The following is a 56797-nucleotide window of genomic DNA, read 5'->3' on the forward strand; positions in this document are numbered from 1 at the left end:
GCAGCGGCGCAAACTCAACACTCGATTTCACACTATACTCCCGTGATGGATAGGGCCATTTTGCCACACTTTCCAGCATTAAGTTAATTTGTTTGACAAATAGATTCCAGCGGATTAAAACGTTAATACACATTTGTAAGACAAATAGAGGTTACTATGTTCAAGGCATTGGTACTGGAGCAGGAAGACGGCGCAACCCGGGCAGAAGTACGTATGCTGGATGAGTCCAGTTTGCCCAACGAAAAGGTTCAGGTGGCAGTTGAGTACTCGTCATTGAACTACAAGGATGGCCTGGCGATTACCGGTGCCGGCAAGATCATCAACCAGTTTCCGATGGTACCGGGGATTGATTTGGCGGGCACCGTGATCCATTCCGAGGATGATCGTTTTCAGCCGGGACAGGCAGTCGTGCTGACTGGCTGGGGGGTGGGTGAACGCTATTGGGGCGGTTTCGCCGAGCGTGCCAATTTGAACCCTGACTGGCTGGTGCCGTTGCCGTCCGGGTTGAGCCCGCGTGAAGCGATGGTGATTGGCACGGCAGGCCTTACCGCAATGCTGTGCGTCATGGCGCTTGAAGACGGTGGAGTAACACCGACGTCAGGTCCCATTCTGGTCACTGGTGCATCCGGCGGTGTCGGTAGCGTGGCGATCGCACTGCTGGCCCAGCTGGGATATGAGGTTGTGGCGGGCACCGGGCGTCCGGAAGGCGAGGAGTATCTCAAGCGTCTGGGTGCGGACAGTATCCGCTTGCGCGACGAAATGGCGGCACCGTCACGGCCGTTGGAAAAACAGCTGTGGGCCGGGGTGATCGATACCGTCGGTGATCAGGTTCTGGCGCGGGCACTGGCAGAGACGCGCTACGGTGGCGTGGTCGCGGCCTGTGGATTGGCCGGTGGGGTGAAATTGCCGACCACAGTGATGCCGTTTATCCTGCGCAATGTACGCTTGCAGGGGGTGGATTCGGTGATGTGTCCGACCACTCAGCGTATTCGTGCCTGGGAGCGTTTGCAGCAGGATCTGCCCCGCGAGCAGCTGCAGGCAGTGGAAGCGGAGATCAGTCTGGAACAGCTGCCTGAATATGCAGCTCGCATTCTGCGGGGTGAAGTACGCGGGCGTACACTGGTCGCGCTCTAGGCATATGTCTGTCCCTCAACTTTGATATACTGCCGCTGATCAGCAACAGCATCTGCTGAATCGGTACCCGTGCGCGGGTTTGAATCAATAAATGATGACGGTAGCCCCCCGGTCATCCTGTTGTGGGACAGGCTGAATTTGAAGTATCAGGACACCTTGAATGCGATCTATGCGCGGCTTGACCGGCTGGGCGATCTGCCGGTCTTCAGTGCGACGATCAACCGTATCCGCCAAGTCAGCAGTTCACGGCAAAGTGATGCCATGGCGCTGGCGATGGCGGTGATGAAAGATGCCAACCTGTCGGCTCGACTGCTGAAGATTGCCAATACACCCACCTATAACCGCAGTGGTGGTCAGATCAGTGCGGTATCCCGTGCCGTGGTACTGATCGGCTTCGAGCGGATTCAGAACCTGTGTGTCACGCTGAAGCTTATTGAAAGTTTCCGTGACGAACAGCCGGACTCCGGTATCGAACAGCTGCTGATCAGTGCGTTCCTGAATGCTTCTCTGGCTCGTGAAATGGCTGCCGCCGCCGGTGCGCTGGATATTGAGGAAACCTATATCTGCGGCCTGCTTTATGGCCTTGGCGAAATCATTGTGGCTTTTACCCTGCCTGACGTATATGCCGAGATGTTGCGTGCCCGGCAGCGGGCGCGTGATAACTGGCCGCGCATTCAGTTACAGCAGCTGGGCGGGCATTTCAGTGATATCGGTCAGGATCTGGCTCAGAGCTGGGGTTTCCCCAAGCGTGTGGTGCAGGCGATGGACCCGTTGACGGCGGAACAGCAACGCGGCAATGGCCGTCTTAACCACCAGCTGGCGGTGAGTTGTCACGACCTGTTGGAGCTGGTTTACAGTCGCGACACGGCGGGCGAGCTGGACTTCTCGGTGTTGATGTCGGGCTTGGCGGAGATCACTCGTCAGCCGGTGGAAAATCTGGATCAGCATCTGGGGGAGGCGTTTCGGCAGGTCTGTGATCTGGCCGATGAATATGGCCTGTCCCACCGCATTATCAGCCCTCGGCTCAATGTGAGTGATGATGTTGATCTCGACGAAATGACCCGCAAGCTTGCCTATTACGTGCATTCGCGTGAGGCACGTCATCGTGAGGTGCCAGCCCCCAGCGAGTTGGTCGAGACGCAGCCCTCCGAGGAAACTCGGCAGATGGAGCGACAGCTGCATCATCTTCAGGCGATGAATGCACTGATCATTGCCCCGACCAGTCCCAGCCAGATTCTGGAGGCAACAGTGGCTGCGATTGTGGATGCCTGTGCCCTGGAGCGAGTGGCCTTTTGTCAGTTGGGTGCTAATGGACAGGAGTTGAAGACGCGAATTGCGGCTGGCACCGGGCATGAAGTGGTTAAGGCCTTTTTCCAGTTACATCGACAGATGCCGGATGTGCTGTTGTTCTTCCGCATTATGGAAAAGCGCATGACGCTGCTGGTGCCGGATACCGAAGAGCCGGGCTGGCGTGAACGATTGCCTGAACATTTTCTGCAGAGTGTTGATCCCAAGGGCTTCATCATGGCACCGCTGGTCGTTCAGGACCGCGTGTTGGGGCTGATGTATGCCGATAAGGGTGATCTGATTGAAGACCATGAGTTCAAGGTCTTCAACCAGTTCCTGATGCAGGCCCGGCTGGGCCTGGAAGTGTTGCAGAGCCGACGTTAATCCTGCTGTGGACGACGCGGCTGCCATAGCACTTCGGTGCCGGTATCGCGACGGCTGAGTACACGGGCACAGACAAACAGCAGGTCGGACAGCCGGTTCAGATAGACCACGGCCTGTGGATTGACGCTTTCCGCTTCGGCCAGTACCACTGCCCGGCGTTCGGCGCGACGGCAAACGCTGCGGGCCAGATGGGCCTGGGCCGCTGCAGGGCTACCGCCGGGCAGGATGAATTCCTGCAGCGGCGGCAGCTGCTCATTGAGGGCATCCAGTTCGGTTTCCAGCCATTCCACCACCGCGGCGGTGATCACCGTATAATTCGGGTCCGCAACCGCCAGTTCGCCACCCAGATCAAACAGGTCGTTCTGGATGCGCTGCAGCAGAGTGCTCATGGCGTCATCGCTCGGTAACGCGGTCTGTAGACAGCCCAGCAGGCAGTTCAACTCGTCGACATCTCCCAATGCTTCGATACGCGGGTGGTATTTGGCCACTCGGCTACCGTTGGCGAGCGCGGTTGTACCCTTGTCGCCGCCACGGGTATAGATGCGGGTCAGGCGGTTACTCATGTGGATTCCTCAGGTAAATGATGGGGATCGTTTCTGTTTCAGGCTGACATGCGCGGGCTCCACGATCAGTGGGTCCGGGGTCAGATCAAGTGTCTCGTTCGCATCCGGGTAGGGCAGTTGGCTGAGGATATGGCGAATGGCATTGAGTCGTGCCCGTTTCTTGTCATCCGACTTGATGATGGCCCAGGGCGCATCAGCGGTATCGGTATGAAAGAACATCGACTCCTTGGCTTCGGTATAGGCATCCCATTTGTCCAGCGATGCCAGATCGATCGGAGACAGTTTCCAGTGTTTCAGCGGATCGGTCCGGCGGGACTGGAAACGCTGGAACTGTTCTTCACGACTGACTTCGAACCACAGCTTGAATACACGAATACCACTACGCACAAACATCCGCTCCAGTTCAGGGGCTTCGCGCATGAACTCGAGGTATTCCGAGGGCGTGCAGAAATCCATGACGCGTTCGACTCCAGCCCGGTTGTACCAGGAGCGGTCGAACAGGATGATTTCTCCGGCTGAAGGCAGGTGCTTGATATAACGTTGGAAGTACCACTGGCTGCGTTCGCGCTCGGTCGGTTTTTCCAGCGCAATGACCCGTGCGCCACGAGGATTCAGGTGTTCCATGAACCGCTTGATGGTGCCGCCCTTGCCAGCGGCATCACGGCCTTCAAAAATGATCAGAATCTTCTGCCCGGTTTCACGTACCCAGCGCTGCACCTTGAGCAGTTCAATCTGCAGCAGGCGCTTGTCGGTTTCGTACACATCTCGTTTGAGCTTTTTGGCATAAGGATATGGTTGGGTGCGTGGTTCCGACATGTTCAATGGGCCCCTTCGTTCGGGCCAAGTGCCCGTATCTGCTGCAACAGGGACCGGTTGACCGGTACCTCGATGCCCAGTGCCTGTGCTTGCTGGCACAGAAAACCGGTAATTTGCTCAATTTCGGTACGGCGCTGGTGACGCACATCGGCCAGCATGGAGGATACGTTTGCGGCGGTGGCCGTGGCGACAGTGGTGGCCTGATCCGTGAGTGATGTACTGAACAGGGTGATGCCTGCGGCGGCTGCGACCCGCTCAACCTCATGGCAAGCAGCATACATCTTCTGCTTGCGCTCGGGGTGGGTCAGCAGCTTGCCATTATGACAGTCGAACAGTGCGGTCAGCGGATTGATGGCACAGTTGATCGCCAGTTTGCGCCAGAGATGCGGATAAATATCGGTACAGTGCTGTAACGGGATATCCATATCCGCCCAACCGGCCGGCAGGTATGATGTGGCCGCACTCAGGGCACCGATATGAGTGTCGCCCAGGCTGACACAATGCACGCGGTGGCGGGCTTCACGCCAGGCACCTGCCGTGGTGGTAGCCGCCCAGAGCGGGTGCGTCGGCAGATACGCATGCACGGCTTGCTGTTGGCCCATGCCGTTCTGCAGCAGTACGACTTCTGCGTCGGGGCTGAGTCGAGGCTGTATGGCTTCGATCGCGCTCAGGGTATCATAGGCCTTGGTGGCGACCAGCAGGTGGGTGATGGTGGTGTCGGCAGCCAGTGTTTCCAGGTGGCAGTCAACGGAGTGACAGGTACCAGCCTGCAGGATGTCGAGACGTCCGGGCGTGGGCCACTGGTCAAGAGTGTGCCGGTTACGCAGAATCAGGGTGACATCCTGCCCGGCTCTGGACAGGATACCGGCCCAGAGGCAGCCAATGGCGCCCGCGCCGAGGATATGCCAATGCATGGAAGCTCCGTTACAAAATAGATGATCTTAGCCCTGTTGCGACAGGGAATAAAACCGATATTAACAGGAGATGTGATATGCCTTCATTTGACGTCGTATCCGAGCTGGATATGCATGAAGTGACCAATGCTGTGGATCAGGCGAACCGTGAGTTGCAGAGCCGTTACGACTTCAAGGGTGTCAAGGCAGCATTCGAGCAGAAAGCCGAGGTTGTGACCCTGGAAGCGGAAGTGGATTTCCAGCTGCAGCAGATGCTGGAGATGTTCAAGGCCAAGCTGACCAGCCGCAATATCGACATCAAGTGTATGGAAATCAAGGATCCAGATGTCAGCGGCGTCAAGGCAAAGCAGGAAGTGGTGTTGCGTCAGGGGCTTGATCAGCCGATGTGCAAGCAGATCGGCAAGTTGGTGAAAGAAGCCAAGCTCAAGGTACAAACCCAGATTCAGGGCGATAAGGTACGCGTGACTGGCAAGAAGCGTGATGATCTGCAGGAAGCGATCGCACTGTTACGCAGTGCTGAGCTGGAACTGCCGTTGCAGTTCAATAACTTCCGCGACTGACCAGTACGGGCGCTGCCGTATTACAGGCAGCGTCCGTACCGCTTGTCATTCCTGGCAGCAAAGCAGAAACAGCTCCCGTGCCAATGCCTGTTGTTGGTTTTCGCCGTGATGACGGAAATCTTCCGCAACCAGTCCGCCCTTACTCAATAATCGATGCAGTTGTGCCCCCTGCCATTGCAACAGCATCAGGCCACTGCTTTTCTCGCTGATGCTCAATGTGGGGTTGGGTTGTTCTAGCCAGGCATTGATTTGAAATGTCATCAGAGCCACTCCAGTCGTGAATGAATACTTAGACTATAGTGACCACCGCTCGACATGTAAATGATAATGATTTCTATTTGTATTTTTTGTGGGCACTGCCTTCGGAATTTTCACTAATGCCATTGAAACGGTCTCTTAACATCCAAAGCATACATAGAGACGGCAGCACCATCAGTGCGGTAACAACAAAGAACCGTTCCCAGCTGCCAAGCCAATCGACGCTATAGCCGCTCAATCCAGCCAATGTCGTTCGTCCCAGGTTGCCGAGGGACGCGAGCAGGGCATATTGGGTTGCGCTGAATGCGCGTCCGGTCAGCAGGGTCAGGAAGGACACAAAGGCGACTGTAGAGAAAGCCGTGGTGAAATTGTCGATCACCAGTGTCAACACCAGCAGCCACTCGATGGGGCCGGTGGATGCCAGTACGGCAAACATCAAGTTGCTGGCAGCCATGGCACTGCCACCTAGCAGCAACCCCTTGACGATGCCGAAGCGGGTGTTGAACAGGCTGCCAAGGAGAGTGAAACTGACGGTCAGGAACCAGCCAAACAGTTTGGTGTACTCACCTACCTGTTCGTTGCTGAAGCCGATCTCCTTGTAGAACACGACCGACATGCGGCCGAGAAATGCTTCGCCAATCTTGAACAGGAAAATGAACAACAACAGCATGAGAGCGACCTTGACGCCATTCTTGCGGAAGAATTCGGCGAAGGGCTCGACCACGGTGACCGCAACCCAGCTCAGCCAGCGGTGTCCATGCAGCTGGCGCTGATATTGCCGGTCGGCTTGCTCCTGCAACCGATCACGCCCGGTATCCGGCTCGCGTACCAGCAGGGTGAATAGCATCAGCAGCATAATGACGCCGGCCATCATCAGGTAGATCGTACTCCAGCCCAGATTATCGGCCTGGGTAAAGGCCAGGTAGCCGGGCCAGGAATAGCCGGTCCACCAGCCAATGATGGCGATGGCGGCTGCCGGTGGCAGGTAGTCACGTTCATGGGGAGCAAACTGGTCGATGCGGAAGGCATCAACAGCGATATCCTGAGTCGCGGAACTGGCGGCGATACCAAATGCGAACAGCCCTGCCATCAGCAGGTGCGAGGTCGGGTCGACGGTGGCCAAGAGCAGGGTAAAGGCCAGCATCATCGCCTGAGTGACCAGAATCCAGCTGCGCCGTTGGCCGAGACGGCCGATCAGCGGCAAATGCACGCGGTCTACCAGAGGTGCCCAAAGAAAGTTGATTGCATAGACAATGGCGACGCTGCCCAGCAAACCGACTTCAGCCCGCTTGATGCCGGCATCGGTCAACCAGCCGCTGAGAATGCTGCCGGTGAGCAGAAACGGAAATCCACTGGAGCAGCCCATGAGGAATATCCACAGCAACCGGATATCCCGGTAGCGTGAAAAGGTCTCTTTCCAGGCTTGAGGCATTGCGTGTGTCCCTGCAGGTGTAAAGCGCGCCAGTATAGCAAAGGGTGCTGGACAGATGCTGAATCGGGACGGGGAATACGACCGGCACAGAGGAACCGGTCGCTATGGCCGTTCGAGTCTAGATGCGCAGGGCACCGTCGACTTCGATGCAGCGACCGTTGATGTAGTCGTTTTCGAGAATGAAGCTGACCGTTTTGGCGATCTCTTCCGGCTTGCCCAAGCGTTTGGCCGGGATGCCTGCCGCGATCTTGTCCAGCGCTTCCTGCTTCATGCTCATGACCATCTCGGTGCCAATATAGCCGGGGGCGATGGACGCCGCACGGATGCCGTAACGGGCCAGCTCTTTGGACCAGGTCACGGCCATGGCCTGTACACCGGCTTTGGTTGCGGTGTAGTTGGTCTGGCCCATGTTGCCGGAGCGGGAAACGGATGAGATGTTGATGATGCAACCTTCAGAGCCGGTTTCGATCATCTTGGCAGCGGCTTCGCGGGCGCAGAGGAAGGTGCCGGTCAGGTTGACGTTGATAACCTGATTCCACTGCTCCATCGACATTTTGCTGACTACCTGACCGTCTTTGGCTTTCAGGAACAGGCCGTCGCGAGTGATACCGGCATTGTTGACCAGACCATTGATGGCACTGAAGTCACGGGCAATATCGGTAAACAGCTTTTCGACTTCGGCTTCGTCGGCAACATTGGCTACATAGGTGCGTACTTCAACGCCTTTTTCCATGCACAGACCGGCAGTTTCATCCAGATCTGCCTGGTTCAGATCGACCAGCGCCAACTTGGTACCTTTATCGGCCAATTCCAGAGCCATTGCACGACCCAGACCACGGCCGCCGCCGGTTACCACTACAACTTTATCTTTGAGTTCCATGGGATACACCTCTGTTGGTATGGAAATTTTTTATTGTGCAGCGCAGCATGTTGCACTGCACCAATCTAGTTGTCATCGTCCGAAAAGTCTATATTTCACATTAAAAAGGCATTAAAAGAGCTGATAATCGAAAAATTTTCAATTGCTTATGATGCTGATTTATTGCGCTAAAATACTGTTTAATAAGGGTTTTTACTTATCTCTTGGCGCGTCTTCAGTTTCTGGCGGTGACTTGGTTGAACCGAACAAAAATGAAACAATCCAACCCTACAACCACAGGTCATCACCGAGAGACTCTATGCGCTTCCTGTTTTTGCTGTTCATTATTATCCCGATCATTGAAATCACTATACTGATCCAGGTGGGCCAGGCGATCGGTGGCTGGTATACCGTTGGCCTGGTGCTGTTGTCGGCTTTTATAGGCGTCAATATGCTGCGCTACCAAGGCCTGTCCACACTGGCGCGTGCTCAGCAGCGCATGGGGCAGGGCGAGGTTCCCGGGCAAGAGATGGTCGAGGCAATCGTGTTGGCCGTAGGCGGCGCGCTGCTGGTTACGCCCGGTTTCGTGACCGATATCATCGGCTTCAGCTGTCTGGTGCCCGGGATACGCAAAGGTTTGGTCAAGGTACTGTTGAGCCGGTTCACGATTATCGCAGCGGGCCAGACGACGCAGGCCCATTTTCATACCCATGCTCCCGATGACAGCCAACCTCCCCGCAGCGGCGATGTGATTGATGGCGAGTACACTCGTCGCGATTAAACGCTGCTGAAACCCCTCTTGAAATTATCCGGTGTGGCCCCACTTCAGTTCTTGAGTGGGGGCACACAGGGCAGAAAAAAATTGCAGCCCGGGTATTGAAAACCGATTGGCGTCCCCCCATCTAAGATGCAACTCGTTTCGGATGCACTGTTGTCCGCGTTAATAACCAATATCGCTTTGGATCCTAGATACCAGGAGAACAACCAGATGAAAATTCGTCCGCTTCACGACCGTGTTGTCGTTCGCCGCAGCGAAGAAGAAACTACTACGGCCGGCGGTATCGTCCTGCCGGGTTCTGCAGCCGAAAAGCCCAACCGCGGTGAAGTCGTGGCAGTAGGCCCGGGTCGTACACTGAACAACGGTGACGTCCAGGCTCCTGCTGTCAAAGTGGGTGACAAAATTCTTTTCGGTCAGTACGCCGGCTCCAACACCGTCAAGGTTGAAGGTGATGAGCTGCTGATCATGCAGGAAAGTGAAATTTACGGCGTCCTGGAAGACTGAAAGCTCAGCTTCGCGTCGCTCAAATCGTCAACTCGTTAACTCGATACTGAATACAGGACTACTGAACAATGGCTTCTAAAGACGTACGTTTCGGTGATGATGCCCGTCAGCGCATGCTCAAGGGTGTAAATATTCTGGCGGATGCGGTTAAAGCCACACTGGGCCCGAAAGGCCGTAATGTTGTGCTGGACAAATCCTTCGGCGCACCGACGGTTACCAAAGACGGTGTATCCGTTGCCAAAGAGATCGAACTGAAAGACAAATTCGAGAACATGGGCGCGCAGATGGTCAAGGAAGTTGCTTCCAAGGCCAACGATGTTGCCGGTGACGGTACTACTACTGCAACTGTTCTGGCTCAGGCGATTGTCAACGAAGGCCTGAAGTCTGTTGCGGCCGGCATGAACCCGATGGACCTCAAGCGTGGTATCGACAAGGCTGCGAAAGCGGTTGTTGAGCAGTTGGCGGCGATGTCTGTACCTTGTGAAGATTCCAAGGCGATCGCTCAGGTCGGCACCATCTCTGCCAACTCTGATCCGGAAATCGGTCAGATCATCGCTGAAGCGATGGAGCGTGTTGGTAAAGACGGCGTTATCACCGTTGAAGAAGGCTCCGGCTTCGACAACGAACTGGAAGTCGTTGAAGGCATGCAGTTCGACCGCGGTTACCTGTCGCCGTACTTCATCAACAACCAGGACAACATGTCTGCCGAGCTGGAAGAGCCGTTCATCCTGCTGGTTGACAAGAAAATCTCCAACATCCGTGAGCTGCTGCCGACGCTGGAGCAGGTTGCCAAGTCTTCCCGTCCGCTGCTGATCGTGGCTGAAGACGTTGAAGGTGAAGCGCTGGCAACTCTGGTGGTCAACACCATGCGCGGTATCGTCAAAGTCTGCGCCGTTAAGGCACCGGGCTTCGGTGATCGTCGCAAGGCGATGCTGCAGGATATCGCCGTGATCAGCGGTGGTCAGGTAATCTCTGAAGAGATCGGCCTGAGCCTGGAAACCGTGACTCTGGAGCAGCTGGGTACTGCCAAGCGCATCAACATCACCAAGGAAAACACGGTGATTGTCGATGGTGCCGGCTCCAAAGCTGACATTGACACGCGTGTACAGCAGATCCGTACCCAGATCGAAGAAACCACCTCTGACTACGACCGTGAAAAACTGCAGGAACGTGTTGCCAAGCTGGCAGGCGGTGTTGCTGTTATCAAGATCGGTGCAGCCACTGAAGTGGAAATGAAAGAGAAGAAAGCTCGCGTTGACGATGCTCTGCACGCAACCCGTGCTGCGGTTGAAGAAGGTGTGGTACCGGGTGGTGGTGTTGCCCTGATCCGTGCGCTGAGCAAGGTTGAAGGCCTGGAAGGCGACAACCATGACCAGACCATCGGTATCCAGCTGGCGCTGCGTGCCATGGAAGCTCCGCTGCGCCAGATCGTCGGCAATGCCGGTGGTGAAGGCTCCGTGGTTGTAGATAAGGTCCGTGCCGGTGAAGGCGCGTTCGGTTTCAACGCCGGTAATGAAGTCTATGGCGACATGATGGAAATGGGCATCATCGACCCGGCCAAGGTAACCCGTTCTGCACTGCAGGCAGCGGCTTCCATTGCCGGTCTGATGATCACCACCGAAGCCATGATTGCTGATCATCCGGAAGAAAATGCCGGTGGCATGCCGGATATGGGTGGCATGGGCGGCATGGGTGGCATGGGCGGCATGATGTAATCAGCCTCCGGTCTCCTGATTGACCCGAAGCCCCGCGATTGCGGGGCTTTTTCGTTTTCGGCAAACCTGCTAGGGTTGAACGCTTGATGAGCGGCAAAGATTGAAATACTGATGAGTGAACGTAAGGAGCCGGGTCTGGACCCGGCAGGACTGGAATCACTGGTAGCATCGGGCAGCAGGGCAGCGCCACCACAGGGTCAAGTGCCCGCCGAAAAGCGGGGCGGCAGTGTCTTGCTGACGTTTATCCTGCTGTTGCTGGCGGCGGGTGGTGGCTATCTCGGTTACAACCTGATGCAACAGCAACAGCAGTTGCTCGGTTTGCAGGCAGAATTGGCGCAGGCGCGTGATCGAGTCGAATCTCTGGAATCGATGCTGGCGGTGACCTCAGACAGTGCCGAGCAGTCAGGCCAGACCCTGCAGCAACGATTGCAGGATGTTGATACGCGCATGACCACACGGCTGACCCATGTTGATGCTGAAATCGCCAAGCTGTGGACCATCGCCTATCAGCGCAACAAACCTCAGTTGGAGCAGCATGGTGAGCAGTTAAAGGCGCTGCAGCTCAAGCTCAGTACTGCCGAGAACAGTCTGGCAAGTGTACGTGCTCAAGTTGCCAAGGCTAATGAAGGAGTTTCACAGGTCGCGACGCTGAAAACGGAACAGGCAGCATTGAAAACCGCTGTGCAGGGGCGCCTGGGTGGAGTGGAGAAACAACTGGAGACGCTGGAACGGAGCCTGAAGCTGGAAAGCGAGGGCCGCCTGAAGATACAGAAACAGCTGACGGAGCAACTGTCCGGCCTGAGCGGTGGCAACGATGCCAGTGCCGAATTGGCGCAGCGGATTCGGCAGAACGAACAGGCGATCAAGGCGATCGACGGTACCCGTCGCCAGCTGAGTCAGGACCTGCTGCGTATTCGTCAGCAACTCAACAACCTGCAGCTCAAACTGGAGCAGGCGGGTTGAATGCTCAATCATCAATGGAGATCAACGACGTGATCAAGGTCTATGGCAGTGTGTTCTCCCGTGCCGGGATGGTAATGCTGGCGCTGGAGGAGTTGGGACTGGAGTATGAGTCTGTGGATATGCTGCCGCACAGCGAGCAGGCACAATCAGACGACTATCGGGCACTGAATCCGACCGGCAAGATTCCGACCCTGGTGGATGGCGAGCTGGTCCTGTTCGAGACCCAGGCGATTCTCTACTATTTGGCACGCCAGTACGGCCATGGCCGTCTGTGGGCTGACACGCCGGCGGCGGAAGCCGATATCCTGCGCTGGTCGCTGTACGTCAGCAACCAGATGGAAGTGCCGGCACTGGATATGCTGATCCAGTTCAAGTTTACCAATGGCAACCCTGATCAGGCCGTGCTGGAACGTGCCGCTGCCGAGTTGAACCGTTTCCTGCCGTTGCTGGAACAGCAGCTGGACGGCCGCGAATGGATCAGCGGAGAGCAGTTCACCATCGCCGATATTCATGGTGCCATGGTACTGAGCTGGCCGAAACTCGCGGGTTTCGACTATAGCGCCTACCCGAACGTACACCGCTGGATCAAATCGGTGTTATCACACCCGGCGCAGAAGCGCCTGATGGCACAAGCAAAAGGATGATGCAGCGCCTGCTGCCTTGGGTAGCAGGTCCCTCGTTATGAAAATAAGAACGTTTTTTGCATTACCGATACCGGAGCGGGTCGCGCGTCCGTTATCGGATTGCGCCGATACCCTGTGCGAGTTCGACCGTGGTCTCGATGCCCACTGGGTGGACTCTTCAAACTACCACCTTACGCTCTGCTTTCTGGGTGATGTCACGCTGGAACAGGTGACTGAGCTGGAGCAGTTGAGCCGTGAAGAGCTGGCCGACCAGCCTGGTTTCATGGTGCCACTGGATCACTTGGGGTATTACCGAGCCAATCCTCGGCTGGCGGTACTGGCTGCTCTGACCAGTGATCATGCCCCGCTTAATGCCCTTCATGAACGTATGGTCAATATCGCCAAAAAAGCGGGAATCCGCTATGATGAGCGCGATTTCAAACCCCATGTGACGTTGGCTCGCTTGCCTGCAAAAAACCGCTTCGAAGTGCCGGAGTGCTGGCCGCAGCCGGGGCTGACGACACCGGCTGACTCAGTGGTGTTGTACCAGAGTCGTCCGGGGGAGCGTGGCTCCATCTATGCGCCACTGTTTGACGTTCATCTATCTGCCTGATTGCCGTCCGGGGTCAGGCCTTCCAATTTGAGACAGGCTTTATGCGCACACCAGAACTGCTGTCCCCGGCCGGGACCCTGAAGAACATGAAATATGCTTTCGCCTATGGTGCGGATGCGGTCTATGCGGGCCAGCCGCGCTACAGCCTGCGGGTACGCAACAACGACTTTACCCATGACAACTTGGCCGAAGGCATTCGCATTGCGCATGAGCTGGGCAAGAAGTTCTTTGTGGCCAGCAACATCATGCCGCACAACTCCAAGCTCAAGACTTACATGAAGGATCTGGACCCCGTGATTGCCATGGGGCCGGATGCGCTGATCATGTCCGATCCTGGTCTGATCATGATGGTGAAGGACAAGTATCCGGACCTGCCGATCCACCTGTCGGTCCAGTCCAACACCATGAACTGGGCGTCGGTGAAATTCTGGCACCGGGCCGGTATCGAGCGCATCATCCTGTCGCGTGAATTGTCCCTGGATGAGATCGCCGAGATCCGTCAGGAATGCCCGGAGATGGAGCTGGAAGTGTTTGTCCACGGCTCGCTCTGCATCGCTTACTCGGGACGTTGCCTGCTTTCGGGCTACATTAACCACCGCGATCCCAACCAGGGTACCTGCACCAATACCTGTCGCTGGAAGTATGATGCCCATGAGGCCAGGGAAGACGAGTCCGGCGATATTGTGCCGGTGCAGTCTTTTGATCCTGCCGACATGAGTGCGGCGGCACAGCCTGCACTGGGTGAGGGTACGCCCAGTAACAAGATCTTCCTGCTGCAGGAAGAGACGCGTCCGGGCGAATACATGCCGGCGTTCGAGGATGAACACGGCACCTACATCATGAACTCCAAGGATCTGCGTGCGATTCAGCATGTACACAAGCTGGCCGAGATGGGCGTGGACTCGCTGAAGATCGAAGGCCGTACCAAGTCACATTACTACGTAGCGCGGACCGCTCAGGCCTATCGCAAGGCGATTGATGACGCGGTGGCGGGCAAGCCGTTCGACATGAACCTGATGGATACGCTGGAGAACCTGGCCAACCGTGGCTACACCGAAGGTTTCTACCGTCGTCACGTACATGACGAATACCAGAACTACGAGACTGGCAATTCGGTGGGTGTACACCAGCAGTTTGTCGGCGAGATTATCGGCCATGATACGCAGAACGGCTTTATTGACGTGGATGTGAAAAATCACTTCAAGACCGGCGATACGCTGGAGTTGATGACACCGGCCGGTAATACGCGTTTCCAGTTGCAGTCGATGCTGGATAAAAAAGGCAATGCCGCCGAGGTGGCACCGGGGTCTGGTCACCGTATGCGCATTCCGATGGCGGTCGATACCGATATGACCTACGCGCTGTTGATGCGTGATCTGCCGAATGCACCTGCCCGAGGCTGATCCTTGCCGCGCTGATCCGAGGGAGCCACAGGCTCCCTCTTTCATGTACAGGGAGCAGCGCTGTAAGGATGTACGTTATGCTGCGGCCATTGTGACCATTACTGTGAAGAGCTGAAATATGAATCTCGGCAAATATGCCTTTATCCGCGCCTTGCGTCCGTTCTCCTTTCCGGTCGCAGGGGTAACCTGCCTGATCGGCATTGTATTGGCCGCGAAGCAGGTGCCGATCAATCCGCTTGAAGCGCTGATGGTTCTGATCGGCGGGGTGTTGCTGCAGGCGGGGGTTAATCTGATCAACGACTACACCGACATCGCGCTGCTGCGTCAGCAGCCGGGCAGTGCTGCGTTGATCGCGGCCATTCGGCGTAATTTTCGTTCTGGCATGCTCTGTTTTCTGCTGGCGGCGGCGATCGGCTTTCATTTTGTTATCCAGCAGGGAGTCGGCTTTCTGCTGCTCTGTGTTCTGGGGTTGGCTGGCGCGTTGGGCTATACGGTTAGCCCGGTCAACTACAAAAGCCGTGGACTCGGCGTTGTGCTGGTGTTCTGGCTGATGGGCGTGTTGATGATCGCCGGCAGTGCGGTCGCTCTGGGTGCGCCGTTGACCGTTGCACTGGTGTTGCAGGCGGTGCCGGTCAGTCTGCTGGTGTCGTTGCTGCTGTTGAGCAATGAGTTGCGTGACCATGAAAGCGACTGTCGCGACGGGTTGCAGACACTGACGGTGCGGATCGGCTATGCGGCATCGGTAAAGCTCTATTTTGGCCTGTTGGCTGCGGCTTACGTGATGCTGGCGCTGCTGCTGTTACTGGGGGTGCTGCCTGGCGCATTCTGGGTGTTGCTAAGCCTGCCGCTGGCACTCAAGCCTGTGCGTCTGCTGCGGGCCCCGGCAGAACTGAGAGCACCGCTGACACCCGCCACGGCGCGCCTGTTGCTGGGCTTTGGTGTATTGTTCTGCGTGGCGCTGGTGAATCCACTGGCACTGGCGTTCTAATACCAATACCCGAGAATTTCCAAACCTGAATTGGTGTATAATGCTGCACCAAATTCTGCCGACGGTCGGATGTTGTCCGGCTGTATCGAATCACAACCAAGCCAGATTGGAGCGTCACGAATGAGCGTTATTCGCCAGGACGATTTCATCAGCAGCATCGCCGATGCGCTGCAGTTCATCTCCTACTACCACCCGATCGACTTCGTTCAGGGTGTGCATGAAGCCTATCTGAAAGAGGAAAACCCGGCGGCGAAAGACGCCATGGCGCAGATCCTGATCAACTCCCGCATGTGTGCCGAGGGCCAGCGCCCGATCTGTCAGGATACCGGTATCGTGACCGTGTTCCTGAAAGTCGGCATGAACGTACAGTGGGATGCCAAGATGTCGGTGACCGACATGGTCAACGAAGGTGTCCGTCGTGCGTACCTGAACCCGGATAACGTACTGCGTGCGTCCATTCTGGCTGACCCGGCGGGTAAACGTCAGAACACCAAGGACAACACTCCGGCGGTGATCCATTACGAAATCGTCGAAGGCGATGAAGTACACGTCGACGTCGCAGCCAAAGGCGGCGGCTCCGAGAACAAGTCCAAGATGGCGATGCTCAACCCGTCCGACAGCATTGTCGACTGGATCGTCAAGACTGTACCGACCATGGGTGCTGGCTGGTGTCCGCCGGGCATGCTGGGTATCGGTATCGGTGGTACGGCCGAGAAAGCGGCGGTGATGGCGAAAGAGTCGCTGATGGCCCCGATCGACATCCACGAGCTGCGTGAACGCGGCCCGCAGAACCGGGTCGAAGAGCTGCGTCTGGAGATCATGGATGCGGTTAACGCACTGGGCATCGGCGCTCAGGGTCTGGGCGGTCTGACCACTATTCTTGACGTCAAGATCATGGATTACCCGACTCACGCCGCGTCTTTGCCGGTGTGCATGATCCCGAACTGTGCGGCGACTCGTCACACGCACTTTACCCTGAACGGCAATGGCCCGGCTGTACTGACACCGCCGAGCCTGGAAGACTGGCCGGAAGTGACCTTCGAGATCGGTGCCAACACCCGTCGCGTCAACCTGGATGAGATCACGCCGGAAGCGGTAAAAGAGTGGAAAGTTGGTGAGACTATCCTGCTCAACGGCAAAATGCTGACCGGGCGTGATGCAGCGCACAAGCGTATGGTCGAAATGCTGAACAACGGTGAAGAACTGCCGGTGGATCTGAAAGGGCGCTTCATCTACTACGTGGGTCCGGTCGATCCGGTCCGTGACGAAGTGATGGGCCCGGCAGGTCCGACCACCGCTACCCGCATGGACAAGTTCACACGCCAGATCCTGGAAAGCACGGGTCTGCTGGGCATGATCGGCAAGTCCGAGCGTGGTCCGATCGCGATCGAAGCGATCAAGGACAACGAAGCGGTTTACCTGATGGCCGTGGGTGGTGCTGCGTATCTGGTGTCCAAGGCGATCACCGGTGCCAAGGTGCTGGCGTTCCCGGAAATGGGCATGGAAGCGATCTACGAGTTTGAAGTGAAAGACATGCCGGTGACCGTTGCGGTCGACACCGCTGGTGAGTCCGTTCATAACACAGGCCCGGCCAAGTGGAAGGATATCATCGCTCACAAGGCGGTTTGATCCAGATTTAGGCTGACCTAGCCAAGGTGTCTGGGTGAGTCTACAGCTGCGTTAAAGCAAAGAGAAAGTCCGGCAGTGCTTTTGCACACCGGACTTTTTGCATTTTAAGGGTCAGAACTTGTAGCCAAAGCTGGCTTTGATGCTGCGTTTGGCACCGAAGTAGCAGAACTCCAGCGAGTTACAGGAGGCAACATATTCTTTGTCGAACAGGTTGTTCACGTTCAGCTGGGCATAGGCGCTGCCGTCGCCCATCTGCCCCAAGTCGTAGTGGAGGGCAAGGTCCATCAGTGTATAGCTCGGCAATGTATGAGTATTGGCCCGGTCAGCCTGGATATCGCGGTAGTGACGCAGGCCCACTGAGCTTGTCAGGGCGTTCAAGCGGTAATCCAGCCAGAAGCTGGCCTGATGTTTCGGGGAATAAACCACATCATTGCCCTGATTGCCGTCATCGCTCTCGCTGTAGGTCGCATCGGTGTAGCTGTAGCCAGCTCTAAAGGTGGCCTTCGGGCTGAGCTCGGTGCGCGCCTCAAATTCAAGACCCTGAGACTCGATTTCACCGATGGCGCGGTAAGGGTCTGTGGGCTGTTCCTTGGTGGCGATGTTGGTTTGGGTAATGTGGAACAGAGCGGCACTGTACTGGCTGTTGCTGCCGATCGGTTCGTACTTCAGGCCGACCTCCACCTGTTTACCCTCCATTGGTTGCAGCAGGTTACCATTGGCATCAACAAAACTGGTGGGTGTAAAGCCGATGGAGTAGCTGGCATAGGGGGCCAGACCGTTATCCATAAAGTAGAGTGCGGCCAAGCGACCGCTAAGCTGACTCTCATCCAATTCGCTGACAACTCCATAGGCCAGCTGTTCGTTGCGAATCTTCACCTGATCATAGCGGCCTCCCAAGGCAAAGTGCCAGTTGCCATGGCTGATCTGGTCGTGCAGGTAGAAACCGGTCTGCTTCAGGCGGTGTTCCTCCAGATGTGGGGGCCAGAGTGCGGTCGGTTCTGAGCCGTATACAGGGTTGAAGGGATTGATGTTGGTGAAGGCACCCGAAAGCCAGCTGACATCGTTGTTGCGGTACTGGTAGTCCAGGCCGATCAGCAGCCGGTGTTCGGTGTCGCCATGGGCTAGAACCCCTTCCAGCTGGTTATCCAATGTCCAGGCCGACAGGTTTTCTTCACCACCGGAGTAGTAGCGAGTCAGTTCGTTGGCGTTGGCCCAACCGTAGGCATAGAGCTGGCTGTTCTCTACATCGGAGCTCAGATGGCGTGCCTTCTGGCGGAAAGTCCAGCGGTCATTGAAGTGGTGCTCCACTGAGTAGCCAAACAACTGCTGGGCGCGGTCAAACTTGTCGTAATCCTCTTCGCCCTCGAAGAAGGTGTTGCTGATGCGGCGACCGTTGCGGTCAACCACGGTGCCCTCGTAGGGCAGGCCGGAGTGGTAGCCTCCTTCGGGCTCGTCATGCAAATACGCCAGCAGCTCCAGCGTAGTTGCATCGGAGAGGCGCCAGGTCAGATCCCCCTTCAATACACGGCGCTCTTCTTCTACCGGGCCGAACTGGGTATCCGCTACGCTGACAATACCGCCCAGACGGAAGGCTAGCCCCTGTGCTTTGCTGACCGGGCCGGTCAGGTCGAAGGCTAGGCTACGCTGGCTGTTGCCGCTCGCGGTTCCCCGAATCTCGCCGCCGCGTGTAAAAACTGGCTTGCGGCTATTGAGCGCAACAAGGCCCCCGGGAGAGGCGCGTCCGTAAAGTACAGAAGCGGGACCGCGCACTACTTCAATGCTGTCCAGAAACCAAGGATCGATGACCACTGCACTATATGAGTTGGTGTCTCCCATCAGTTTGAGGCCGTCCAAATATGTATTACCGATACTGCCATCGGAAAAGCCGCGCAAGACCAGATAGTCATAGCGGTTGGAAGCGCCGACCTGGTTTGTGAAGATGCCCGGCGTGTAGTTGGTGGCACGTTGAACACTCTGTGGTGCGCGCCGCTCAAACTCTTCACGGCTGATGACGGAGACAGCTTGCGGGGTCTCGACAAGAGGCGTTTCCACTTTTGTTGCACCTTGGGTAGCAGTAATGACGACCGTATCCTGAGTCATTGTGGATTGGTCGGCCTGGACGCTGCCAGCTAAGGCACTGGCTGCCGTCAACAGGGTTATGGCAGTGGACAATCTGCAGCGAGTGAACATTTAAACCTCATTTCTGGATTTATTGGAAATGAGAATGATTCCACTTAAGAGGGCGTTCAGGTTATGCGTAGTGGTTCAATCGTTATGGTCAATACTCAACATTGTCGCATCAGCTTGCCTGGTGAGTAGCCGAAATGTCGCTTAAATGCTGTCGTAAAGTTAGAGGTGTGGGCGTAGCCACAGCTGTGGGCGGTGTGCTCGATTGAGTAACCTGCCAGCACCAGGCCATGGGCCTTGGTCAACCGCTGACGGCGAATAAAGTCAAACAGGTTCTCACTAAACTGCAGGCGAAATTTGTGGCGCAACCGGCTGCTGCTCATGGCAACCTGTTCAGCCATGCTTTGGACGGTATAGGGCTGCTCGGGATATACCGTAATCAGGTCGTGTAGTTCGTAGAGTCGAGCGGCTTCAGCCGATGATACCCTGGAGTGCGTTCGGTTGGCGGGCATGTGTTTGAAGCTGTACCCAACAATTTGCAAGGCGACACCTTCTATAAGTAGTTTTTGTGCGAGCGTCTGTGCTGGTGCAGGGTCAAGTTGGCATAGTTGCTGGTGGAACCCAGAAGGCAGCCGCCAGAGTGCTGGTGCGCGCTCTGTTTCAAATGGAACAAGCTGCTCAAGCAATGTGTGGGGTGTAGTAGAACGACCGGGCCAGACCAGGGTCATGGTGTGCAGTTGCTGACCCGCCGGGTGCGAGACCTCTACCGGTTGCCCGGAATGCAGGGACATATCTAGGGCCATGCCGGGTTCAAGGTTGAAGACCTGGTCATGTATGCGAAAGCGCAGTTTTCCTTTCAGCAGCAGACAAACAAACAGGGCGGCTTCACCAGTGGAACGTGATTCATACGTGGTGATCACACGCACGTTTGAAAATGTCAACCGCAAGCCTGAATCAAGCGTGTATTCACTCAGTTGACCGTGGAGTACCGGTTGAGAGCGGGAGGGCCGTGCTTCTGGGAAATCGTAGCGTATCGCATATTTGCGGCCGATAGCTTCGAAATCACTGGTCATGAAGCGCTGTTCGAAAGTTGTCGCTGTGTTCACTCGGACCCCTTTTGAAATATGAATTACCAGTCGGACGCCAATGGCAGGGCCCAAAGCTGTTTGAGAAGCACAAATGTGCGGACGCATAAAAACATGATGTTATTCCATAATGCGAATCATTGTCATTTTCTTTTTTTATAATTATTCTGTCTCGCCTGCTTACTCAACTTGTGGGGGTACTTCGGTGACTGCATGCATCATACAACCAGCGCTAGTCCGTCCGGTTCAGCAACTGGCTCAATTAGGTATATCTCTGCTACCGGGGGTGAAGATTGAAACAGGCCGTCTGGATAAGAACATGTTGGTTGTTACCCGTGATGAGACGGTATTGCTCGGTGAGCTGGTGGCAGCACTCAAACAGCAGCACCCAGAAGCGGGGCGGCACTACTGGGGTGCACGTGCGTGGGGAGTACTGATTTGGCAGCCGGTATTGCTATCGATATTGGCCACTGAGGTGCTGCAGCGCTCGCTTAACCCGGAGCACATGGGACAACATTGTCAGGGAGCCGTAGTCGCCGGAATGACGCTCACTGAGGGCTTGATGGAGGGAAATCAGAGTGACCGTTGGCAAAGTGCTTGCCGATTGCGTCAGACCTGTGAGCGTTGGCTGGAACAGTTGGGTCGACAGATCAAAGTCAACCCAGTGCTGGCAAAGCGTCTCTTGGCTGACAGGATTCTGTCCACGCTACTGCATGTTCGTCCACTGTTGGGGGAAAGTCATGAGGCCGCCATACGTGAACGTGCTAGTGAGTGGCTGGAGGGCGCAAATCTGTCGGGCGCCAGTGGCTTGATGAGTTTTGCCATTCCTGAGCAGGGTATTGAAATGGCTCTGGATCGCAAGGGTTGCTGCCAGCACTATCGGCGTGATGACGGTAGCGTGTGCAAAACCTGCCCGCGACAGTCCAAGCATATCCGCATCAAACGTTTGCAGGAGGAATGGAGTCAGGATGCTGGAGCTGAGTGATATTCGTGTCAGTCGTCAGGGGCGTGATATTTTGACGCTGGGTCAGTTGACGCTGGCGACGAATGAGATGACCGTGATTTTGGGCCACAATGGTTCGGGGAAGTCTACCCTGATGAAGCTGCTGGCACGCCAGCTGCTGCCGGACGAAGGCCAGCTGAAGCTGAGAGGGCAGGATTTTTCGGCCTACTCTCAACGTATGTTGGCGCGTGAGATAGCCTTTCTGCCTCAACAGCTGCCTGTTGTTGCTGGCATGACTGTGCAAGATCTGGTGTTGCAAGGGCGCTATCCATGGCGAGGTTTGCTGTCACGGTTGACGGTGGAAGACCGGAGTTATGCCCAGGAGGCGATGGCGCAGACTGATGTGCTGAAATATGCTGACCAGATGACCGATCTTTTGTCTGGTGGTGAGAGACAGCGTGCCTGGGTGGCCATGCTACTGGCACAGCAGTCACCATTGTTACTGTTGGATGAGCCCACTTCGGCACTGGATCTGTCACATCAATATGAACTCATGTCCCTGTTGTACGAGCTGAACCGTGATACCGGTCGAGGTGTCGTGGTAATTCTGCATGACATCAACTTGGCCATGCGATATGCCGATCGAGTCCTGGCCTTGAAGCAGGGAGTGCTAGCGTGTGACGGCACGCCGGCACAGCTGCTGTGTGAACATACCTTGTCCAATCTGTATGGTATCGATATCCGCTTGTGCGCTCACCCCGGTCGGGATGAGGTCGTGGCTGTCGTGGCTTGAGGTCAAGTTTCATGTATTTTCAAGCACTGAATATTATTTTGATAGTGACTCTGTGTGTGTTGAGCATACCCGCCAGGGCGGCAGTCAACGTAAATGACAGTCGCGGTGTGCAGTCCTTTGATACCCCCCCTCAGCGAGTAGTCGCACTCAACTGGGCTGTCACGGAAGAGCTGATTGAACTTGGTGTTACGCCCATCGGTGTGGCGGATACAAGGGGGTATCGAGACTGGGTGGTCAAGCCGGCTCTGCCTGAAGGAGTCACGGATGTCGGGCGTCGTGATGAACCCAGTTTGGAGCTGCTGGTCGCCCTTTCCCCTGACCTCATCATCATTGGTTCCCAGCAGCAGGGACTGCTGGATCAGCTAGAATTAATCGCCCCAGTGCTCTATTTCGACAATTATAGAGCGGATCACAGTAATGTGGCTGCAGTGGAAAGTTCGTTTCTTATGCTGGCTAAAGCCCTGGGGCGTGAGTCCGAAGCACACGTCAAGCTACAGCAGCGGGACCATCGCCTTGATGAGTTATCAATGCGCGTGAAGGCACACTTTGCCGGGGTATCGCCTGATGTTGCGGTAGTGCGTTTTGGCGATGCTGCTTATGCGCGTGTCTATGGTGCTAACTCCATGGTTGAAGCGGCACTCGATGCGCTAGGGTTGTCCAATGCATTGCCGCAGCCGGTGACTACTTGGGGGCAGGTGCAAAAGCAGGTAACCGATTTGGCAGCCGTGGGAGACGGTGTGCTGTTGTATATTGAGCCGTTTCCTAAACGCGACCAGCTATTCAGCATGCCGCTCTGGCAGTTCATGCCATTTGTCAAAAATGATCGTCTTGCCGCTGTGAAGCCGGTGTGGACCTATGGCGGGGCACTATCGATTCAGCATCTGGCAGAAGCCATTACGGCGGCCCTGTTGGAGGTGCAGCCTTGATGCGTCGTTATCTGTATACATTCATACTGTTGCTGGCAATGGCCGTTGTACAGCTACAGATTGATACCCAGCTGCCACTGCATGTGCAGTGGCAGCTGCTGTTGGGAGCCGAACCAGCCAATTTTGCCGGATATCAGTACTGGTTTTCGTCATTGCCACGAGTTGCCATGGCCCTGCTGGTAGGCGGTGTCATGGGGCTGACTGGTAGTCTACTGCAACAGTTGTTGCAGAACCCACTCGTATCACCTATGACAATTGGAGCGGCCTCGGGGGCTTGGCTGGGGGTGGTGCTCATGACGCTTATTTCGCCGGTATTGGCAGCGGTATGGGGCAGTTGGGCTGCTATGGCCGGTGCCATATCAGCAGTCCTACTGGTCATGTTGATAGCCGGACGTTCGGGGCTCAGGGGACTTCCAGTTGTGCTGGCGGGGATGGCGGTCAACCTATTGTTGGGAGGTGTTGCGTCTGGCCTGGTGCTGTTGAACGAGCAGTATGCACGCAACCTTTTTATCTGGGGGGCGGGTGACTTGGCGCAGACCGATTGGCAGTGGGTAGAGTGGTTGTTTCCGCGGCTATGGCCGTTGCCTTTGCTGCTGCTGATGGCTGCCAGGCCACTGATACTATTGCGGTTGGGTGATACCGCCGCACAGGGGCGTGGCATGAGCCTGTTGCCAGTGATGCTGTTGCTCATGCTGGCGGCGCTGTGGCTGACGGCGGTGAGCATTACAGCGGTAGGCCTGATTGGTTTTATTGGTTTGCTCACGCCCAATCTGGCACGCCTTTTAGGTAGCCACGGTGCCCGTGATGAACTGGGCTTCAGTCTGTTGCTGGGAAGTCTGCTGCTGCTGGCAACGGACACGCTGGCGCTGCTATTCAGTAAATTTTTATCGGACCTTGTACCCAGTGGTGCGGCGGCTGCACTCATTGGTGCCCCGGCTTTGATTTGGTTGGCGCGCAACCGCCTGACGGGTGACGATACCGAACGTCGGTTGCCATCGGGGCGACAGCGGCTGCACCCCTGTGTCGTTGGCTTAATGCTGTTGAGTATCATGCTATCGGCAGTGTTTTCGCTTACCCTGGCGCCCGGCAATGCTGGCTGGCACTTGGGGTGGCCTGACGACCTGATACTGTCTCTGCGTTGGCCGAGGGTCCTTGCAGCCGCCAGTGCAGGTGCCGCACTGGCCGTTGCCGGGGTTGTGCTGCAGCGTTTGATTCGAAACCCCCTAGCGAGCCCAGATATCCTGGGGTTGTCCGCCGGCGCTACGCTGGCGTTAGTAATGAATGTAATGATATTCGGCGGTTCTGTCCGAGAGGCGGGTCCGATGGTCGCCCTAGGGGGGAGTCTGGCGGCCCTGTTACTGTTGCTTTTGCTGGGGCGGCGTCATCACTATGCCCCCGGGATGATGGCGCTGATGGGGATTTCACTGGCAGCACTGTTGGATGCGGTCGTGCAGTTTTCGCTGGCGCGGGGGACGCATGATACGACCGCCATTCTGGGGTGGTTGGCGGGATCCACATACAGAATTTCTCCTTTCCAAGCATTGATGCTGGCCGCCGGAACGTTGCTAGGTGGAGGGTTGGCTTTGCTGGCTCGGCATGCACTGACCCTGATTGCGATCGGAGATGAGTTCGCAGCCGGGCGAGGGCTGGACCGGTTCCGGGTGCGTATTTTTTTATTGTTGCTGGTGGCGCTACTCACGGCACTGGTCACCTCAATGCTGGGCCCCGTTGCTTTTGTCGGTTTGTTGGCACCTCATATGGCTACGCTGCTGGGGGCGAGGCAGACGGTGCCCCAGCTACTCGTTGCAGCAGGGGTGGGAACCATTCTAATGCTTTTGGCCGACTGGTTCGGGCGCATTCTTGTCTGGCCGCAACAGATACCAGCAGGCCTGCTTGCCTCAGTTGTTGGTGGCAGTTATTTCGTGTGGTTGCTGGCGCGCAGGCGCCTGAGTTGAAAGTATTCCGGAGATCCGACAATGTTTACATTTTTCGAGCGCCTGACGCCTGCTTTTCCGGACTATCCGGCGCAACAGCCACCTTTCGGTACCTGGGCTTTTTTCCGATTTTATTGTCGAGGGTATGAACGGACGCTGTTCCTACTGGGGGCTATGACTCTGGTGGTGGCCTGTATTGAAGTGGCGATGTTCAGCTTTCTGGGCAACTTAGTGGACTGGCTCGGCAGCCGTGAACCTGAGTCTCTGCTTGCAGAGGATGGTGTCCGACTTTGGGTAATGGCGCTGTTGGTTCTGGTGGTGATGCCGCTGGCTGTAGTAACGCATTCTATGCTGTTTCATCAGTCACTGTCCGTCAATATGAGTGCTGCTATTCGCTGGCATGCGCATCGCTATCTGCTGGGACAAAGTCATCGTTTTTATCAGAACGAATTTGCCGGTCGTTTGGCAACCAAGGTGATGCAAACCTCGGAATCGCTTCGTGAAACCGTGATGAAGTTGCTAGATGTTCTGTTATATGTACTGGTATACCTATCCGGCATGACAGTACTAATCGTGTCGGCCGACTGGCGCCTGTCGTTGCCATTGCTGGCATGGGCCGGCGGATATCTGTTTCTGCTCTGTGTACAAGTGCCAAAGCTGAAGCATCATGCCAGCCTGCAGGCTGATGCCCAGTCCGAGATGACGGGACGTATTGTGGATAGTTATACCAACTTCCACACGCTCAAACTGTTTGCGCATTCCGAGCGTGAACATGATTATGCCCGCCAGAGCATGCAGGCTTTTCTGGATGCCGTATATCCGTTGATGCGACGTATTACCGGTCTGAATATCACCCTGTGGATGCTGAATGCGTGGTTGATTTTTGCCACGGCCGCGTTGTCGATTCTGCTATGGCAGGACGGCAGTGTCACCGCAGGCGCTATTACCATTGCCGTTTCGTTTACATTGCGTCTTAAAAGCCTGTCCCAATTCATTATGTGGGAAATTGCTTCTCTGTTCCGCAATATCGGCACTGTGCAGGACGGTAAGCGCCTTCTGACCCGGCCGCAAGAGTTGGTGGACCCGCCTGATGCTCAAGCACTGATGGTTAAAGACGGGGCGGTTGAATTCGATTCGGTGGTGTTTGGATATGAGCCGTCACAACCGTTCATCAATAATCTGACGCTTAAGATTCGGTCAGGTGAAAAGGTCGGTATCGTTGGCAGCTCGGGTGCAGGTAAATCAACATTGATCAACCTGCTGTTGCGCCTGTATGACATTGATCGCGGCCGTATTCTATTTGATGATCAGCCGATCACTAGTGTCACCCAAGAAAGCTTGCGCGCGGCGATTGGGGTAGTCAGCCAGGATACGGCACTGTTGCATCGCTCCATTCGCGAGAATCTACTCTATGGGCGGCCGGGTGCCAGTGAAGCCGAGCTGCGTGCAGCGGTTCGCCAAGCGCATGCCGATGGGTTCATTGCATCCCTGCAGGATGAGGCGGGACGCAAGGGATACGATGCTCATGCCGGTGAAAGAGGCGCTAAACTGTCGGGTGGGCAGCGTCAACGTATTGCGATTGCACGTGTACTATTGAAGAACGCGCCGGTGCTGGTATTGGATGAGGCAATGTCAGCGCTGGATTCTGAAGTAGAAGCGGCTATTCAAGAGAACCTGTCGGCGTTGATGCGGGGAAAAACAGTGGTAGCCATTGCCCATAGGCTGTCGACTATTGCTGCTATGGATCGCCTGATTGTCATGGAAGAGGGGCGTATCGTGGAGCAGGGTAGTCATCAAGAGCTGTTGAAGCTGAAAGGTCGGTATGCACGGCTGTGGCAGCACCAGAGTGGTAGCTTCATAGGCGATCAATATTAAGTAATACAACTCATTATTTAAATGCAAGGCATTGTCGTTTAGATTTATTGTATATTTGGGCATGGATGCCGCTCATTCACTTCCATTGATAGAGCCGATACATGAAGTTCAAACAAGATCTACTCTAGGGTGCCGTTTTTACGGCACTTGCGATCGCATCTTCTGCTGTTGCAGCTGAAAACCCTGTTGAACAGGAACAGTTGAAGTAAAGGCAGCGGCCCCCAGCAGAGTAGCATCAGGGCTATGTTACCCCACTTAACAGTGGCGCAACCGGTTTGTCACTGACGCCGATGGAAACGCCTCAGGCGTTGAGCAGCATTAACTGTCAGCAGATCGTGACTTTGGTCTCAATGACCTGAGCACGGTTCTTGATGCTCTACCAAGAGTCAGTGTGGAGCGGCGACTCGACTGGCTCTGGGTTAAAGCCGCCAGCAAGACGATGCCGGGAGCCAGTTATAGGTGGGGCATTGCCGACGCAGTTTACAGATGATACGCCCATCGACAGTCGGCACCACTGATGAAACCGGTCTCAAGGCTGATCTCTTAAACGGGCATGCTTATGGCTCAGTGTCGATTTTCCATTCTGAACAGGAAAATGTTGCGGAGTTCGTCGATAGCTTTGTTGGTACGTTGATGCCTGGCTGGCAGGATGAGGTTGCCAGCCGCGCAGTGCCATGCTCAAGCTGAGCTGGCGTTACCGATATTCCTTTGGTGGCATGGGTCTGACTTTGCCCTGGCTGGCCCCTTCCTGACTACATTCGAGTGAACGGTTTGCATCAGTCTTGCATATAATGGATAATGCAAATCGTTATCATTTGTCTTAATAGAACGGATTGCTCATGGATCGGATACATTTCAAGGCGGCTGCTCTGGTCGTGCCGTTGCTGCTGCCATTAACGGCACAGGCCAACACGCTGAACCAGAACCAGCAGGTATTGGAGCAGGCGCACCAGCAGGGTGCTCAGGTGCAGCGCAGTATTGATCGGCTGGATCAGCAGACGCGTGACAACTACGCGGCCTATACCGCCGCTTTGCGTCAGGCCGAATTGATGGAAGCCTATAACCGCCAGTTGGGTCGTATGGTCGATGACCAGGTGCACGAGTTAACCGACATCGAAGCACAGTTGGCGTCACTGGCTGAAACCGAGCAGGCAACCCTGCCGTTGCTGGTGCGAATGCAGGCGATGCTGGAACAATTCGTGGCCGGTGACCTGCCGTTTCAGCTGGCAGAGCGAGAGCGGCGTATTGAAGGTCTGGCACGCTTGCTTGATCGGGCCGATGTCAGTCTGGCGGAAAAATATCGCCAGATCTTGCAGGCCTATCAGATCGAAGCCGAGTACGGCCGCACACTTGAAGCCTGGAGTGGCACTCTGCAGCAGGGCGACAGCCGTCGCGAAGTCACTTTCCTGCGCCTCGGCCGCGTTGCGCTCTATTACCAGACACTGGACGGCGAGGAGAGCGGCCGCTGGAGTCACTCAGGTAACCGTTGGGAAGCTCTGGAGGGAACGTACGACTGGCCGATCCGCAAGGGTATCGGCATGGCGCGTCAGCAGTCCGTCCCTGAATTGCTGGAACTGCCCCTTGAATTGATTCCCGCTGACCCGACCGGAGCTACATCATGAAGGCCGTTACCCGTTCTTTTGCTGCCTTGATGCTGCTGCTTTGTCTGCCGGCACAGGCCAATGACCTGCAACAGTTGTTGCAACAGGTCCGTTCCCAGGCCGCAACCGACCAGCGGGTCGATGCACAACGATTGGCCGCTTTCCGCTCCGACAGCGCGGATCAGCAAGCGCTGCTGGACGATGCACGCACCCGCCTAGCAGCCGCAGACGCGCGTCAGCGCGAACTGAAAGCGCAGTTTCAGCGCAATGAGGATACGCTGACCGAACAGGGTGATGCCCTGCGCGTACGCAGTGGTCAGTTGGGGGAAGTGTTTGGGGTCGTCAAACAGCAGGCGCAGGATGTGCGCGGACTGCTGGATGACTCCATGATTACGGCTCAGCACCCCGAGCGTGCCGAGTTGCTGACATTTGCCGAGCAGAAACGGATTCCCACATTGAGTGAACTGGAGGGGCTCTGGTTTCTGTTGCAGCAGGAGATGACCGCTACCGGTGAAGTGGCGCGCTTTACGGCTTCGGTAGTGCAGACGGATGGTGTGCGCAGTGACGAAGGCGTGGTGCGAGTGGGGCCATTTACTGCCCTGAATGCCCAGGGTGAATATCTGAATTATCGTGATGGCAGTCTACATGTACTGCCGGTACAGCCAGCGGGATCGGTATTGAAGCAGGCGCAGGCGTTTGTACAGGGGCAGGGCGAAACACTGGTGATCGATCCCAGTCGCGGCAATCTGCTGGCACTGCTGGCACAAACTCCCAGCCTGCAGCAGCGTATAGCTCAGGGTGGTCTGGTGGGCTACATCATTCTGGGACTGGGTGGCATCGGCCTGCTGGTGGCGCTGTGGAAACTGACGACGACGCTGAAAATCGAGTTCAGCGTACGGGCGCAGTTGCGCATGGCTGATCAGGCCGATAGCGCGAACCCACTCGGGCGAGTGCTGGCTGCAGGACAAGCCGGGCGCACAACCGACGAAACCGAACTGCGCGTGGATGAAGCCCTGCTCAAAGAGGCGCCACTGCTGGAACGGGGTCTTACGCTGCTCAAACTGGTGGCGGCGGTGGCACCCTTATTGGGGCTGTTGGGTACGGTGACCGGCATGATCGGCACGTTCCAGAGCATTACCCTGTTTGGTACTGGCGACCCCAAATTGATGGCGGGTGGCATCTCGCAAGCATTGATGACGACCGTACTGGGGTTGTGTGTGGCCATTCCGCTGCTGTTTTGCCATAGCTTGCTGGCTGCCCGCAGCCGTCGTCTGTTGCAGCTGTTGCAGCAGAAAGGTCTGGCGTTATTGGCCGCTCAGCGTGAACAGCTAAGTGATGCGGATGAGGCGCGCCATGCTGCCTGATCTGGCCCATTTCGAGGCGGCGTTGGCGGGGTTTTTCAATGCCGGTGGGCCGGTACTCTGGGCATTGATGGCTGTCAGTCTGGTGTTGTGGACGCTGCTGCTGGAGCGTCTCTGGTTCCGCTGGATCGACTTTCCGCGCCGTATCCGCGACTACCGTCAACAGCCTGCCGGTGCGGGCAGACAATTGAATCGGGCGGATCTGCTGCTGGACCTGCAGGCGGCTTTGCCACTGATTCGTACTCTGATAGCGCTCTGTCCGCTGATCGGTCTGCTGGGCACAGTGACCGGCATGATTCATCTGTTCGACACCCTGGCTCTGAATGGTACCGGCAACCCGCGATTAATGGCTGCCGGTGTGGCACGGGCGACGCTGCCAACGCTGGCCGGCATGGTGATGGCGGTGAGCGGACTGCTGATCTGGAACCGACTGGCGCGCTGGAGCCAACTGCAACGAACCCGACTGGATATCACAGGAGCCAGAGGATGAGGCAACGACTTAACCTGGAACGAATGGATAACGACGCCGAGATCGATATGACGCCGATGCTCGACATTGTGTTCATCATGCTGATCTTTTTCATTGTATCCACCAGCTTCGTACGCGAGGCCGGGGTGGAAATCGAACGGCCCATCTCTGCTACTGCCGAGGTAAAGGAAAGCCAGGGGGTGATGCTGGCGATTACCGCCGAGGATGAAGTCTGGCTGGACCGTCAGCCGGTGGATGTGCGCATGATCCGTCCGGCACTGGAGCGGCTCAAGGTTGAACAGCCGGATCTGGGCGTGATGATTCAGGCGGATATGAACGCCAAGACCGGGCTGCTGGTTCAGGTAATGGACCAGGTGAAGCTTTCGGGTATCGAGCAGGTGGCGGTGGCGACACGAGAGGGCGCGGGTTGATGCGAAGCCTGTTGTTCATACCGCCGGCATTGCTGGTCAGTCTGTTGCTGTTTCTGTTGATGGCGCATCTGGCTGGTACTGGCCGCGCTGCGCCGCCGGATACGGGCGGTTATACCGCAGTCAATCTGCATCGCCTCACCCTGGACTCCGAGGTGCAGGTGCGTGAACGTGAGTCATTGCCGCCGCCCGACATTCAGCCTGAACAGCCGCCTACGCCAACCATGCCGAATCTGGCACAGCCCGTGGCGATGAACACGCCGTCGGTGGCGCTGAACATGCCTCTGCCGGCGATCGAGATGGGATTGCAGGTCAATGCCGCCGTCGACCTGTCGGCGGTTGCTGCTATGGCGGCACCATCCCCGTCTACGAGTATGGCCATGAACCTGAATGCTGCGCCGGTCTCGCGGATGAATCCACAGTATCCACAACGGGCCCTGAGTCGCCGCATTGAAGGTCATGTCGTGGCCGAATTTACCGTGGATGCCAAGGGTCGGGTGATACCTGAATCATTCAAGATCGTGGAATCCGAGCCGCCGGGCATCTTTGATCGAACGGTCGAGCGTGCGCTGTTGCGCTGGCGTTTCAATCCGGTGACTGAACAGGGTTCAGCCGTCCCGTTCCGTACCCGTCAACGGCTGGAATTCAACCTGGAGTAGTGACAATGAAATGGATGACGCTATGTCTGTCCCTGTGGTGGCTGCTAAGCACCACGGCCGGTGCGCAAACGCTGACGTTGCCACCGGCGGTACTCAAGCAGCTCAACGCCGCCCAGGAGGCGATGGCGGCTGAAAATTATCCACAGGCAGATAAGGTGCTACGCGCGCTGGCTGCACGGGATCTGAGTGCGCCGGCACAGGCGTACATTCTCCAGTTTCAGGGCAACCTGGCACTGGCGCGGCAGCAGGAGGCCGCGGCGATGAAGCGTTTTGCTGCTGCTTATGCACTCAACGCACTGCCTGCGATCGATCAGCGCCGTCTGCTGCATACGGTTGCTCAGTTGCAGATGAGCCAGTCGCGCTGGCGTGAAGGGATTGACTCGCTGCAACGCTGGATGGAGGAGATCCGTAGTCATGGCACCCAAACGGAGAAAATCCGCGCTGAAGACCATTTGCTGCTGGCGCAGGGGTATTCCCGAGTTGAGCAGTGGGCGCAGGTGGTGGCACCGGTCAAAGCCGCCATACGCATGCGCGGGCGCGCACCGGAAGACTGGTATCGACTGCAATTGGCGGCGCACTTTCAGCTCAAGCAGTGGAAGGGGGCAACCGCCGTGCTTGAGTTGCTGGTCAACCGTTATCCACACAAGGCTCGCTACTGGGAACAGCTGGCCAGCGTCTATCAGCTGCGTGACCGTCATGCCGATGCGCTGGCGACGTTGAGGGCAGCGTGGCTGGGTGGTCAATTCGATCAGGAGCGTCAGTACATCTGGCTGTCTCAGCTGTTGTTACAGCAGGGCCTGCCGCAACGAGCGGCGGAACTGCTGGATGACGCGATGAACCGGCAACAGGTGCGGCGGAGCCTCAAGCATGAACGTCTGCTGGCACAGACCCAGCTGCAGGCCAAACTATACAGCGCTGGCCGTGGCACGCTTGAGCGAATCGCCCAGCGCCGGCCGGACTATATGACCTGGCGTCAGCTGGCTTACCTGGATATGCAGCTCCAGCGCTGGGATGCGATGAAACAGAGTATCGAGCGGGCGGTAGCACTCAAGCCCGATGCCGCCGACCTGCATCTGCTCAGTGGTATAGCCGACCTCAACCGTGCTCAGCTGGATCAGGCGCGTGCCAGTTTTGTTCGGGCCCGCGAGTATGCAGCCACGCGTGCCCAGGCACAGAGTTGGCTCAATTACCTGGATCAGCGGTCGGGGTGATCGCGTCAACGGATGCCGCTGGAGCGGACAGGTTCGGCCAATTATGGCAGGATAGGGCGCTGATGAATCCGGAAGTATCTCATGAGCAACAAACTGAACGCCCCCCGAGCACGTGCACCCCATCAGCTCTGGTCGAACCGCATCGCCTTCATCCTGGCGGCGGCCGGTGCTTCGGTCGGATTGGGCAATATTTGGAAATTCCCGTATATCGCCGGTGAAAACGGCGGTGGTGCTTTTGTCCTGGTGTATCTCGTCTGCATCGCCCTGTTGGGGGTGCCGCTGCTGATGGCCGAGGTACTGATTGGCCGCCGAGGCCAGCAGAACCCGATTAACTCGATGGCCACATTGGCGCAGGAAGCGGGTGCGAGTCCATGGTGGAAAAACGTCGGCCGCCTGGGCGTATTGACCGGCTTTTTGCTGCTCAGTTTCTACGTCGTCGTGGCCGGCTGGGCGCTGGCCTATATTCCGATTACGGCCAGCGGCACCTTTACCGAGCTGCAACCGGCCGCGATCGGGCAGTTGTTTGAGCATCAGTTACAGCAGCCATGGCAGCTGATTGGCTGGAGTACGCTGGTATTGGTGATGACCCTGGGCATAGTCGGCCGTGGTGTGCGCCAAGGGCTGGAAAAGGCAGCTAACTTGCTGATGCCATTACTGTTCATGTTCCTGCTGGTATTGGTGGCATTTGCTGCCGGCAGTGGTCATTTTGCCGATGCGGCAGCGTTCATGTTTGAGCCTGATTTCAGCAAACTCAGTGCCTCCGGAGTGCTGGTCGCGTTGGGACATGCCTTCTTTACGTTGAGTATCGGCGGCGGTGCGATGATGGTGTATGGCTCCTACCTGCCTGCCGGGGTATCCATTGCGCGGACATCGATACTGGTAGCGGTACTGGATACGGCCGCCGCCCTGCTGGCGGGGATGGCAATTTTTCCGATCGTGTTCGCCTATGGTTTGGAACCGGGAAGTGGACCGGGGCTGATCTTTGTAACCCTGCCGATCGCCTTTGGCCAGATGCCGTTTGGCACTCTGTTCGGCACCCTGTTTTTCGTCATGCTCTCGGTGGCGGCACTGACCTCGGCGTTCTCGCTGATTGAGCCTGCCATCGCCTGGCTGACTGAAAAGGTCGGCATGTCACGCCTCAAAGCCAGTTTGCTGGGCGGCGGCGGTATCTGGCTGTTGAGTCTGGGGACCGTGTTTTCATTCAATATCTGGCAAGATCAGACCGTGGCGGGCAAGACCTTCTTTGAAGCACTGGATTATCTGACCTCCGGCTGGATGTTGCCATTGGGTGCGCTGTTGATGGCGATCTTTACTGCCTGGGTGATGAAGCCCGAGGCTACGGCCAGCGAACTCGGCGGTGACAGCGTCTGGTACCGCGGTTGGCTTGGCCTGATGCGCTACCTGGTACCGGTGGTAATTCTGGTGATCTTTTTGCAGGCGATTGGTCTGATCAACCCCTGATTTCTGGCCTGCCCGCTCCGCCGGGCAGGGTTGGTACACAGCCTTCACATACCGCCGGCCCGAGCCGGGTTGGCGGTTGTATCCCAATGATCTCCACGCACCTTAATCCCTCTTCTGATCCTTCAAATAAAACATAATCATTCTCATTCGTTGATAGTTAATGAGAACTATTATATTCTTTTGCGCATGCATGGTTTGGACGCTGGGTCCGGCCCACTCTGTTTTTGCGCAAGGTTTGTCATGGTTTCTAATCGTTCAGTCTGGTTGCGTCGCTTGCTGACATGGCACTGGATCAGCTCGGCGCTCGCATTATTCGGCATGCTGCTGTTCGCCATCACCGGCATCACGCTGAACCATGCCGGTCAGATACCCGCTACCCCAGAGGTGCAGACCATTGAAGCGGTGTTGCCGAGCAGTCTGCAGCAGCAGCTGCCGTCACTGGCGGCAACTGCTCCGCCAGTTCTGCCCCCTGATTTGACGCAGTGGCTGCAGCAGGAGCAGGGCATCAGCACGGTTGGCACCATGCTGCCGGAATGGTCTGAATATGAACTCTATCTGTCGATGCCACGTCCTGGTGGTGATGCCTGGCTGAGCATTGATTTCACCTCCGCCGAGGTGCTGTACGAAAGTACGGATCGTGGTTGGATTGCCTACCTGAATGATCTGCACAAGGGGCGCAATACCGGCACCGTTTGGGTGTGGTTCATCGATCTGTTTGCGCTGGTGTGTGTGTTGTTTTGCCTGACCGGGTTCGGCGTACTGAGCCTGCATGCACGCGAGCGCGTGTCGGTATGGCCAGTGACCGGGTTGGGTGTGCTGGTGCCGGTGTTGCTGGCAATTTTATGGATGCATTAAGGAGTCGATATGTCTGGGCAATGGAAAACAACGGCGGTGGCCGTGTGGCTGGTATTGGGTGCCGGTAGTGCTGCAGCGGCTGAATTCAGGGTTGATGTAACGGTTCCGGCATTGGCTGTGGCCGAGTATCACCGTCCCTACGTGGCGGTCTGGGTCGAGACCGAAAAGGGCCGGCATCAGCAGAATCTGGCGCTCTGGTATGACCAGGAACTGAAAGACAATGAAGGGACCAAATGGCTCAAGGACCTGCGCCTCTGGTGGCGGCGCAGTGGCCGCAGTCTTGAGTTCCCGGTGGATGGACTTTCCGGTGCGACCCGGCCGGTTGGCACTCATACACTGAGCTTTGCCGCCGATTCACCGCAGTTGGCGACGTTGCCAGCGGGTAATTACCAACTGGTGGTGGAAGCGGTCCGCGAAGTGGGTGGGCGTGAAGTACTCAGACTGCCCTTCAGCTGGCCCGCAAGCACTCAACAGCAGGCATTACAGGGCCAGCATGAGCTGGGTTCGGTCACCTTGAATATAACCCCCTGAACCAATCTCTGAAGCAACCCCTTAACCAATGGCATGGACGGAATAAGCATGAATGTGAAACAACTGGCGGTGGGTACCCTGATGGCCCTGGGATTGGGATTGTCCGTGGAAGCGCAGGCGCATCGTGCCTGGATGCTGCCCTCAGCTACGGTGCTCTCGGGTGAAAACAGCTGGATTACCGTGGATGCGGCCATTTCCAACAGCTTGTTCTATTTTGAGCATCATCCGCTGGGGCTGAACAACGTACAGATCCTGTCACCAAACGGTAAGCCGGTTGCAGCTCAAAACCCGGCAACCGGAAAGTATCGTTCGGTATTTGATGTGGAACTGAGCGAAGAGGGCACATACACGCTGCAAAGCCACAACCAGGGTGTGTTTGCGCGTTACACCCTTGATGGGGAAGCCAAGCGCTGGCGCGGGAAAGCTGCTGATCTCGGCACAATCCCGGCGGCAGCCGAGGACGTGAAGGTCAGCGAAATCGATACGCGGATACAGGTCTTTGTGACCAAGGGCGCGCCGACTGACGTGACTTTTGTCCCGACCGGTCATGGCATAGAACTGGTGCCAGAGACCCATCCCAACGACCTGTTTACCGGTGAACCGGTGGCCTTCGGTTTCCTGATTGATGGTCAGCCTGCAGCCGGTCTTGATGTCGTTTTGATCCGGGACGGCATTCGCTATCGCGACCAGGTAGGTGAAATCGAGCTGATGACGGATGCGCAGGGCAAGCTGACGCTGACCTTCGACGAACCGGGCATGTACTGGCTGGAAACGGAGACCGAGCAGGACAGCCGTGTGCTTAAAGATGCCAAGCGTCGCTTGAGCTACAGCGCTACGTTGGAAGTGTTGCCGCTTTGACGCTCGGGTTAAAACTGGCATTGGCCGGGATTGCTCTGGCACTGGTGTTGATCGTGCAGCAGGACGCGCTGCCGGCCGAGCGCCAGTGGCTGGCAAGCCTGGTACTGATTGCTTACGCACTGATTCTGTTGCGGGCTGAACGTCGCGGGCGACGCTCGACTCATACAGGCACATCACCGGCTGACTATCTGGTCGCCTACGCCACCGAAACAGGGACGGCACGCCAACTGGCCGGGCAAACGCGCAAGCGATTGCGCAAGGCGGGCTTCAGCGTCGAGGTGACTGAATTGAATCGGCTGGACCGGGCGCCATTACCGGCGAAGGCCCTGCTGCTGATTGCCAGTACCACGGGTAACGGCGATGCACCGCGTACCGGTGATCGCTGGCTGGAAGGGGATGATCCTGAACGTTTCCATGAGCGGCCTTTTGCCGTGCTGGCATTGGGTGACCGGCGTTATCCGCGTTTCTGTGCCTTTGGGCTGACGCTCACACTCCGCTTGCAGCAGGCGGGAGCCGTGCCCCTGTTGGCAACGGTTCAGGTTGATCAGGCCGATACCAATGTCATTGAACATTGGCATCGGCAGTTGCTGGCCTCAACCTGAATCGGTGGGGGTACCGTTTATTCCCGTTTCAGTGGACCTGCCAGTGCGATGAACGCCCGCGTGGCAGCACTGCGATATGCGTCTTTCCTCAATAGCAGTACGGCGGTACGGGTCAGTTCGGTGGGTGTCAGTGGCAGGGCCAACAGGTCTGCACGTTCCTGCGCCACCTGTGCCGGTAGCAATGAGGCCAGCGGGGTGTGGCGCACCATTTCGATTACGGCGCTGACCGAATTGGCTTCCATCATCACCTGCGGGTGCAGTGCGTGCTGGCGGCAGTAGCGGTCGATCTGTTCGCGGGTCGCAAACTCGGTATTGAGCAACACCAGCGACAATGTTCCTAGCGTTTGGGCGTCGATCTGTTGCCTGTTGGCCAACGGATGATCCCGATTGACGACCAGTGCCAGCCGCTCTTCCAGCAGAGGGCGGGACTCGATATCGCGGCTGTGTACATCGGCAAAGGCGATCCCCAGATCAAAATCATCTTCAAGCAGCCGCTCCTCCATCCGCTCCTGTGACATCTCTTCCACCTGCAGCCTGATATGGGCGTGACGCTCATGGAATGTCCGCACCAGCGGGCCGATCAGGTAAGGCGTGAAAGTGGGCGTGATCGCAATGCGCAGCAGGCCGCGGCTGAGATCGCTTACGTCGTGAATGGCGCGTTTGCCGGCATCCAGGTCTTGCAGGGCACGGCGTGCATAGCGTGCATACACTTCACCGGCATCGGTCAGGGCAATGCTGCGTCCGGACCGGTCGAATAGCCGGGTACCCAAATTTTCTTCCAGTTGCTTGATCTGTTGTGACAACGCCGGCTGTGACACATGCATCGCTGAAGCGGCGCGGGTGAAGTTACGGTGTTCGGCCACCGCCAGAAAGTAGTGGATATGACGCAGCAGCATATTTTTACCTATAAGTATGGCTTATCAACTTCATTATAAATGCGTCTTTCACCTTATGAGAAGAGCGGCGTACCATCGCTTCATCGATTAGCGAATGGCCCCGGAGAACGCTGCCATGAAAGAGATCATTGAAGGCTTTTTGAAATTCCGCAAAAACGTTTTCCCGACACACGAAGACCTGTTCAAGGGACTGGCGCATCAGCAAAGCCCGCGCACACTGTTCATCTCCTGTTCCGATAGCCGTCTGGTGCCAGAGCTGATCACTCAGCATGAGCCCGGTGGCCTGTTCGTCATCCGCAATGCGGGCAACATCGTGCCGTCTTACGGACCCGAACCCGGGGGTGTATCGGCATCGGTGGAGTATGCGGTCACCGCGCTGCAGGTGGCTGATGTGGTGATCTGTGGTCACTCGGATTGCGGCGCGATGAAGGCGATTGCCACCTGCGCCTGTATGGATGGCATGCCTGCCGTCGGCAGCTGGCTGCGCTATGCTGATTCTGCCCGTATCGTCAATCAGGCCCGTCACCACCGCAGCGAACGCGACCGCATCGAAGCGATGGTGCATGAAAACGTGATTGCCCAGCTGGCCAACCTGCAGACCCATCCGTCGGTGCGTCTGGCACTGGAAGAGGGTCGTCTGACCCTGCATGGCTGGGTATACGACATTGAATCGGGCCGGATGGAGGCATTTGACGGCAGTCGTCGTGCCTTTGTTTCCCTCGCCGAAAACCCCCATGTGCGCGCCACGCCTGAGCCTTTGCCCAAGGCGATGTAACGTCCATATTTTTCATCAACCTGTAGTCATTATTGCTCCTAAAGAGGTAGACCATGATCCAGTCACACAATAGCAAAAACGCGCGTCAGGCCCTGACCGACCAGATTCTGGCGATCAAAGGTGAAAAAGATCTGTCGTTTGCCCAGCTTACTGAAGGTACAGGCCTGAGTGTCACCTTCGTCACTGCCGCCCTGTTGGGCCAGCACCCGTTGCCGGCAGAAGCTGCGGCCGTGGTAGCCGACAAGCTGGGCTTGGGTGAAGAGGCCGTCGCTGTGCTGCAGACCATTCCGATGCGTGGCAGCCTTGAAGAAGCTGTGCCCACCGACCCGACCATCTATCGTTTCCATGAGATGTTGCAGGTCTACGGCACAACGCTGAAGGCACTGGTCCACGAGGAGTTTGGTGACGGTATCATCAGCGCGATCAACTTCAAGATCGATATCAAGAAGGTTGAAGATCCGGAAGGTGGCTCCCGTGCAGTGATTACGCTGGATGGCAAATACCTGCCGTACCGACCGTTCTAAGGATGCGGTAGACTGCGCGCCGGTGCCTTGCACCGGCGTTTTCGTTTCACCTGCGGCGGTTCTCCATCATGTCCATTGATTCTCCTTCACAGACCTTCGGCTCCCGTCTGCATCGGTTCTGGCCGATGTTGATCATTATTGCGCTGGCGCTGAATTTGCGTCCCATTGTTACATCTCACGGCCCGTTGCTGGAGCAGATCCGTGCTGACACCGGTCTGAGCCTGCAATCCATGTCATTGCTGACGGTGCTGCCCATGCTGTGTATGGGCCTGTTTCCGCTGTTGTTGCCGCGACTGGGGCGGCGGCTGAGCGAGAACAGCTGGATCGTCGGCGGACTGCTGGCCATCGCCGCCGGCTGTGCCTGGCGCTTGTTTTTGCAGGATGGTCCCTCATTGATTCTGACCGCGCTGCTGGCCGGTATGGGGGTGGCGGTGGTGCAGTCATTGGCGCCCGGAGTGGTCAAGCGCTGGTATACGCAACATGTGCCCTTGGGTATGGGGCTGTACTCGGCGGCCTTGATGGGGGGCGGTGGCTTGGCGGCGGTGTTCAGCCCGCTGGTGGCCCGCAGTACTGAACAATGGCAAACAGGGTTGGGCATCTGGTTACTGCCGGCATTGTTGGCGGTGCTGTTTTGGGTGGGCCGTCCACGGGAGTCCGCTTACGCAGGCGGTGCGGGTGTGCGTCTGAATTGCTTGACCAACCGTCGCGCCTGGTTGCTGGCGGTATATTTTGGTCTGGCCAACGGTGGCTACGCCAGCATGGTGGCCTGGCTGCCGCTATATGCGCAAACCCTTGGCTGGAGTACGGCCGATAGTGGGGGGCTGGTCGGCCTGATGACACTGTTACAAGTATGTGCCGCCCTGTGTGTGCCGCTACTGTGTCGCGGGCGCAGTGACCGGCGTCCCTGGCTGTTGTTGGCGGTGGTGCTGCAGTTGATCGGCTTTTCCGGTCTGGTGTTCTGGCCTGATGCGGGGCTCAGTCTGTGGGTCGCGCTGATCGGGTACGGGTTGGGCAGTTGTTTCGCGCTGACCCTGACTCTGGCGCTGGACCATCTGCGCGTGCCTGCCATGGCGGGTGTGCTGGCAGCGTTTGTGCAAGGAGTGGGGTTTGTGATTACGGCGCTGATTCCTTATCTGGCCGGGATGTTGCGTGAGCTGGCCGGTAGTTTTGCCGCGTCCTGGGGGTTGATACTGGTGACGCTGGTGCTGATGTTTATCGCCACCTGGCGCTTTGCCCCGAGTGGTTATGCACCGGCGATGGCCGGTATTGAGGGCCCGGCATTACCGCGCTAGTGTGTGGGTTGAAGAGGAAAAGCCGTACCCACCCGCTGGGGGGTACGGCAAAAGCCTTAGTCGCAGTCCTTGCGCAGTGACTCGTGGCTCTGTTTGCTGTGCTGACCGATACGACCGACCAGATCGGTGGCCGCATCTGCATCCTGCGCCTGTTCGGCCTGTGCCAGTTGAGTGAGCAAAGTGCTGAACTGTTCAAGTCCCGACCGGTATTCCTGCATCATCATCGGATGGTGCGCCGGTGCCAGATCGTGCAGCTTCAGTGGTTGCTCATCCGCGGCCGCTGCCGCCAGTGTCAGCATATCCTGTCGGGCAGTGGCCATCTGCTGCCAATCTTCCCCGGACAACGCCTGACGATAGGCCTTGAAGCTGTGCTTCAGAGACTTCATCTGCTCGCCCAGTTGGGTATCCTGGCAATGGTTGCTGTGAGCACTGACCGCCATCGGCAGAGTCAGCAGGCTGGTGGTGAACAGGGCTGTTGTTATTGTTTTCAGCATATTCTCTCCTTGAAACCTTATGGCTCCTTAAACACCGCGAGCTTCGTTAAAACCAGAAGCTGACGCCGACACGCCAGAGGGTTTCGTCCACATCGTGACCGCTGTCTCGGGCCAGGTCAGCCGAGTCACCCAGCTTGCGCTCCCAGGTGACGCCTACGTAGGGTGCAAAGTCCGGACGCACCTCCCAGGCCAGACGCAGCTCCAGATCCAGATCGGCCAGGCCGCTGCCCTGATGCTCCTCGCGGTCACTGAAGTTGTGGGCTGTCAGCCCGACTTCGGGGCTGAGTACCCATTGCCGGGTCAGACGGATCTCCCGTTCCAGGCTCAGCTCGGCGGTCAGATCGGTGCCCGGGCCGGCCAACAGATTGAACTCGGTTTCCAGATACCAGGGAGCTGTTCCGTTGACGCCCAGCAGGGCGCGATCATCACGTTTATCAGCCAGTGGTTCATGCTGCCAGCCCAACTGCAGATCCCAATAAGGCGCAATCGCACGGCGGTATAACAGGCGCAGTTCATGTTCCTCGCTGCGTCCATCCAGGCGTGCGCCTTCGCTGCTCAGGACCAGTTTGTGCAGGTCGGTACCCAGCCAGCCCTCAATATTCCAGGCCAGACGGGTATCGCCTTCGCTGTAGGCTCCCTCCAGTTGCTTGACGTTGAACATGCCCAGTACCGGGTCGTCATTCATGCCGCCCTGTGCCAGTGCCGGGGTCAGCAGGGCCAGAAGCGGCCAGTGTGTGTGCAGTTTCATGCGGTATCTCCTCAGCTGACCACGACTTTTCGGAACATGCCCATCATGTGATAGAGCAGATGGCAGTGGAACGCCCATTCACCTTTGGCATCGGCGGTGACCAGATAGCTCAGACGTGCTCCCGGTTGTACCACCAGAGTGTGTTTGCGCGGCAGGTGAGTGGTATCACCGGTTTCCAGATCACTCCACATGCCGTGCAGGTGAACCGGGTGCGGCATCATGGTGTCGTTGACCAGGATAATGCGCACGCGCTCGCCATAGGTCAGCTGGATCGGGTCGGCATCGGCATAGCGAATGCCGTTGAGGGACCACATGTAGCGGCTCATGTTGCCGGTCAGGTGCAGCTCGATGTCGCGGCTCGGTTCGCGGGTGTCGGGTGTGGGGTGCAGGCTGCGCAGATCGGCATAGGTGAGTACCTTGCGGCCGTTGTTGCGCAGGCCAACGCCGGGATCATCGAGCCGATATTGTGGAGCTTCGGCGCGCATGTCAACGTGAGGGCCGTATTCGCTGTCGGCATGCACCGGCATGCCTGCAGAGAGCGGATTGCCTTGATAGGCGGGTTCACTCGCTGGGCCGTTGCCGTGATGCATGCCAGCGGGCATGGCGTCATGGTTACCGTGGGCCATTTTGCCATGATCCATTTTGCCATGGTTCATTGGCATGGCTGCTGTTTGGGTCGGCATGGCGTGACCGGTATCATGCGTCATCGTTCCGTGCGACATCGTGCCGTGGGACATGGGCATGTCATGCCCGGCGTGGCCGCCATGTTCCCCTGCTGCCATCGCCATGCCCATATCCATATGGGTCAGCTCGGGTGCCGGGTCCAGTGCCGGTGGTGTGGCTTTCAGCGTTATATCAGGCGTCAGCTGGCCATGGGCATAACCGGAACGGTCGATCGCCTGAGCGAACAGGCTGTAGGCCTTGTGTTCGGTCGGCTCGACGATGATGTCGAGGGTTTCGGCTGCGCCGATGCGGAATTCATCGACATTGACCGGCTCTACATATTGGCCGTCACAGGCGACGACGGTCATTTTCAGGCCGGGAATGCGCAGGTCAAAGAACGTCATGGCGGCGGCATTGATCACGCGCAGGCGTACCTTCTCGCCGGGGTTGAACAGGCCGGTCCAGCCGCTGGCAGGGGTCTGGCCGTTCATCAGGAAGGTGTAGGTATAACCGGTGACATCAGAGATATCGCGATCGCTCATGCGCATCTTGTCCCACATCTGCCGCCGTGACAGTGCCGTGCCCCAGCCGTCCTGCTGTGCCTCTGGGATGAGGTCGTCGGCCAGCGTGCGTTCGCGGCGGTTGTAGTAGTGGCTCATCTTTTTCAGGTTGGCGTACACCCGCTCAGGCGGGGTATCACTCCAGTCCGACAACATCAGCACATAGTCACGATCATAGCTGAAGGGTTCGGGCTCCTTCGGGTCGATGATGATGGCACCGTAGAGGCCGGTCTGTTCCTGGAAACCGGAATGGCTGTGGTACCAGTAGGTGCCGCTCTGCTGCACATCGAATGCGTAGGTGAAGGTTTCACCGGGGGCGATGCCGTCAAAGCTCAGCCCCGGTACGCCGTCCATCTCCGTGGGCAGAATCATGCCGTGCCAGTGGATGGATGAATCGGTGTCGAGGTTGTTGTGCACGTTCAACGTTACCCGTTCACCTTCCCGCCAGCGCAATACAGGGGCCGGCAGGGAGCCGTTGACGGTGGTGGCCAGAGCCTCCTTGCCGGTAAAGTTGACCAGCTGGTGGCCGATGTTCAGATCGAACTCGGTGCCGCTCAGTACGGGGTGTGGCTTGAGAGTCGGCGCGGTGTTGGCTGCCAGCAGCGGGCGTGTGCTGAGGCTCAGCCCGGTGGCCAGCCCGCCCAAGGCGAGTCCCTGGACGAAGCGGCGCCGCGAAGGCGCAGGCAAAGTGTTGTGCTTGCTCATCAAAATGCTCCTGAATAGCGAAAATGTCAGTGCCGCCTGAACGTGGCGACAGGGTCAAAGGCTATTCAGGCTTTTGGAGGGCGGTGCAGGCCGGACGGGAACAGTTGCTGATACAGGTTCGGTGTCAGGGTAATATGAGTGGCCTTGGCGGCCGGTCCAAGGGCAAGTGCCGGCAGCAGTGGGGCACAATGGCTGCTGCAGCTGCTCATGCACTGTTGCCAGCATGAGGGAGCAGAGTCCTGGCTGTCCGCATGATCATGCCCGGCTGCCATCATGCCGCTGGTCATGGAACCTGGCGGTATGGTGGTTGCCGATGCGACGACAGGCGCGAGCAACAGCAGCAGTAATGCTACTGCACTCAGCAGGCCGGTCAGTCGATAGGCAGGTGTATCAGGCATGACAGTCTCGTTTGGCGTTTGGCATAGTATAGAATGCTGACCGGGGCTTAGGGCAAGAGTTCCGACCGTTTTCCTGTTCCTCTGTTTACTCTGTGTGTTGAGGCCATGTGACCCGTTCCCGTCGTTCTGTGTTTTTTCGCTATGTTATTCGGCCGCTCTGGCGCGTGTTGTGGCGTGTCGGCCTGGTAGTGGGCGTGCTGCTGACGCTGCTGGTGTTCAGTCTGCGCGTAATTGATCCGCCGGTGTGGTCGTGGCTGGTGTGGCGGGAACTGTCTCAGCCGGTTGGCTATCCGGCGGAATACCGTCATCAATGGGTGGACCTGGAACAGATCCCGCTGCAGCTGCAGTTGGCGGTTGTGGCGGCTGAAGATCAGCGTTTCCCGCTGCATGGTGGCATTGATCTGCATGCTGTGCGGAGCGCGCTGGAAGAGGCGCTCGCTGGCCAGGGGCTTAGAGGGGCCAGCACCCTGACTCAGCAAACGGCGAAGAATCTGTTCCTGTGGCCCGGCCGCGACTGGGTGCGCAAGGGGCTGGAAGTGCCGTTGGCGCTGATGCTGGAAAGCATGTTGGGCAAGCGGCGCATTCTGGAGCTGTACCTTAACATTGTTGAGTTCGCGCCCGGCATCTATGGTGCAGGAGCAGCCAGCGAGTATTGGTACCGGCAACCGGTGGCGACCATCAACGCAGATCAGGCCGCTCGCCTGGCTGCCATTTTGCCCAACCCCTGGCTGTATCAGGCGCAGCCACCCACGACCTATGTGCGCCAGCGTGCCGACTGGATTCGGCAGCAGATGCGTCAACTGGGGCCTGACTGGGTCGGCCAGCTTGAATGAACTGGTTATAAAAGGTTCAGTCTTTATGGCATTTGCTGTATAAAAGTGCCCTTCGTGGCGCATGATGACGCCTATTCTCTGCATGGACGCGTGTCAGGCTGCTTGATACAGCGTGCAACTCCTTGATTCCGTTTACTGCTCTGCCGATCTGGCTGGGCGGTGGTTACTATTTGACCTGATCGGTCAGGCATGAATCGGATACCAACATGACGAAAAACTCTCCACTGGCCCTGTTGCCACTCGGACTTTTTTTGGCCCTGTTCATCGGCAGTGGTCTTTATTATCAGGCAGCGGGTGTCGACTTCGCCTTCTATCAGATCTCCGCACCGGTGGCGATTCTGCCTGCCATCGTGCTGGCGCTGATCCTGCAGAAGGGGCAACTGAACGCCCGCATCGAAACTTTTATTGCCGGTGTCGGTGATCACACCATCATTACCATGGCGTTGATCTACCTGCTGGCCGGTGCCTTTGCCAGTGTGGCCAAGGCTGTGGGCGGGGTGGATGCCACCGTCAACTTCGGTCTCAGTATTATCCCGCCATCAATGGTGCTGCCGGGCCTGTTCGTGATTACGGCGTTTATTGCCACCTCAATGGGGACCTCCATGGGCACCATTGCGGCGATTGCTCCGATTGCGGTCGGCGTGGCCGAAGCGACCGATCTGCCGCTGCTGCTGACGGTCGGTACGGTGGTGGGTGGAGCGATGTTCGGCGATAACCTGTCAATCATTTCCGATACCACCATCGCCGCGACCCGAACCCAGGGCTGCGAGATGCGCGACAAGTTCCGCCTCAATTTCAAGATTGCGCTACCGGCGGCACTGCTGACACTGGTGTGGCTGTTCATTCAGGGCAGCAGTGCGCAGGTGGAAGCGCCGGGCGAGTATGAGCTGCTGCGGGTGATGCCATATCTGGCGGTGCTGGTGTTGGCACTGTCGGGGCTGAACGTGATGCTGGTGCTGCTGGTCGGCATCCTGTTGGCAGGCGGTGTGGGTTTGTTCGCCACCGAGGGCTACAACGTGGCGCAGTGGTCTACTGATATCTACGCCGGGTATACCGGCATGCAGGAGATCATGATCCTGTCGTTGCTGATCGGTGGCCTCGGCGCGTTGATGAAATCCCAGGGTGGTCTGGTCTGGCTGGCGGGGATGATCGACAAGCTGTCACGTCAGAGCAGTGATCCGAAGAAACACCGTCGCTCCGGTGAGTTCAGCATCAGTGCGGCGGTGGCGTTGACTAACGTCTGCACCGCGAACAATACCGTGGCGATCATCATTTCCGGCGGGCTGGCCAAGGATATTGCCGAGCGTTACGGCGTTGATCCGCGCCGCAGTGCCAGTTTGATGGATATCTTTTCCTGTGTGGTACAGGGCATGCTGCCCTACGGGGCTCAGGTACTGCTGGCAGGGTCGATCGCCAAGCTGTCGCCGCTGTTGATCATCGGCAGTATTCATTACTGCTGGGTACTGGCGGCGGTGGCTCTGTTGTCGATCATGATTGGACGGCCTCAGCCCAAGGCACACGCCAACGCCTGATATGTTTCGTCGTGGCCTGCACAGGGTTACGAATACAAAAACGGCCGCTGCAATGCAGCGGCCGTTTTTATTGGGGGTCGTTCTGTCTATTGATTAGAAACGCATTTCCACCGAAGCCAGGAAGTTGCGGCCTTCACCAATCACGGTGGTATCGTCATCGCCGCCTGCCAGGTAGTCCTCGTCAAACAGGTTTTCCACTTTCAAGCGCAGGGTCAGGTCTGCCTGTTTGAACTGACGTATCTTATGCGATACACCAGCATCGAAACGGGTGTAACCGTCCTTTTTGTAAGTATTGCGGCTGTCGCCATAACGTTCACCGACATGGGTGGCACCCAGGTTGAAGGCGGTGTTGCCGGTCAGGTCATAACGGGTCCAGATGGAGGCCGCGAATTCTGGTACGTCGGCCGGACGGTTGCCATCCAGTGAGGCATCGTAGGGGTCCTTGAGTTCAGCATCCAGCCAGATCGCACTGCCCTGCAGGGACAGCTTGTCGGTCAACTGGCCTGCCGCCATCAGTTCAGCGCCGATATGTTTCTGCTCACCGATCTGACGCGTTTCCGTCAGGCCCGCGCCCAGATCATCACGGTCACGTTTCAGAACCTTGTTGCTTTGGGTCAGGTCGAATACGGCTGCGCTCAGCAGCAAGCGGTCATCCATCAGGTTCCATTTGGTGCCCAGCTCGTATATTTCACCGCTGACCGGGTCGAGTTTCATGCCGTCGTTGATGTCATCCGGGTCACTGACAGGTCCCTGAGGCTCGAAGCTTTCGGCATAGGTCAGATAGATGGAGCCAGCGGTGGTCGGGTGGTAGATCACCCCGGCTTTGGGCACAACATTCCCCTGGGTTTCTTCGCCGTCATCCTCGTAATCGTAGCGGGCACCGACCAGCAACTGCCACTGCGGATTGAGAGTGATTAAATCCTGTACGTAAAGGCCGTAGGAAGCACGTTCGGGATAAACGGTTGCATTGGCTGAACGGTAATCCAGGTCGGCCGGTTTTTCGATGGGCTGGCCGACCGTAGCATCCACGGCACTGCCGCCGCGGAAACTTTGTTGCTGGCGCTTATAGTAGTAATTGAGCCAGTTGGTACCGACCAGCACTTCGTGTTGCACTTGGCCGGTATGGAAACGGCCGCTCAGGTCGGCGTAGGCGGTGTCGAATTGCCAGTTGTCGTGCCGATCGAAGCCGCTGACCTTGTAAGTACCGGTCGTCGGGTTGTAATCACTGAATGAAGAGCTTTCAAGATCGTGACGCACTAAATCCTGATGGTTGTAACCCGCGTTCAATTTCCAGTTGTCACTGAGCTGCCAGTCGAGGTCGACGCCGATGTTCTCCACATCGTTGTCGATGTTGGACCATTGGGCATTCCAGATGTGTTTGTCACCCAATACGGGTTTGCCGTTCTGGATGTAAGCACCTGAATCTACGCTGCCGTCATCGCGGGTCTTGTCATAGTGAAACGATAGAGTGGCGTTGTCCGTCAGGTCGTAATCCACGAACAGGCCGCCAACGAAGCGTTCGGTTTCGGGTGTGCTGCCATCGGTGTATTCCCGCCAGCTGTCATACTGCTGGTGTGACAGTACCAGACGTGCACGCAAGCGCTGATCTGCGGTCAAGGCACCACTGGTATCGAGCGTGGTGCGGAATTCGTTGTCAGAACCGAAGTCCTGACGCAGGGTGGTTTGATGTTCGTAGGTCGGCTTTTTGCTGACCATATTCACCAGGCCGCCGGGCGCTGACTTACCGTAGAGCAAGCCGGAAGGGCCTTTCAGTACTTCAACGCGGTCGAGCAATTCGATCGGCTGACGGTAGTGAGACCAGTGCTGCTGGCCGTTGCGCAGGAATCCGCTGCCGCTGTTCAGGTCGAAACCGCGCAGGGAGAAGCGTTCGCGATTACGACTGGTACCGCCAGCGGAAATGCTGGCGTCGTTACTCAAGACCTGCCCCAGCGTTGTGGCACCCTGCTCGATGATCAATTGCTCACTGATTACATTGACTTGCTGCGGCGTTTCCAGCTGTCCCATTTCCATGCGCATGGCTCCGGTACTACTGCCTGTGCGGTAGCTGTCACTGCTGCCGGTGATCACAATCTTGTCTCCGGCATGTGAGGGTGGCTGCGTGGTGGATGCTGCGTGGCTAGCCTGTGTTGCCAGCAGGGTTGCGATAGCGAGTGCAAGGGGGTGTTGTTTGGACATGGGCGGTCCTTATCAAGGCAGGTGAATGAGAAGGCGTAAAATGTTTGATTATATTAATGATAGTAATTCGTATTATCAATGCTTTGTTTTGTCGTTCCGGCCTCAACCCTGTGGATTGGTCGGTTCTGTTCAAAAAATGCGCTATACTCGCCGACCGTTAATAACGCTTACTCCAGGTTGATCCATGCACGCTGTCACCCCGATTTTTGAACACCCCAAATACTGGGCCGAATGCTTTGGCCCCGCACCCTTTTTACCGATGTCACGCAGCGAGATGGATCAGTTGGGGTGGGACAGTTGTGACATCATCATCGTGACCGGTGATGCCTACGTGGACCATCCATCGTTCGGCATGGCGATCATCGGTCGTCTTCTGGAAGCACAGGGTTTCCGTGTTGGCATCATCGCCCAGCCGGACTGGCACTCGGCAGAGGCATTCAAGGCGCTGGGCAAGCCGAACCTGTTTTTCGGTGTGGCTGCCGGCAACATGGATTCGATGATCAACCGCTATACCGCAGACCGTAAAATCCGTTCGGATGATGCCTATACCGCAGGCGGTAAGGCTGGCAAACGCCCGGATCGCGCCAGTCTGGTGTATAGCCAGCGCTGTCGCGAAGCCTACAAAGACGTGCCGATCATTCTAGGTGGCATTGAAGGCTCGCTGCGCCGTATCGCGCATTACGACTACTGGCAGGACAAGGTACGCCGCTCCATTCTGCTGGATGCGCGTGCCGACCTGCTGCTGTACGGCAACGCCGAACGCGCAGTGGTTGAAGTGGCGCATCGCATTTCCCGTGGCGAGCCGGTCAGCGAAATCACCGATGTACGCGGCACCGCCTTCGTGCGCAAGGACACCCCCGAAGGCTGGCTGGAGATTGATTCGACCCGTATTGACCGTCCGGGCAAGATCGACAAGATCATCAACCCGTATGTGAACACGCGCGATTTGGCCGAGTGCCAGGTGGAACAGGGCCGTGAAGGCGGCGAAAGCGCGGAGATGGAAGCGGAAGACGAGGTGCAGATTCTGCATATCGAGCCGCGGGTCAAACTCGACCGCAGCAAAACCGTGATTCGCATTCCCTCGTACGAGAAGGTCAGCAAGGATACGGTGCTCTACGCCCATGCCAACCGTGTACTGCATTTGGAAACCAATCCGGGTAATGCCCGCGCACTGGTACAGCTGCATGGTGATCAGGAAGTCTGGCTTAACCCGCCGCCGATCCCGTTGACCACGAAAGAAATGGACCACGTTTTCGGTTTGCCCTATGCGCGGGTACCGCACCCGGCCTATGGCAAGGACGAGATTCCGGCGTACAAGATGATTCGGTTCTCGGTCAACATCATGCGCGGCTGTTTCGGCGGCTGTACCTTCTGTTCCATTACCGAGCATGAAGGCCGCATCATCCAGAATCGCTCGCATGAATCGATTATTGGCGAGATCGAGGAGATTCGCGACAAGGTTCCGGGTTTTACCGGCGTGATATCGGATCTTGGCGGGCCCACGGCGAACATGTACCGCCTGGCGTGCAAAAGTTCCGAGATCGAAGCCGCCTGTCGCAAGCCCTCCTGCGTGTTTCCGGGCATCTGCCAGAACCTCAATACCGATCACAGCTCATTGACGTCGTTGTACCGCAAGGCGCGTGACCTGAAAGGGGTCAAGAAGATCCTGATTGCGTCCGGTCTGCGCTATGACCTGGCGGTGGAAGACCCAGAATACGTGCGCGAACTGGTAACCCACCATGTCGGCGGCTATCTGAAAATTGCGCCGGAGCATACCGAACGTGGCGTGCTCGACAAGATGATGAAGCCGGGCATCGGCACGTATGATACCTTCAAGCGCATGTTCGAGAAATTTACCAAGGAAGCGGGCAAGGACCAGTACCTGATACCGTACTTCATTGCTGCACACCCCGGTACCAGCGATGAGGACATGATGAACCTGGCGCTTTGGCTCAAGCGCAATGATTTCAAAGCGGACCAGGTGCAGGCGTTCTATCCTTCGCCAATGGCCACGGCCACGGCGATGTACCATACCGGCCGCAACCCGCTGCGCAAGCTCAGTTACAAGAAAAGCAGTGAGCAGGTTGAGGCAGTGAAAGGCGAGCGTCAGCGTCGTTTGCACAAGGCATTTTTGCGCTGGCATGACCCGGACAACTGGCCGCTGCTGCGCGAGGCACTGACATCCATGGGGCGTGCCGATCTAATTGGGAATGGCGACCGACAGTTGATTCCAACCGAGCAGCCGGACGACGCTAAACATGTCAGCCCACGACGCAAAAACTCGCCGACAGCGGCCCGTGCCGGCAAGGGCAAGCTGTTGACCCAGCACACCGGGTTGCCGCCCCGTGCCGGTAATACCCCTGAAAAAGCGGCCGGCAAGCGGCCAGCCAAGCGCAAACCGGCTGCCGGAGGACGGCAGCGACAGGGGCGCTGATGCCTGTTGCGCAATGCCATAAACAGGGTGGGAGACCCGCCATTGGCGGGTCGAAAAAATGCCCTTGGTAGCATTGTAATTGGATTGGACTTGGGTATTATGCGGAGAAAGACATTTTTCCGGTACCGTCAAATTCATGCACTCAGCGCATTGATGCAGGCTTTGTAAAGGGCACCGGGCGACCGGAGAATATCCGGTACGGAGTTGGATTTACTTGATACGACTGTACCCCCGCAGCTTGATTGCTGCCCGCAAAATCTTGAATACCGCACCCCTGTGTGTGGCGAGCAGCGTTTGCACAGCGGCGTTCGATATCGTTGTTGCCCGGATGCCCAGCCGACTGTTCGCTTCCCCGTTCTTTACCCATTCTGTGTTTATTCCGTCAGACCGCCTCTCCGCTATGGTGCATGCGCAAGGCCTGTCTCGTCACGGGATCGCAATGAATTCGGTCTAGACTCCAGGGGTTCGAAATTTATAGCGGCGCGGGTGCGTTGAGTGTCTGTACCAAGGAAAATTTCTGTTCCCGGCATTTCGGGGGCTGAATGGGTCGACAGCCTTGTGCTGTTGACCACAGGTTCGGCATGAGGCCGAATCCACACGATCGGATGGCACCTGGTGCATCCATACATAAGAAAAACCAGCACTGCTGGTGTACATGCAAAAGAAAGAGGCAAAAAATGTCACAGCTCGTTACCGGTACCGTTAAGTGGTTCAATGATGAAAAAGGCTTCGGCTTTATCCAGCAGGAAAGCGGCCCGGACGTGTTCGTTCACTTCCGTGCTATCAATGGTACTGGTCGTCGCACTTTGCACGAAAACCAGACTGTAACTTTCGAAGTTACCCAGGGCCAGAAAGGCCCCCAGGCCGAAAACGTTTCTATCGTTGAATAATCGGTAGTGCGTCTTCGCAACAGCGGGCACTCTGCCCGCTGTTCTGTTTTTATCCTTCCTGGATCAAGCCGGTAAGACTTCCACCGGCAGCTGTAGACCGGTATTACTTTCGCCCATTAGATACGGCTGATTCACGTCCATCGTGTTTTTCAGAAACTGCCACAGCAGGCGTACGCGCAGCAATTGACGCTGCTCGGCACGGGCGGCTATCCAGAATTCACGGCAGATATCGATCTCCTGCGTCAGTAGGGCATGCAGCGCAGTGTCCTGTTCTGCCATGAAGCAGGGCAGCACGGCCAGCCCGCTACCGGCCCGAACCGCATGCAATTGGGTAATGACGCTGGTGCTGCGCTGGGTAAACCGTGGCGGTGATGGCAGTTCCTTCAGCAAGGGGTCGAGATAACACAGCTGATCACTGAAGACCAGATCATCGACATAGCCGATCAGCTCGAAGTCCGACAGGTCACCCATGCATACGGGTCGGCCGCGACGGGCCAAATAGCCCTGTTCGCCATACAGTCGCAGCCGATAGCTGCAGAGTCGCGACACCACCATTTCAGCATTTTTCGGTCGGTCGATGGTAATGGCCAGATCCGCTTCATGCCGACTCAGATTGACCGCCTTGGGCAGGGCCAGCAGTTCAATGGTGACGTCGGGGTAGCGTTGTTGAAAGGCACTCAGCAGGGGCGTGATGACATAGGTGCCGAAGCCTTCGGTGACGCCCAAACGGATCTGGCCACCCACCTGCAGATTCTGATTGCTGATACTTTCGTTGGCGCCGGTGGCTTGGCGGGCCATCTCTTCCGCAAACAGCAGCAGCTGCTCGCCGGCAGCGGTGAGTCGGTAGCCGTGGGTGCTGCGTTCGAACAGCTGAGTATTAAGGTCGGTTTCAAAACGACGGATACGGCGTGACACCGTGGAGTGGTCGATCGCCAGGCGACGAGCGGCATCTGTCAGCCGATCGGCACGCGCCACCTCGAGAAAAATCTGTAAATCCTGCCAATTTAACATGCCTTTTCCTTGTGCGTTTTTGCACAACCAATGTGCTGAACTGTGCGTTGTCTGTCAACTGCAAGCGCCGCTAGACTCGGAGTCAACTTAATGGAACACTGAGTTCCTGCCTGAATACATAAAAAATATAAGGAGATCAGGTATATGTCGGTTCGTGAGATACCGTTGTTCATTAATGGCGAGAAAGTGCGCTCTGCCAGCAACGATTGGCGTGATGTGGTTAACCCGGCCACGCAGGAAGTGGTGGCGCGTGTACCGTTTGCTACCGAAGCTGAAGTTAACGAAGCGGTTGCCGCCGCCAAGGAAGCGTTCAAGTCCTGGCGCAAGGTGTCATTGGTACAGCGCATGCGCATCATGCTGCGCTTCCAGGCACTGGTGCGCGAACATACTGCAGAGTTGGCTGCGCTGATCACTGAGGAGCATGGCAAGACTCTGCCGGACGCGGAAGGCGAAGTGGGCCGCGGTTTGGAAGTGATCGAACATGCCTGCTCCATCACCTCATTGCAGTTGGGCGAGATTGCCGAGAATGCCGCTGGCAACGTGAATGTCTATTCACTGCAGCAGCCGCTGGGTGTGGGTGCGGGGATTACCGCGTTCAACTTCCCGATCATGCTGCCCTGTTTCATGTTCCCGCTGGCGATCGCTACCGGTAATACCTTCATACTCAAGCCCTCCGAGCAGGATCCGACCTCCACCATGCGTCTGGTCGAGCTGGCCCATGAAGCCGGTATTCCGGCTGGCGTGCTCAATGTGGTCCATGGTGGTCCTGATGTGGCCAACCAGATCTGCGATCATCCGGATATCAAGGCGCTGTCGTTTATCGGCTCGACCCATGTGGGTACCCACATCTACGACCGTGCCGGAGCGGCAGGCAAGCGCGTGCAGTCGATGATGGGCGCGAAAAACCATTGTGTAATCATGCCGGATGCCAACCGCAGTCAGGCGATCAACAACGTGATCGGCTCCTGTTTCGGCGCGGCTGGACAGCGCTGCATGGCCAACTCCGTCGTCGTGTTGGTGGGGGAAGCCAAAGAGTGGTTGCCGGAACTGATCGAGCGTTCCACCATGATGATTATTGGCCCCGGTACACAGCGTGATGCTGACCTTGGGCCGCTGGTGTCACCCCAGGCGCGTAACCGGGTGATCAATCTCATCGACTCAGGTGTGGCCGAAGGGGCAACGCTGGCACTGGATGGCCGTAACGTCAGTGTCGAGGGCTACCCGAACGGCAACTTCGTTGGTCCGACCATCTTTACCGACGTAACCCCTGATATGCGCATTTACCATGAAGAGATTTTCGGTCCGGTGATGTGTGTGGTTACAGCGGATACGCTGGATGAAGCGATCGAATTCATCAACGCCAACCCCAACGGCAACGGCACTTCAATTTTCACCAACTCCGGTTGGGCCGCACGTCGCTACGAAAGTGATATCGATGTCGGCCAGGTCGGGATCAATGTACCGATTCCGGTTCCGGTGGCGTTCTTCAGTTTTACCGGATCACGGGCTTCTAAGCTGGGTGATCTTGGCCCCAACGGCAAGCAGGCGATCCAGTTCTGGACCCAAACCAAAACTGTCACCTCGCGCTGGTTCGAGCCCGATGACGAATCGCAGGGCGTCAACACCACCATTTCCATGAAGTAACCGCATCCGGCACGGCTCCGGCCGTGCCACTGAATTTTGGTTATCACCGCAATAATAACAAAAGGACGTGAAATCATGAGTCAGTTCTCCCGTATCACTACTGCCTTAGGAGCCGGTGCTGCCGCCCTGGCACTATCGACCACCTTGCAGGCTGCTGGCCCATCCAAGCTGGATGTGGCGAACACCTTCAACACCAACCTGTTCATCGGTGAAGGTGCTGTGCGCTTTGCCCAGGAGCTGGAAACGGTGACCAATGGTGAAGTGAAACTGAAAGTCCATAACCCCGGTGATCTGGTGCCGGCGTTTGAAGTGTTCAATGCGGTGTCTTCCGGTGCCGTTCCTGCCGGTTGGGACTGGATCGGGTACTGGGCCGGTACCGTTCCGGTAACCAATTTGTATGGTGCGCTGCCGTTTGGCCCGTCGCCGGAAGCGTTCATGTCCTGGATGTGGGCCGGAGAGGGTACCGAGATCCTGCAGAGTGCCTATGATCAGTACAATGTGAAGGTACTGCCGTGCTTTATCTCGCCGCAGGAAACCGGTGGCTGGTACAGCAAGGAAATCAATGACATCAAGGACTTTGACGGTCTGCGCATGCGTATTTCCGGCCTGGGTGCCAAGGTGCTGAACAAGTTTGGTGCCTCTACGCAGCTGATTCCGGGCGGCGAAATCTATCTGGCGCTGGAACGTGGCCGTATCGATGCTACCGAATTCTCGGTGCCGCAGGTCGACCAGATCATGGGCTTCGAGGAAGTCACCAAATACTACTACTTCCCGGGTTGGCACCAGTCTGCCAGCTGGTTCTCGTTCATCATCAACAAGGATGTCTGGAACGAGTATGACGATGCCACCAAGGCCAAGTTCGAGACCGCTTGCCGCGCCACACTGCAGTGGGCGATGGCTGAAGCGCCTGCCGAACAGATCCGTACCATCCGCAAACTCGAAGCCAAGGGCGTAGAAGTCAAACGCTTCCCGGACCCGGTACTGGCCGAGCTCCGCAAGGGCTGGGATGAAGTGCGCGAAGAGGAGATGAAAAACAATCCCCTGTTTGCCAAGGCCTACGAGTCGCTGATGAAACACAGCAAACTGGTGGATGAGTGGTATGAGCTACAAGCAACCCCGCGTTAATCCCCACCTGCCCGGCTGGCGCCATACCGGTGCCCGCTGGTGCGCCACTATGGCCTGCCCGTTGATCGGGTTGGGCCGCTGGCTTGGCCAGGTCAGCAGCTGGCTGGTACTGGGCGTGATGTGCGCGGTACTGGCCACGGTGCTGATGAATGCCTTGGGCATCAATGAACTCATCCGCTGGGACGAAAAAATCCTGTTGCTGGGCAAGGCGGTCACCATCAACACCATGACCGAGTTGCAATGGCATCTGTTTGGTCTGTTGACCCTGATCGGAGCCAGCTATGCCATGCATGCCAATATGCATGTGCGGGTCGATATGCTGCACCACCGCATGTCTCCGGCAACCAAACACTGGGTCGAGATCATCGGCCACCTGTTCCTGCTGATCCCGTTCTGTGTACTGGTTGCCTGGTTGTCGAAGCATATGGTGCAGATGGCCTATGTTTCGGGTGAACAATCCAACTATGGCGGTCTCAGTGACCGTTTTTTGATCAAGGGCGCATTGCCGGCAGGACTGATGCTGCTGGCGCTGGGCGCACTGGGGCAGGTGTTTGATCGCCTGGCTCGGATACTGGATCCGGCACGTGATGTAGAGGAGAGCTCGGATGCTGGATGAATATGGAATGGCCATTGCCATGGTCGTTGCGCTGCTGGTCGGGATTTTCAGTGGCTACCCGGTCGCCTTCCTGCTGGGAGGGTTGGGGATACTTTTCGCCTTTATTGGTGATATACCGCTGCCGTTTTTGGGCACGGTATCATCACGCATTTTTGGCGGGGTGATGGAAAACTGGTTGTTGATCGCGATCCCGCTGTTCGTGTTCATGGGGCTGATGCTGGAGCGCTCTGGCGTTGCCAGGAACCTGCTGCTAACCCTGCAGCGTCTGTTCGGAAACGTGCGCGGTGGCTTGGCCGTTTCGGTGGCGCTACTGGGCGTG

Annotated in this window: 55 protein-coding genes (2 of these 55 cut by a window edge); 39 read left to right on the forward strand and 16 right to left on the reverse strand. The window is 57.1% G+C overall.

The features are described 5' to 3' along the window. A protein-coding gene (locus tag CLV44_RS06260) for a FadR/GntR family transcriptional regulator (protein ID WP_245912621.1) crosses the window boundary here: on the reverse strand, nt 1-31 show its 5' end (the start). 704 nt of this gene lie to the left of the window's left edge; 31 of the gene's 735 nt are visible here — the first part of the coding sequence; the start codon lies at nt 29-31; the stop codon falls past the left edge of the window. 125 nt (nt 32-156) lie between these two features. On the opposite strand from CLV44_RS06260, the gene acuI reads away from it, so the two are divergent. Next, nucleotides 157-1134 (forward strand): acrylyl-CoA reductase (NADPH), encoded by a 978-nt coding sequence (gene acuI, locus CLV44_RS06265; RefSeq protein WP_106591258.1) that lies wholly within the window; start codon nt 157-159, stop codon nt 1132-1134. A gap of 138 nt (nt 1135-1272) precedes the next feature. Next, nucleotides 1273-2805: an HDOD domain-containing protein gene (locus tag CLV44_RS06270; RefSeq protein WP_170069281.1), complete on the forward strand. Its 1533-nt coding sequence runs from the start codon at nt 1273-1275 to the stop codon at nt 2803-2805. Here CLV44_RS06270 and CLV44_RS06275 read toward each other — a convergent pair. From CLV44_RS06275 to CLV44_RS06285, 3 genes are read right to left on the reverse strand one after another with little or no spacing between them, the layout of a single operon-like run. Then, entirely contained in the window at nt 2802-3368 is a 567-nt protein-coding gene (locus CLV44_RS06275; RefSeq protein ID WP_106591260.1) for a cob(I)yrinic acid a,c-diamide adenosyltransferase, read from the reverse strand. The two genes, CLV44_RS06270 and CLV44_RS06275, sit on opposite strands and share 4 nt — an antisense overlap. A 9-nt stretch (nt 3369-3377) precedes the next feature. Next, a complete protein-coding gene (gene ppk2 / locus CLV44_RS06280; protein WP_106591261.1) occupies nt 3378-4184 on the reverse strand; it encodes a polyphosphate kinase 2 in 807 nt (268 codons plus the stop codon). 2 nt (nt 4185-4186) lie between these two features. Next, nucleotides 4187-5098: a ketopantoate reductase family protein gene (locus CLV44_RS06285; RefSeq protein ID WP_106591262.1), complete on the reverse strand. Its 912-nt coding sequence runs from the start codon at nt 5096-5098 to the stop codon at nt 4187-4189. 77 nt (nt 5099-5175) lie between these two features. Between CLV44_RS06285 and CLV44_RS06290 the strand changes: the two genes are divergently transcribed. Beyond that, nucleotides 5176-5658, forward strand: coding sequence for a YajQ family cyclic di-GMP-binding protein (locus CLV44_RS06290; protein WP_106591263.1), 483 nt, complete (start codon nt 5176-5178; stop codon nt 5656-5658). Between the two features lie 45 nt (nt 5659-5703). Here CLV44_RS06290 and CLV44_RS06295 read toward each other — a convergent pair whose 3' ends face one another. From CLV44_RS06295 to CLV44_RS06305, 3 genes are all read right to left on the reverse strand, one after another. Further along, on the reverse strand, nt 5704-5919 hold the full coding sequence (locus CLV44_RS06295) for a hypothetical protein (RefSeq protein ID WP_106591264.1): 216 nt from the start codon (nt 5917-5919) through the stop codon (nt 5704-5706). A 73-nt stretch (nt 5920-5992) separates the two neighbouring features. Next, on the reverse strand, nt 5993-7348 hold the full coding sequence (locus CLV44_RS06300; RefSeq protein WP_106591265.1) for an AmpG family muropeptide MFS transporter: 1356 nt from the start codon (nt 7346-7348) through the stop codon (nt 5993-5995). A 118-nt stretch (nt 7349-7466) separates the two neighbouring features. Continuing rightward, nucleotides 7467-8228 (reverse strand): SDR family oxidoreductase, encoded by a 762-nt coding sequence (locus tag CLV44_RS06305; protein WP_106591266.1) that lies wholly within the window; start codon nt 8226-8228, stop codon nt 7467-7469. 298 nt (nt 8229-8526) lie between these two features. On the opposite strand from CLV44_RS06305, the gene CLV44_RS06310 reads away from it, so the two are divergent. The 9 genes from CLV44_RS06310 (at nt 8527) to CLV44_RS06350 (ending at nt 17423) form a co-directional block, all read left to right on the forward strand. Further along, nucleotides 8527-8988, forward strand: a complete 462-nt coding sequence (locus CLV44_RS06310; protein WP_106591267.1) for an FxsA family protein — start codon at nt 8527-8529, stop codon at nt 8986-8988. 207 nt (nt 8989-9195) lie between these two features. Further along, entirely contained in the window at nt 9196-9489 is a 294-nt protein-coding gene (locus CLV44_RS06315; protein WP_106591268.1) for a co-chaperone GroES, read from the forward strand. Nucleotides 9490-9557: 68 nt separating this feature from the next. Beyond that, a complete protein-coding gene (gene groL, locus CLV44_RS06320; RefSeq protein ID WP_106591269.1) occupies nt 9558-11204 on the forward strand; it encodes a chaperonin GroEL in 1647 nt (548 codons plus the stop codon). Nucleotides 11205-11315: 111 nt separating this feature from the next. Further along, nucleotides 11316-12167, forward strand: coding sequence for a hypothetical protein (locus tag CLV44_RS06325; protein ID WP_106591270.1), 852 nt, complete (start codon nt 11316-11318; stop codon nt 12165-12167). Further along, a complete protein-coding gene (locus CLV44_RS06330; RefSeq protein WP_245912622.1) occupies nt 12164-12811 on the forward strand; it encodes a glutathione S-transferase family protein in 648 nt (215 codons plus the stop codon). The genes CLV44_RS06325 and CLV44_RS06330 overlap by 4 nt, the downstream gene beginning before the upstream one ends. Before the next feature lie 37 nt (nt 12812-12848). Then, nucleotides 12849-13403, forward strand: a complete 555-nt coding sequence (gene thpR / locus CLV44_RS06335; protein ID WP_106591271.1) for an RNA 2',3'-cyclic phosphodiesterase — start codon at nt 12849-12851, stop codon at nt 13401-13403. A gap of 41 nt (nt 13404-13444) precedes the next feature. After that, a complete protein-coding gene (gene trhP / locus CLV44_RS06340; protein ID WP_106591272.1) occupies nt 13445-14806 on the forward strand; it encodes a prephenate-dependent tRNA uridine(34) hydroxylase TrhP in 1362 nt (453 codons plus the stop codon). A 118-nt stretch (nt 14807-14924) separates the two neighbouring features. Continuing rightward, on the forward strand, nt 14925-15794 hold the full coding sequence (locus tag CLV44_RS06345) for a prenyltransferase (protein WP_106591273.1): 870 nt from the start codon (nt 14925-14927) through the stop codon (nt 15792-15794). A gap of 120 nt (nt 15795-15914) precedes the next feature. Then, nucleotides 15915-17423 carry a fumarate hydratase gene (locus CLV44_RS06350; RefSeq protein ID WP_106591274.1) on the forward strand — a complete coding sequence of 503 codons (1509 nt, stop codon included), beginning with the start codon at nt 15915-15917 and terminating at the stop codon, nt 17421-17423. Nucleotides 17424-17534: 111 nt separating this feature from the next. Here the strand turns inward: CLV44_RS06350 and CLV44_RS06355 are convergent, their stop codons facing one another. Together CLV44_RS06355 and CLV44_RS06360 are read right to left on the reverse strand one after the other, a co-directional pair. Then, nucleotides 17535-19613 (reverse strand): TonB-dependent siderophore receptor, encoded by a 2079-nt coding sequence (locus CLV44_RS06355; RefSeq protein ID WP_106591275.1) that lies wholly within the window; start codon nt 19611-19613, stop codon nt 17535-17537. Between the two features lie 95 nt (nt 19614-19708). Continuing rightward, complete coding sequence (locus tag CLV44_RS06360) at nt 19709-20656, reverse strand: helix-turn-helix transcriptional regulator (RefSeq protein ID WP_170069282.1); 948 nt, start codon at nt 20654-20656, stop codon at nt 19709-19711. A gap of 109 nt (nt 20657-20765) precedes the next feature. Between CLV44_RS06360 and CLV44_RS06365 the strand changes: the two genes are divergently transcribed. The 16 genes from CLV44_RS06365 to CLV44_RS06445 all read left to right on the forward strand — a co-directional run bounded on the left by CLV44_RS06365 (nt 20766) and on the right by CLV44_RS06445 (nt 37142). Further along, nucleotides 20766-21620: a siderophore ferric iron reductase gene (locus CLV44_RS06365; RefSeq protein ID WP_106591277.1), complete on the forward strand. Its 855-nt coding sequence runs from the start codon at nt 20766-20768 to the stop codon at nt 21618-21620. Then, entirely contained in the window at nt 21604-22371 is a 768-nt protein-coding gene (locus CLV44_RS06370) for an ABC transporter ATP-binding protein (RefSeq protein WP_106591357.1), read from the forward strand. Before CLV44_RS06365 ends, CLV44_RS06370 begins: the two co-directional genes overlap by 17 nt. Nucleotides 22372-22382: 11 nt before the next feature. Next, the gene (locus CLV44_RS06375; protein ID WP_106591278.1) at nt 22383-23297 is read left to right on the forward strand and encodes an ABC transporter substrate-binding protein; all 915 of its coding nucleotides are present in this window, start codon (nt 22383-22385) and stop codon (nt 23295-23297) included. Then, nucleotides 23297-25252 carry a Fe(3+)-hydroxamate ABC transporter permease FhuB gene (gene fhuB, locus CLV44_RS06380; RefSeq protein WP_106591279.1) on the forward strand — a complete coding sequence of 652 codons (1956 nt, stop codon included), beginning with the start codon at nt 23297-23299 and terminating at the stop codon, nt 25250-25252. The genes CLV44_RS06375 and fhuB overlap by 1 nt, the downstream gene beginning before the upstream one ends. 21 nt (nt 25253-25273) lie before the next feature. Continuing rightward, the gene (locus CLV44_RS06385) at nt 25274-27106 is read left to right on the forward strand and encodes an ABC transporter ATP-binding protein (protein WP_106591280.1); all 1833 of its coding nucleotides are present in this window, start codon (nt 25274-25276) and stop codon (nt 27104-27106) included. A gap of 839 nt (nt 27107-27945) precedes the next feature. Then, the gene (locus tag CLV44_RS06395; RefSeq protein WP_106591282.1) at nt 27946-28728 is read left to right on the forward strand and encodes a DUF3450 domain-containing protein; all 783 of its coding nucleotides are present in this window, start codon (nt 27946-27948) and stop codon (nt 28726-28728) included. Further along, complete coding sequence (locus tag CLV44_RS06400; RefSeq protein ID WP_106591283.1) at nt 28725-30071, forward strand: MotA/TolQ/ExbB proton channel family protein; 1347 nt, start codon at nt 28725-28727, stop codon at nt 30069-30071. Before CLV44_RS06395 ends, CLV44_RS06400 begins: the two co-directional genes overlap by 4 nt. Then, nucleotides 30061-30558, forward strand: coding sequence for a MotA/TolQ/ExbB proton channel family protein (locus tag CLV44_RS06405; RefSeq protein WP_106591284.1), 498 nt, complete (start codon nt 30061-30063; stop codon nt 30556-30558). Before CLV44_RS06400 ends, CLV44_RS06405 begins: the two co-directional genes overlap by 11 nt. Further along, nucleotides 30555-30968 carry an ExbD/TolR family protein gene (locus CLV44_RS06410; RefSeq protein ID WP_106591285.1) on the forward strand — a complete coding sequence of 138 codons (414 nt, stop codon included), beginning with the start codon at nt 30555-30557 and terminating at the stop codon, nt 30966-30968. Before CLV44_RS06405 ends, CLV44_RS06410 begins: the two co-directional genes overlap by 4 nt. Beyond that, the gene (locus CLV44_RS06415; protein WP_106591286.1) at nt 30968-31624 is read left to right on the forward strand and encodes an energy transducer TonB; all 657 of its coding nucleotides are present in this window, start codon (nt 30968-30970) and stop codon (nt 31622-31624) included. Before CLV44_RS06410 ends, CLV44_RS06415 begins: the two co-directional genes overlap by 1 nt. Nucleotides 31625-31629: 5 nt before the next feature. Beyond that, nucleotides 31630-32835 (forward strand): tetratricopeptide repeat protein, encoded by a 1206-nt coding sequence (locus tag CLV44_RS06420; protein WP_106591287.1) that lies wholly within the window; start codon nt 31630-31632, stop codon nt 32833-32835. A gap of 81 nt (nt 32836-32916) precedes the next feature. After that, nucleotides 32917-34296, forward strand: a complete 1380-nt coding sequence (locus tag CLV44_RS06425; RefSeq protein WP_106591288.1) for a sodium-dependent transporter — start codon at nt 32917-32919, stop codon at nt 34294-34296. 240 nt (nt 34297-34536) lie between these two features. Then, nucleotides 34537-35151 (forward strand): PepSY-associated TM helix domain-containing protein, encoded by a 615-nt coding sequence (locus CLV44_RS06430; protein ID WP_106591289.1) that lies wholly within the window; start codon nt 34537-34539, stop codon nt 35149-35151. A gap of 9 nt (nt 35152-35160) precedes the next feature. Next, complete coding sequence (locus CLV44_RS06435; protein ID WP_106591290.1) at nt 35161-35682, forward strand: DUF2271 domain-containing protein; 522 nt, start codon at nt 35161-35163, stop codon at nt 35680-35682. Nucleotides 35683-35730: 48 nt separating this feature from the next. Beyond that, nucleotides 35731-36540: a DUF4198 domain-containing protein gene (locus CLV44_RS06440; protein ID WP_106591291.1), complete on the forward strand. Its 810-nt coding sequence runs from the start codon at nt 35731-35733 to the stop codon at nt 36538-36540. After that, nucleotides 36537-37142, forward strand: coding sequence for a flavodoxin domain-containing protein (locus CLV44_RS06445; protein ID WP_106591292.1), 606 nt, complete (start codon nt 36537-36539; stop codon nt 37140-37142). Before CLV44_RS06440 ends, CLV44_RS06445 begins: the two co-directional genes overlap by 4 nt. A 17-nt stretch (nt 37143-37159) precedes the next feature. Here the strand turns inward: CLV44_RS06445 and cynR are convergent, their stop codons facing one another. Then, the gene (gene cynR / locus CLV44_RS06450) at nt 37160-38038 is read right to left on the reverse strand and encodes a transcriptional regulator CynR (protein WP_106591293.1); all 879 of its coding nucleotides are present in this window, start codon (nt 38036-38038) and stop codon (nt 37160-37162) included. Between the two features lie 115 nt (nt 38039-38153). Here cynR and CLV44_RS06455 point away from each other — a divergent pair, with 115 nt between their 5' ends. The 3 genes from CLV44_RS06455 to CLV44_RS06465 all read left to right on the forward strand — a co-directional run bounded on the left by CLV44_RS06455 (nt 38154) and on the right by CLV44_RS06465 (nt 40629). Beyond that, the gene (locus CLV44_RS06455; RefSeq protein ID WP_106591294.1) at nt 38154-38813 is read left to right on the forward strand and encodes a carbonic anhydrase; all 660 of its coding nucleotides are present in this window, start codon (nt 38154-38156) and stop codon (nt 38811-38813) included. 53 nt (nt 38814-38866) lie between these two features. Beyond that, nucleotides 38867-39337 (forward strand): cyanase, encoded by a 471-nt coding sequence (cynS, locus tag CLV44_RS06460; protein WP_106591295.1) that lies wholly within the window; start codon nt 38867-38869, stop codon nt 39335-39337. A gap of 68 nt (nt 39338-39405) precedes the next feature. Then, the gene (locus tag CLV44_RS06465) at nt 39406-40629 is read left to right on the forward strand and encodes a CynX/NimT family MFS transporter (protein ID WP_106591296.1); all 1224 of its coding nucleotides are present in this window, start codon (nt 39406-39408) and stop codon (nt 40627-40629) included. Between the two features lie 56 nt (nt 40630-40685). Here the strand turns inward: CLV44_RS06465 and CLV44_RS06470 are convergent, their stop codons facing one another. The 4 genes from CLV44_RS06470 to CLV44_RS06485 form a co-directional block, all read right to left on the reverse strand. Then, a complete protein-coding gene (locus CLV44_RS06470; protein ID WP_106591297.1) occupies nt 40686-41123 on the reverse strand; it encodes a cytochrome b562 in 438 nt (145 codons plus the stop codon). A 46-nt stretch (nt 41124-41169) separates the two neighbouring features. Then, on the reverse strand, nt 41170-41871 hold the full coding sequence (locus tag CLV44_RS06475) for a copper resistance protein B (protein ID WP_170069284.1): 702 nt from the start codon (nt 41869-41871) through the stop codon (nt 41170-41172). A gap of 11 nt (nt 41872-41882) precedes the next feature. Next, the gene (locus CLV44_RS06480; RefSeq protein ID WP_106591299.1) at nt 41883-43799 is read right to left on the reverse strand and encodes a copper resistance system multicopper oxidase; all 1917 of its coding nucleotides are present in this window, start codon (nt 43797-43799) and stop codon (nt 41883-41885) included. A 65-nt stretch (nt 43800-43864) separates the two neighbouring features. Beyond that, complete coding sequence (locus CLV44_RS06485; RefSeq protein WP_106591300.1) at nt 43865-44197, reverse strand: hypothetical protein; 333 nt, start codon at nt 44195-44197, stop codon at nt 43865-43867. 107 nt (nt 44198-44304) lie between these two features. On the opposite strand from CLV44_RS06485, the gene mtgA reads away from it, so the two are divergent. Then, the gene (gene mtgA, locus CLV44_RS06490) at nt 44305-45030 is read left to right on the forward strand and encodes a monofunctional biosynthetic peptidoglycan transglycosylase (RefSeq protein ID WP_211298094.1); all 726 of its coding nucleotides are present in this window, start codon (nt 44305-44307) and stop codon (nt 45028-45030) included. A gap of 206 nt (nt 45031-45236) precedes the next feature. Further along, nucleotides 45237-46562 (forward strand): Na+/H+ antiporter NhaC family protein, encoded by a 1326-nt coding sequence (locus CLV44_RS06495; RefSeq protein WP_106591301.1) that lies wholly within the window; start codon nt 45237-45239, stop codon nt 46560-46562. 93 nt (nt 46563-46655) lie between these two features. On the opposite strand, the gene CLV44_RS06500 is transcribed toward CLV44_RS06495, so the two are convergent. Next, nucleotides 46656-48758, reverse strand: coding sequence for a TonB-dependent siderophore receptor (locus CLV44_RS06500; protein WP_106591302.1), 2103 nt, complete (start codon nt 48756-48758; stop codon nt 46656-46658). Nucleotides 48759-48942: 184 nt separating this feature from the next. Between CLV44_RS06500 and CLV44_RS06505 the strand changes: the two genes are divergently transcribed. Then, a complete protein-coding gene (locus CLV44_RS06505; RefSeq protein WP_106591303.1) occupies nt 48943-51192 on the forward strand; it encodes a YgiQ family radical SAM protein in 2250 nt (749 codons plus the stop codon). 677 nt (nt 51193-51869) lie between these two features. Then, nucleotides 51870-52082, forward strand: coding sequence for a cold-shock protein (locus tag CLV44_RS06510; protein ID WP_106591304.1), 213 nt, complete (start codon nt 51870-51872; stop codon nt 52080-52082). A 63-nt stretch (nt 52083-52145) separates the two neighbouring features. Here the strand turns inward: CLV44_RS06510 and CLV44_RS06515 are convergent, their stop codons facing one another. Further along, complete coding sequence (locus CLV44_RS06515) at nt 52146-53093, reverse strand: LysR family transcriptional regulator (RefSeq protein ID WP_106591305.1); 948 nt, start codon at nt 53091-53093, stop codon at nt 52146-52148. Nucleotides 53094-53237: 144 nt separating this feature from the next. On the opposite strand from CLV44_RS06515, the gene CLV44_RS06520 reads away from it, so the two are divergent. The 4 genes from CLV44_RS06520 to CLV44_RS06535 all read left to right on the forward strand — a co-directional run. Continuing rightward, on the forward strand, nt 53238-54737 hold the full coding sequence (locus CLV44_RS06520) for a CoA-acylating methylmalonate-semialdehyde dehydrogenase (protein ID WP_106591306.1): 1500 nt from the start codon (nt 53238-53240) through the stop codon (nt 54735-54737). A gap of 75 nt (nt 54738-54812) precedes the next feature. Continuing rightward, on the forward strand, nt 54813-55862 hold the full coding sequence (locus tag CLV44_RS06525) for a TRAP transporter substrate-binding protein (RefSeq protein WP_106591307.1): 1050 nt from the start codon (nt 54813-54815) through the stop codon (nt 55860-55862). Next, on the forward strand, nt 55837-56478 hold the full coding sequence (locus CLV44_RS06530) for a TRAP transporter small permease subunit (RefSeq protein ID WP_106591308.1): 642 nt from the start codon (nt 55837-55839) through the stop codon (nt 56476-56478). Before CLV44_RS06525 ends, CLV44_RS06530 begins: the two co-directional genes overlap by 26 nt. Further along, on the forward strand, nt 56468-56797 hold the 5' end (the start) of the coding sequence (locus CLV44_RS06535) for a TRAP transporter large permease (protein ID WP_106591309.1). It continues 1029 nt past the right edge of the window; only the first 330 of its 1359 coding nucleotides appear in the window; the start codon lies at nt 56468-56470; its stop codon lies off the right edge, out of view. Before CLV44_RS06530 ends, CLV44_RS06535 begins: the two co-directional genes overlap by 11 nt.

It is taken from the genome of Marinobacterium halophilum (genome assembly GCF_003014615.1).
In the GTDB taxonomy this organism is placed as follows: Bacteria; Pseudomonadota; Gammaproteobacteria; order Pseudomonadales; family Balneatricaceae; genus Marinobacterium; species Marinobacterium halophilum.

What these genes read in the sequence shown, in the direction of transcription:
- CLV44_RS06375 (WP_106591278.1), top strand. Translation starts at nt 22,383, where the DNA reads ATGTATTTTCAAGCACTGAATATTATTTTGATAGTGACTCTGTGTGTG.
- CLV44_RS06415 (WP_106591286.1), top strand. Translation starts at nt 30,968, where the DNA reads ATGCGAAGCCTGTTGTTCATACCGCCGGCATTGCTGGTCAGTCTGTTG.
- CLV44_RS06465 (WP_106591296.1), top strand. Translation starts at nt 39,406, where the DNA reads ATGTCCATTGATTCTCCTTCACAGACCTTCGGCTCCCGTCTGCATCGG.
- CLV44_RS06470 (WP_106591297.1), bottom strand. Translation starts at nt 41,123, where the DNA reads ATGCTGAAAACAATAACAACAGCCCTGTTCACCACCAGCCTGCTGACT.
- CLV44_RS06365 (WP_106591277.1), top strand. Translation starts at nt 20,766, where the DNA reads ATGCGAATCATTGTCATTTTCTTTTTTTATAATTATTCTGTCTCGCCT.
- CLV44_RS06515 (WP_106591305.1), bottom strand. Translation starts at nt 53,093, where the DNA reads ATGTTAAATTGGCAGGATTTACAGATTTTTCTCGAGGTGGCGCGTGCC.
- CLV44_RS06350 (WP_106591274.1), top strand. Translation starts at nt 15,915, where the DNA reads ATGAGCGTTATTCGCCAGGACGATTTCATCAGCAGCATCGCCGATGCG.
- trhP (WP_106591272.1), top strand. Translation starts at nt 13,445, where the DNA reads ATGCGCACACCAGAACTGCTGTCCCCGGCCGGGACCCTGAAGAACATG.
- cynS (WP_106591295.1), top strand. Translation starts at nt 38,867, where the DNA reads ATGATCCAGTCACACAATAGCAAAAACGCGCGTCAGGCCCTGACCGAC.
- CLV44_RS06440 (WP_106591291.1), top strand. Translation starts at nt 35,731, where the DNA reads ATGAATGTGAAACAACTGGCGGTGGGTACCCTGATGGCCCTGGGATTG.
- CLV44_RS06455 (WP_106591294.1), top strand. Translation starts at nt 38,154, where the DNA reads ATGAAAGAGATCATTGAAGGCTTTTTGAAATTCCGCAAAAACGTTTTC.
- CLV44_RS06520 (WP_106591306.1), top strand. Translation starts at nt 53,238, where the DNA reads ATGTCGGTTCGTGAGATACCGTTGTTCATTAATGGCGAGAAAGTGCGC.
- cynR (WP_106591293.1), bottom strand. Translation starts at nt 38,038, where the DNA reads ATGCTGCTGCGTCATATCCACTACTTTCTGGCGGTGGCCGAACACCGT.
- CLV44_RS06435 (WP_106591290.1), top strand. Translation starts at nt 35,161, where the DNA reads ATGTCTGGGCAATGGAAAACAACGGCGGTGGCCGTGTGGCTGGTATTG.
- CLV44_RS06500 (WP_106591302.1), bottom strand. Translation starts at nt 48,758, where the DNA reads ATGTCCAAACAACACCCCCTTGCACTCGCTATCGCAACCCTGCTGGCA.
- CLV44_RS06345 (WP_106591273.1), top strand. Translation starts at nt 14,925, where the DNA reads ATGAATCTCGGCAAATATGCCTTTATCCGCGCCTTGCGTCCGTTCTCC.
- fhuB (WP_106591279.1), top strand. Translation starts at nt 23,297, where the DNA reads ATGCGTCGTTATCTGTATACATTCATACTGTTGCTGGCAATGGCCGTT.
- CLV44_RS06370 (WP_106591357.1), top strand. Translation starts at nt 21,604, where the DNA reads ATGCTGGAGCTGAGTGATATTCGTGTCAGTCGTCAGGGGCGTGATATT.
- CLV44_RS06395 (WP_106591282.1), top strand. Translation starts at nt 27,946, where the DNA reads ATGGATCGGATACATTTCAAGGCGGCTGCTCTGGTCGTGCCGTTGCTG.
- CLV44_RS06290 (WP_106591263.1), top strand. Translation starts at nt 5,176, where the DNA reads ATGCCTTCATTTGACGTCGTATCCGAGCTGGATATGCATGAAGTGACC.
- CLV44_RS06295 (WP_106591264.1), bottom strand. Translation starts at nt 5,919, where the DNA reads ATGACATTTCAAATCAATGCCTGGCTAGAACAACCCAACCCCACATTG.
- CLV44_RS06420 (WP_106591287.1), top strand. Translation starts at nt 31,630, where the DNA reads ATGAAATGGATGACGCTATGTCTGTCCCTGTGGTGGCTGCTAAGCACC.
- CLV44_RS06355 (WP_106591275.1), bottom strand. Translation starts at nt 19,613, where the DNA reads ATGTTCACTCGCTGCAGATTGTCCACTGCCATAACCCTGTTGACGGCA.
- CLV44_RS06530 (WP_106591308.1), top strand. Translation starts at nt 55,837, where the DNA reads ATGAGCTACAAGCAACCCCGCGTTAATCCCCACCTGCCCGGCTGGCGC.
- thpR (WP_106591271.1), top strand. Translation starts at nt 12,849, where the DNA reads ATGAAAATAAGAACGTTTTTTGCATTACCGATACCGGAGCGGGTCGCG.
- CLV44_RS06430 (WP_106591289.1), top strand. Translation starts at nt 34,537, where the DNA reads ATGGTTTCTAATCGTTCAGTCTGGTTGCGTCGCTTGCTGACATGGCAC.
- CLV44_RS06525 (WP_106591307.1), top strand. Translation starts at nt 54,813, where the DNA reads ATGAGTCAGTTCTCCCGTATCACTACTGCCTTAGGAGCCGGTGCTGCC.
- CLV44_RS06505 (WP_106591303.1), top strand. Translation starts at nt 48,943, where the DNA reads ATGCACGCTGTCACCCCGATTTTTGAACACCCCAAATACTGGGCCGAA.
- CLV44_RS06410 (WP_106591285.1), top strand. Translation starts at nt 30,555, where the DNA reads ATGAGGCAACGACTTAACCTGGAACGAATGGATAACGACGCCGAGATC.
- CLV44_RS06310 (WP_106591267.1), top strand. Translation starts at nt 8,527, where the DNA reads ATGCGCTTCCTGTTTTTGCTGTTCATTATTATCCCGATCATTGAAATC.
- CLV44_RS06510 (WP_106591304.1), top strand. Translation starts at nt 51,870, where the DNA reads ATGTCACAGCTCGTTACCGGTACCGTTAAGTGGTTCAATGATGAAAAA.
- CLV44_RS06485 (WP_106591300.1), bottom strand. Translation starts at nt 44,197, where the DNA reads ATGCCTGATACACCTGCCTATCGACTGACCGGCCTGCTGAGTGCAGTA.
- CLV44_RS06495 (WP_106591301.1), top strand. Translation starts at nt 45,237, where the DNA reads ATGACGAAAAACTCTCCACTGGCCCTGTTGCCACTCGGACTTTTTTTG.
- acuI (WP_106591258.1), top strand. Translation starts at nt 157, where the DNA reads ATGTTCAAGGCATTGGTACTGGAGCAGGAAGACGGCGCAACCCGGGCA.
- CLV44_RS06325 (WP_106591270.1), top strand. Translation starts at nt 11,316, where the DNA reads ATGAGTGAACGTAAGGAGCCGGGTCTGGACCCGGCAGGACTGGAATCA.
- CLV44_RS06405 (WP_106591284.1), top strand. Translation starts at nt 30,061, where the DNA reads ATGCTGCCTGATCTGGCCCATTTCGAGGCGGCGTTGGCGGGGTTTTTC.
- CLV44_RS06305 (WP_106591266.1), bottom strand. Translation starts at nt 8,228, where the DNA reads ATGGAACTCAAAGATAAAGTTGTAGTGGTAACCGGCGGCGGCCGTGGT.
- CLV44_RS06480 (WP_106591299.1), bottom strand. Translation starts at nt 43,799, where the DNA reads ATGAGCAAGCACAACACTTTGCCTGCGCCTTCGCGGCGCCGCTTCGTC.
- CLV44_RS06315 (WP_106591268.1), top strand. Translation starts at nt 9,196, where the DNA reads ATGAAAATTCGTCCGCTTCACGACCGTGTTGTCGTTCGCCGCAGCGAA.
- ppk2 (WP_106591261.1), bottom strand. Translation starts at nt 4,184, where the DNA reads ATGTCGGAACCACGCACCCAACCATATCCTTATGCCAAAAAGCTCAAA.
- CLV44_RS06300 (WP_106591265.1), bottom strand. Translation starts at nt 7,348, where the DNA reads ATGCCTCAAGCCTGGAAAGAGACCTTTTCACGCTACCGGGATATCCGG.
- CLV44_RS06285 (WP_106591262.1), bottom strand. Translation starts at nt 5,098, where the DNA reads ATGCATTGGCATATCCTCGGCGCGGGCGCCATTGGCTGCCTCTGGGCC.
- groL (WP_106591269.1), top strand. Translation starts at nt 9,558, where the DNA reads ATGGCTTCTAAAGACGTACGTTTCGGTGATGATGCCCGTCAGCGCATG.
- CLV44_RS06425 (WP_106591288.1), top strand. Translation starts at nt 32,917, where the DNA reads ATGAGCAACAAACTGAACGCCCCCCGAGCACGTGCACCCCATCAGCTC.
- CLV44_RS06475 (WP_170069284.1), bottom strand. Translation starts at nt 41,871, where the DNA reads ATGAAACTGCACACACACTGGCCGCTTCTGGCCCTGCTGACCCCGGCA.
- CLV44_RS06400 (WP_106591283.1), top strand. Translation starts at nt 28,725, where the DNA reads ATGAAGGCCGTTACCCGTTCTTTTGCTGCCTTGATGCTGCTGCTTTGT.
- CLV44_RS06385 (WP_106591280.1), top strand. Translation starts at nt 25,274, where the DNA reads ATGTTTACATTTTTCGAGCGCCTGACGCCTGCTTTTCCGGACTATCCG.
- CLV44_RS06275 (WP_106591260.1), bottom strand. Translation starts at nt 3,368, where the DNA reads ATGAGTAACCGCCTGACCCGCATCTATACCCGTGGCGGCGACAAGGGT.